The 57671-nt window shown below is 39.9% G+C and carries 53 protein-coding genes (1 of these 53 running past the window's edge); 25 read left to right on the forward strand and 28 right to left on the reverse strand.

The genetic code is table 11. The features are described 5' to 3' along the window. Window positions 1-119: 119 nt before the first annotated feature. Window positions 120-1961 (reverse strand): 30S ribosomal protein S1, encoded by a 1842-nt coding sequence (gene rpsA, locus C7972_RS19155; protein WP_110357788.1) that lies wholly within the window; start codon window positions 1959-1961, stop codon window positions 120-122. 263 nt (window positions 1962-2224) lie between these two features. On the opposite strand from rpsA, the gene C7972_RS19160 reads away from it, so the two are divergent. After that, window positions 2225-2602, forward strand: a complete 378-nt coding sequence (locus C7972_RS19160; RefSeq protein ID WP_110357789.1) for a LysM peptidoglycan-binding domain-containing protein — start codon at window positions 2225-2227, stop codon at window positions 2600-2602. Between the two features lie 96 nt (window positions 2603-2698). On the opposite strand, the gene cmk is transcribed toward C7972_RS19160, so the two are convergent. Both cmk and lon read right to left on the reverse strand, forming a co-directional pair. Further along, window positions 2699-3391 carry a (d)CMP kinase gene (gene cmk, locus C7972_RS19165; protein WP_110357790.1) on the reverse strand — a complete coding sequence of 231 codons (693 nt, stop codon included), beginning with the start codon at window positions 3389-3391 and terminating at the stop codon, window positions 2699-2701. A 147-nt stretch (window positions 3392-3538) separates the two neighbouring features. Next, a complete protein-coding gene (gene lon / locus C7972_RS19170) occupies window positions 3539-5989 on the reverse strand; it encodes an endopeptidase La (protein WP_258364897.1) in 2451 nt (816 codons plus the stop codon). Window positions 5990-6207: 218 nt separating this feature from the next. Here lon and C7972_RS19175 point away from each other — a divergent pair, with 218 nt between their 5' ends. From C7972_RS19175 to C7972_RS19195, 5 genes are all read left to right on the forward strand, one after another. Beyond that, window positions 6208-6771, forward strand: a complete 564-nt coding sequence (locus tag C7972_RS19175; protein ID WP_110357791.1) for an RNA polymerase sigma factor — start codon at window positions 6208-6210, stop codon at window positions 6769-6771. Continuing rightward, window positions 6761-7321, forward strand: coding sequence for a hypothetical protein (locus C7972_RS19180; protein WP_110357792.1), 561 nt, complete (start codon window positions 6761-6763; stop codon window positions 7319-7321). The genes C7972_RS19175 and C7972_RS19180 overlap by 11 nt, the downstream gene beginning before the upstream one ends. Continuing rightward, window positions 7302-8393 carry a hypothetical protein gene (locus C7972_RS19185; protein WP_110357793.1) on the forward strand — a complete coding sequence of 364 codons (1092 nt, stop codon included), beginning with the start codon at window positions 7302-7304 and terminating at the stop codon, window positions 8391-8393. The genes C7972_RS19180 and C7972_RS19185 overlap by 20 nt, the downstream gene beginning before the upstream one ends. 16 nt (window positions 8394-8409) lie before the next feature. Continuing rightward, complete coding sequence (locus tag C7972_RS19190; RefSeq protein WP_110357794.1) at window positions 8410-9144, forward strand: head GIN domain-containing protein; 735 nt, start codon at window positions 8410-8412, stop codon at window positions 9142-9144. A gap of 280 nt (window positions 9145-9424) precedes the next feature. Continuing rightward, window positions 9425-10300 (forward strand): glycerophosphodiester phosphodiesterase family protein, encoded by an 876-nt coding sequence (locus C7972_RS19195; protein ID WP_110357795.1) that lies wholly within the window; start codon window positions 9425-9427, stop codon window positions 10298-10300. Here C7972_RS19195 and C7972_RS19200 read toward each other — a convergent pair. The 5 genes from C7972_RS19200 to glgB form a co-directional block, all read right to left on the reverse strand. Continuing rightward, window positions 10297-11016 (reverse strand): hypothetical protein, encoded by a 720-nt coding sequence (locus tag C7972_RS19200; RefSeq protein ID WP_110357796.1) that lies wholly within the window; start codon window positions 11014-11016, stop codon window positions 10297-10299. The genes C7972_RS19195 and C7972_RS19200 overlap by 4 nt on opposite strands. A 44-nt stretch (window positions 11017-11060) precedes the next feature. After that, complete coding sequence (locus tag C7972_RS19205; protein ID WP_110357797.1) at window positions 11061-12383, reverse strand: MFS transporter; 1323 nt, start codon at window positions 12381-12383, stop codon at window positions 11061-11063. A 73-nt stretch (window positions 12384-12456) separates the two neighbouring features. Further along, window positions 12457-13266: a M48 family metallopeptidase gene (locus tag C7972_RS19210; protein WP_110357798.1), complete on the reverse strand. Its 810-nt coding sequence runs from the start codon at window positions 13264-13266 to the stop codon at window positions 12457-12459. Between the two features lie 41 nt (window positions 13267-13307). Continuing rightward, window positions 13308-15710 carry a glycoside hydrolase family 31 protein gene (locus tag C7972_RS19215; RefSeq protein WP_110357799.1) on the reverse strand — a complete coding sequence of 801 codons (2403 nt, stop codon included), beginning with the start codon at window positions 15708-15710 and terminating at the stop codon, window positions 13308-13310. A gap of 98 nt (window positions 15711-15808) precedes the next feature. Next, the gene (gene glgB, locus C7972_RS19220) at window positions 15809-17704 is read right to left on the reverse strand and encodes a 1,4-alpha-glucan branching protein GlgB (protein ID WP_110357800.1); all 1896 of its coding nucleotides are present in this window, start codon (window positions 17702-17704) and stop codon (window positions 15809-15811) included. A gap of 181 nt (window positions 17705-17885) precedes the next feature. Between glgB and C7972_RS19225 the strand changes: the two genes are divergently transcribed. The 4 genes from C7972_RS19225 (at window position 17886) to C7972_RS19240 (ending at window position 21055) form a co-directional block, all read left to right on the forward strand. Further along, on the forward strand, window positions 17886-18461 hold the full coding sequence (locus C7972_RS19225) for a collagen-like protein (protein WP_110357801.1): 576 nt from the start codon (window positions 17886-17888) through the stop codon (window positions 18459-18461). Between the two features lie 159 nt (window positions 18462-18620). Next, window positions 18621-19115: a peptide-methionine (R)-S-oxide reductase MsrB gene (gene msrB, locus C7972_RS19230; protein WP_110357802.1), complete on the forward strand. Its 495-nt coding sequence runs from the start codon at window positions 18621-18623 to the stop codon at window positions 19113-19115. A 163-nt stretch (window positions 19116-19278) separates the two neighbouring features. Then, complete coding sequence (gene lpdA, locus C7972_RS19235) at window positions 19279-20670, forward strand: dihydrolipoyl dehydrogenase (RefSeq protein ID WP_110357803.1); 1392 nt, start codon at window positions 19279-19281, stop codon at window positions 20668-20670. A gap of 100 nt (window positions 20671-20770) precedes the next feature. Beyond that, entirely contained in the window at window positions 20771-21055 is a 285-nt protein-coding gene (locus C7972_RS19240) for a DUF3817 domain-containing protein (protein WP_110357804.1), read from the forward strand. A gap of 143 nt (window positions 21056-21198) precedes the next feature. On the opposite strand, the gene aroQ is transcribed toward C7972_RS19240, so the two are convergent. Further along, complete coding sequence (aroQ, locus tag C7972_RS19245; protein ID WP_110357805.1) at window positions 21199-21618, reverse strand: type II 3-dehydroquinate dehydratase; 420 nt, start codon at window positions 21616-21618, stop codon at window positions 21199-21201. A 125-nt stretch (window positions 21619-21743) separates the two neighbouring features. After that, window positions 21744-22277: a hypothetical protein gene (locus C7972_RS19250; RefSeq protein WP_110357806.1), complete on the reverse strand. Its 534-nt coding sequence runs from the start codon at window positions 22275-22277 to the stop codon at window positions 21744-21746. A gap of 158 nt (window positions 22278-22435) precedes the next feature. Here C7972_RS19250 and xerD point away from each other — a divergent pair, with 158 nt between their 5' ends. Next, window positions 22436-23347, forward strand: coding sequence for a site-specific tyrosine recombinase XerD (gene xerD, locus C7972_RS19255; RefSeq protein ID WP_110357807.1), 912 nt, complete (start codon window positions 22436-22438; stop codon window positions 23345-23347). 26 nt (window positions 23348-23373) lie between these two features. Here xerD and C7972_RS19260 read toward each other — a convergent pair whose 3' ends face one another. Further along, on the reverse strand, window positions 23374-24666 hold the full coding sequence (locus C7972_RS19260; RefSeq protein WP_110357808.1) for an NAD(P)/FAD-dependent oxidoreductase: 1293 nt from the start codon (window positions 24664-24666) through the stop codon (window positions 23374-23376). A gap of 271 nt (window positions 24667-24937) precedes the next feature. Here C7972_RS19260 and C7972_RS19265 point away from each other — a divergent pair, with 271 nt between their 5' ends. Further along, on the forward strand, window positions 24938-25432 hold the full coding sequence (locus C7972_RS19265; RefSeq protein ID WP_110357809.1) for an RNA polymerase sigma factor: 495 nt from the start codon (window positions 24938-24940) through the stop codon (window positions 25430-25432). A gap of 7 nt (window positions 25433-25439) precedes the next feature. Beyond that, the gene (locus tag C7972_RS19270) at window positions 25440-26084 is read left to right on the forward strand and encodes a hypothetical protein (RefSeq protein WP_375334795.1); all 645 of its coding nucleotides are present in this window, start codon (window positions 25440-25442) and stop codon (window positions 26082-26084) included. Here C7972_RS19270 and C7972_RS19275 read toward each other — a convergent pair. Further along, a complete protein-coding gene (locus tag C7972_RS19275) occupies window positions 26081-26884 on the reverse strand; it encodes a 1-acyl-sn-glycerol-3-phosphate acyltransferase (RefSeq protein WP_110357811.1) in 804 nt (267 codons plus the stop codon). The genes C7972_RS19270 and C7972_RS19275 overlap by 4 nt on opposite strands. Window positions 26885-26922: 38 nt before the next feature. Next, the gene (locus C7972_RS19280) at window positions 26923-27591 is read right to left on the reverse strand and encodes a CoA pyrophosphatase (protein ID WP_309148937.1); all 669 of its coding nucleotides are present in this window, start codon (window positions 27589-27591) and stop codon (window positions 26923-26925) included. Between the two features lie 73 nt (window positions 27592-27664). Between C7972_RS19280 and C7972_RS19285 the strand changes: the two genes are divergently transcribed. Beyond that, window positions 27665-28384, forward strand: coding sequence for a peptidylprolyl isomerase (locus C7972_RS19285; RefSeq protein WP_110357813.1), 720 nt, complete (start codon window positions 27665-27667; stop codon window positions 28382-28384). Between the two features lie 83 nt (window positions 28385-28467). On the opposite strand, the gene C7972_RS19290 is transcribed toward C7972_RS19285, so the two are convergent. Next, window positions 28468-29082 (reverse strand): trimeric intracellular cation channel family protein, encoded by a 615-nt coding sequence (locus tag C7972_RS19290; RefSeq protein ID WP_110357814.1) that lies wholly within the window; start codon window positions 29080-29082, stop codon window positions 28468-28470. 3 nt (window positions 29083-29085) lie between these two features. Further along, window positions 29086-29811 (reverse strand): RDD family protein, encoded by a 726-nt coding sequence (locus C7972_RS19295; protein ID WP_110357815.1) that lies wholly within the window; start codon window positions 29809-29811, stop codon window positions 29086-29088. A 38-nt stretch (window positions 29812-29849) separates the two neighbouring features. Between C7972_RS19295 and C7972_RS19300 the strand changes: the two genes are divergently transcribed. From C7972_RS19300 to C7972_RS19325, 6 genes are read left to right on the forward strand one after another with little or no spacing between them, the layout of a single operon-like run. Next, window positions 29850-30830, forward strand: a complete 981-nt coding sequence (locus tag C7972_RS19300) for a stage II sporulation protein M (RefSeq protein ID WP_110357816.1) — start codon at window positions 29850-29852, stop codon at window positions 30828-30830. Beyond that, window positions 30799-31749: a hypothetical protein gene (locus C7972_RS19305; RefSeq protein ID WP_110357817.1), complete on the forward strand. Its 951-nt coding sequence runs from the start codon at window positions 30799-30801 to the stop codon at window positions 31747-31749. Before C7972_RS19300 ends, C7972_RS19305 begins: the two co-directional genes overlap by 32 nt. After that, window positions 31746-32474 (forward strand): DUF4129 domain-containing protein, encoded by a 729-nt coding sequence (locus C7972_RS19310; protein ID WP_110357818.1) that lies wholly within the window; start codon window positions 31746-31748, stop codon window positions 32472-32474. The genes C7972_RS19305 and C7972_RS19310 overlap by 4 nt, the downstream gene beginning before the upstream one ends. Continuing rightward, entirely contained in the window at window positions 32467-33678 is a 1212-nt protein-coding gene (locus tag C7972_RS19315) for a DUF4350 domain-containing protein (protein ID WP_110357819.1), read from the forward strand. Before C7972_RS19310 ends, C7972_RS19315 begins: the two co-directional genes overlap by 8 nt. Before the next feature lie 3 nt (window positions 33679-33681). Then, window positions 33682-34686 carry a MoxR family ATPase gene (locus tag C7972_RS19320; protein ID WP_110357820.1) on the forward strand — a complete coding sequence of 335 codons (1005 nt, stop codon included), beginning with the start codon at window positions 33682-33684 and terminating at the stop codon, window positions 34684-34686. A gap of 48 nt (window positions 34687-34734) precedes the next feature. After that, complete coding sequence (locus C7972_RS19325; RefSeq protein WP_110357821.1) at window positions 34735-36069, forward strand: DUF58 domain-containing protein; 1335 nt, start codon at window positions 34735-34737, stop codon at window positions 36067-36069. A gap of 13 nt (window positions 36070-36082) precedes the next feature. On the opposite strand, the gene C7972_RS19330 is transcribed toward C7972_RS19325, so the two are convergent. After that, window positions 36083-36487, reverse strand: coding sequence for a hypothetical protein (locus C7972_RS19330; RefSeq protein WP_181422939.1), 405 nt, complete (start codon window positions 36485-36487; stop codon window positions 36083-36085). A gap of 93 nt (window positions 36488-36580) precedes the next feature. On the opposite strand from C7972_RS19330, the gene C7972_RS19335 reads away from it, so the two are divergent. Together C7972_RS19335 and C7972_RS19340 are read left to right on the forward strand one after the other, a co-directional pair. Continuing rightward, entirely contained in the window at window positions 36581-36805 is a 225-nt protein-coding gene (locus C7972_RS19335; protein WP_110357822.1) for a putative signal transducing protein, read from the forward strand. Between the two features lie 337 nt (window positions 36806-37142). Further along, window positions 37143-38873 carry a hypothetical protein gene (locus C7972_RS19340; protein ID WP_110357823.1) on the forward strand — a complete coding sequence of 577 codons (1731 nt, stop codon included), beginning with the start codon at window positions 37143-37145 and terminating at the stop codon, window positions 38871-38873. Window positions 38874-38978: 105 nt separating this feature from the next. Here the strand turns inward: C7972_RS19340 and C7972_RS19345 are convergent, their stop codons facing one another. From C7972_RS19345 to C7972_RS19370, 6 genes are all read right to left on the reverse strand, one after another. Continuing rightward, window positions 38979-39920, reverse strand: a complete 942-nt coding sequence (locus tag C7972_RS19345; RefSeq protein WP_110357824.1) for a nitronate monooxygenase family protein — start codon at window positions 39918-39920, stop codon at window positions 38979-38981. Next, window positions 39920-41548 carry a S8 family serine peptidase gene (locus C7972_RS19350; RefSeq protein WP_110357825.1) on the reverse strand — a complete coding sequence of 543 codons (1629 nt, stop codon included), beginning with the start codon at window positions 41546-41548 and terminating at the stop codon, window positions 39920-39922. The genes C7972_RS19345 and C7972_RS19350 overlap by 1 nt, the downstream gene beginning before the upstream one ends. A gap of 1 nt (window position 41549) precedes the next feature. Next, on the reverse strand, window positions 41550-42740 hold the full coding sequence (mnmA, locus tag C7972_RS19355; RefSeq protein WP_110357826.1) for a tRNA 2-thiouridine(34) synthase MnmA: 1191 nt from the start codon (window positions 42738-42740) through the stop codon (window positions 41550-41552). A gap of 814 nt (window positions 42741-43554) precedes the next feature. Further along, window positions 43555-45411, reverse strand: coding sequence for a membrane protein insertase YidC (gene yidC, locus C7972_RS19360; protein WP_110357827.1), 1857 nt, complete (start codon window positions 45409-45411; stop codon window positions 43555-43557). Between the two features lie 119 nt (window positions 45412-45530). After that, window positions 45531-47156: a CTP synthase gene (locus C7972_RS19365; RefSeq protein ID WP_110357828.1), complete on the reverse strand. Its 1626-nt coding sequence runs from the start codon at window positions 47154-47156 to the stop codon at window positions 45531-45533. 63 nt (window positions 47157-47219) lie between these two features. Further along, window positions 47220-47453, reverse strand: a complete 234-nt coding sequence (locus C7972_RS19370; RefSeq protein ID WP_072862729.1) for a DUF3820 family protein — start codon at window positions 47451-47453, stop codon at window positions 47220-47222. Window positions 47454-47753: 300 nt separating this feature from the next. Between C7972_RS19370 and C7972_RS19375 the strand changes: the two genes are divergently transcribed. Beyond that, window positions 47754-48623 carry a hydroxypyruvate isomerase family protein gene (locus tag C7972_RS19375; RefSeq protein ID WP_110357829.1) on the forward strand — a complete coding sequence of 290 codons (870 nt, stop codon included), beginning with the start codon at window positions 47754-47756 and terminating at the stop codon, window positions 48621-48623. A 42-nt stretch (window positions 48624-48665) separates the two neighbouring features. Here the strand turns inward: C7972_RS19375 and C7972_RS19380 are convergent, their stop codons facing one another. The 4 genes from C7972_RS19380 to guaA form a co-directional block, all read right to left on the reverse strand. Then, the gene (locus tag C7972_RS19380; RefSeq protein WP_258364898.1) at window positions 48666-49196 is read right to left on the reverse strand and encodes a DUF922 domain-containing protein; all 531 of its coding nucleotides are present in this window, start codon (window positions 49194-49196) and stop codon (window positions 48666-48668) included. Next, window positions 49184-49423 carry a hypothetical protein gene (locus tag C7972_RS19385; protein WP_146216353.1) on the reverse strand — a complete coding sequence of 80 codons (240 nt, stop codon included), beginning with the start codon at window positions 49421-49423 and terminating at the stop codon, window positions 49184-49186. The genes C7972_RS19380 and C7972_RS19385 overlap by 13 nt, the downstream gene beginning before the upstream one ends. 5 nt (window positions 49424-49428) lie before the next feature. Next, a complete protein-coding gene (locus C7972_RS19390; RefSeq protein WP_258364899.1) occupies window positions 49429-51594 on the reverse strand; it encodes a LysM peptidoglycan-binding domain-containing protein in 2166 nt (721 codons plus the stop codon). A 139-nt stretch (window positions 51595-51733) separates the two neighbouring features. Next, on the reverse strand, window positions 51734-53266 hold the full coding sequence (gene guaA, locus C7972_RS19395; RefSeq protein ID WP_110357833.1) for a glutamine-hydrolyzing GMP synthase: 1533 nt from the start codon (window positions 53264-53266) through the stop codon (window positions 51734-51736). Between the two features lie 417 nt (window positions 53267-53683). Between guaA and C7972_RS19400 the strand changes: the two genes are divergently transcribed. Next, complete coding sequence (locus C7972_RS19400) at window positions 53684-54229, forward strand: pyridoxamine 5'-phosphate oxidase family protein (RefSeq protein WP_110357834.1); 546 nt, start codon at window positions 53684-53686, stop codon at window positions 54227-54229. Window positions 54230-54236: 7 nt separating this feature from the next. Here the strand turns inward: C7972_RS19400 and C7972_RS19405 are convergent, their stop codons facing one another. Together C7972_RS19405 and bshC are read right to left on the reverse strand one after the other, a co-directional pair. Next, window positions 54237-55607, reverse strand: coding sequence for an aminotransferase class V-fold PLP-dependent enzyme (locus C7972_RS19405; RefSeq protein WP_110357873.1), 1371 nt, complete (start codon window positions 55605-55607; stop codon window positions 54237-54239). 79 nt (window positions 55608-55686) lie between these two features. Next, window positions 55687-57288, reverse strand: a complete 1602-nt coding sequence (gene bshC / locus C7972_RS19410; protein WP_110357835.1) for a bacillithiol biosynthesis cysteine-adding enzyme BshC — start codon at window positions 57286-57288, stop codon at window positions 55687-55689. Window positions 57289-57489: 201 nt separating this feature from the next. On the opposite strand from bshC, the gene C7972_RS19415 reads away from it, so the two are divergent. Beyond that, on the forward strand, window positions 57490-57671 hold the 5' portion of the coding sequence (locus C7972_RS19415) for a M14 family metallopeptidase (protein ID WP_110357836.1). The gene runs 2275 nt beyond the window's last position; 182 of the gene's 2457 nt are visible here — the first part of the coding sequence; the start codon lies at window positions 57490-57492; its stop codon lies off the right edge, out of view.

The following is a 57671-nucleotide window of genomic DNA, read 5'->3' on the forward strand; positions in this document are numbered from 1 at the left end:
ACCTCTAAAATTACCTGATCAACAAGGCAAGTTCAAAATAATATCAGAAAAACCGAAAAATAAAAGGTCGCCTAATTAGTTTTTAGACGACCTCTCCTCTATATCAATAACCTAAAAGCTTACTTCTTTTTCTTGTCGTTAGCCTCCATTTTATCTTTCAACGCCTGTAATGCTTCGTTGGCATCACCTATGGTAGGCTTCGCTTCATCAGCAGAGGCTGCAGCTTTTTTAACGGCAGCTTTTACATTGCGTTGTTCCTCTTCTCTAAAGATAGCGGTATGACTGGCCACTACCCTTTTGAATTCCTTGTTGAATTCAATGATCTTGAACTCGGCCTCTTCACCTTTTACCAATTTCTTGCCATCTTCTTTTTCCAAATGACGAGATGGTACAAAGGCAACGATATCCTCGTTAAAATCGATGGTTGCTCCTTTATCCACTATTTCAGCTATAGCTCCTTTGTGAACTGTATCCAAAGCAAACTCGGTTTCGTATTTATCCCAAGGGTTTTCTGTGGTCTGTTTGTGTCCCAAACTTAGTTTACGACCATCCACATCCAATTCCAATACTTCAACTTCCAAAGTATCCCCAACGGTAACAAACTCGGAAGGATGCTTGATTTTCTTGGTCCAAGAAAGATCCGAGATGTAGATCAACCCGTCTATTCCCTCTTCCAATTCAACAAACACACCGAAATTGGTGAAATTACGAACAATACCTTTATGCTTGGATCCTACAGGATATTTACTAGTGATATCGGTCCATGGATCTGGAGTTAATTGCTTAATTCCGAGAGACATTTTACGGTCTTCCCTATCCAAGGTCAATACAACAGCTTCCACCTCGTCACCAACTTTTACGAAATCCTGAGCGGAACGCAAATGTGTGGACCAAGACATTTCAGAAACGTGGATCAATCCTTCAACACCTTCTGCAACTTCGATAAATGCACCGTAGTCGGCAATAACCACTACCTTACCTTTAACCTTGTCTCCAATTTTGATATCTTCGCTAAGAGCATCCCAAGGATGTTTCTCCAATTGCTTAAGACCTAACTGGATTCTAGATTTGTTCTCATCGAAGTCAAGGATAACAACGTTCAATTTCTGATCCAATTCCACCACTTCATTAGGATGGTTGATTCTGCTCCAAGATAGGTCGGTAATGTGTACCAATCCATCAACACCGCCAAGATCGATAAAGACACCGTAAGAAGTAATGTTTTTAACAACACCTTCAAGTACCTGTCCTTTTTCCAATTGACCGATGATCTCTTTTTTCTGTTCTTCGATATCAGCCTCGATCAACGCCTTATGCGAAACAACTACGTTTTTGAATTCGTGGTTTATCTTAACCACTTTGAATTCCATAGTTTTGTTTACATATTGATCGTAATCACGGATAGGCTTAACATCTATTTGTGAACCTGGTAAGAATGCCTCAATTCCAAAAACATCCACGATCATTCCACCTTTGGTTCTGCATTTCACAAAACCACTAACAATCTCTTCTTTGTCATGGGCCGCATTTACACGATCCCAAGCCATGATAGTTCTTGCCTTTCTATGTGAAAGCACCAACTGTCCACTTTTATCCTCACGGATATCGATCAACACTTCTACTTTATCCCCAACCTTTAGGTCTGGATTGTATCGGAATTCGTTTAGTGAAATAACCCCTTCAGATTTGGCATTGATATCAATAATCGCCTCCCGTTCTGTAAGGTACACTACAGTTCCCTGTACAACTTCCTCATCTGCCGTATCCACAAAGTTTTCAGCGACCAAGCTTTCAAATTCCTTTAATTTGGAATCATCAACACGCTCTATTCCTTGCTCGTACTTGTCCCAATCAAAATTCTCCAAAAACTCTTTTGGATCCTGCGCTGGGGTTTCTACTTTTGTTTCTTGTGTAGCTTCGGTAGTTTCTTCTACCTCAACTGATGTTTTTTCTTCAGCCATTTGCTGATTATAAATTTGTATTCCATGGAGTTACAAGAGCTAACAATTACCACGAAAGAAGTTATATTGATTTTCTTTTGGTTCCTTTTTCCTCTCGATGCTTTGCTAAAAAAGGAGTGCAAAAATACAACTAAAAAATGGTTTTACAAACCTAAAAATGAGATGAATGACAATTACTTGACTATTTTCTGAAAATTGATAAAAACTATGCTTAGAATCCCTATCTTGAAGCAATAAATATTAATCGTTAAAAAAATACAATTATGAGTGTTAAAGCAAAATATCAAGCTGTCTTAAACCTGGGCGAGCAATTAAAAATAAAGGACGGTGACGTAAGTGAGGAAGCGGGTATCCTTAAAATAAAAGGCCAGGCTGCAACCCAGTATGAGAAAAATCTTTTGTGGGATAAAATAAAGGAACTGGGCGGTGAAAATCCTTCGGACATCAAAGCCAATATTACCGTGGCCGATGAAAGCGTTTACCACCGACACACCGTAAAAAGTGGGGAATCCCTAAGCAAGATTGCCAAAAAATACTATGGCGACCCTATGAAATACAAGAAAATTTTTGAGGCAAACACCAATATCCTTAAAAATCCTGATGTTATTCATCCAGACCAAGTTTTGGTTATCCCCAACTAAGGGAAACATAAATTAATTTGGGCGCAGTCAGGGTTCTTGCCACAAGGCTTCCGGACTGCGCCCTAATTGATATTTTCAAGATCAAACAAAAAAAATCTATTTTCCTTCAATTTTACGGAGCGCAAAATTATATATGCGTTCCAATTGCTCCTTTAGCCCCATATCACTGTTATCAAATTCTATAGCATCATCGGCCTTTCTCAAGGGTGAAAATTCTCGATGTGAATCAATATAATCCCGGGTTTGAACATTCTTCAACACCTCCTTGTAAGAGACCTTCTCCCCCTTGTCCAAAAGCTCCTTATATCTTCTAAACGCCCTAGTTTCTGGAGAAGCGGTCATAAAAATTTTAAATTCGGCATTGGGAAAAACAACGGTCCCTATATCCCTACCATCCATTACAATGCCTTTTTCCTTACCCATTTCCTGTTGCATCCCCACCAATTTCAATCTAATCTTCTCAATAGTGGCAATCTTGCTGACTTGTTGTGAAACCGGCAAGGTCCGGATCTCTTTCTCCACATTTTCGCCATTGAGATACATTTCCGAAAACCCAAGGGATTTATTGTAGACAAATTTAAGGTCCACCTTGGGAAGGGCATCCACCAATCCTTCCAGATCGTCCGTTTCGCCTCCAATAAAACCTTCGCGCATAGCATAAAGTGTTACCGCCCTGTACATGGCCCCTGTATCTACATAAACGTAATCCAATGCCTTTGCCAACTGTTTGGCAATAGTACTTTTTCCTGTAGAGGAATATCCATCAATAGCAATAGTAATCTTTCCCATAAGTTTAAAAATAGTAAGAATTGCCCAATTGCACGGTATTGACAATCCTAAAAATTAACATTTTTACAAAAGGAATCCCCCTCTAAATCAAAAGTACCTACCAATCGCCCAGTAGGTACTTTTGATGCATGTCTTTAAACAACCTTTTTAAAGTTGCTTTGGATTTTTAACGGACTCATCGGTAATGGCTATATCAATAACCTCCTGCATGTCATTCACATAATGAAAAGTAAGCCCCTTTAAATAATCCTCCTTGATTTCCAAAATATCCTTCCTGTTATCCTCACATAGTATGATCTCCTTAATTTTCGCCCTCTTGGCTGCCAAAATCTTTTCCTTTATCCCTCCAACAGGGAGCACTTTCCCCCTTAAGGTAATTTCTCCAGTCATGGCCAGACTCTTTTTTATTTTCTTCTGGGTAAACAAGGATACCAGGGAAGTTAACATGGTAATCCCCGCACTGGGTCCGTCTTTTGGAGTAGCCCCTTCCGGAACGTGGATATGCACATTGTATTTATCAAATACCTCTGGGTCAATTCCATATCTGTCAGAATTGGATTTGATGTACTCCATCGCTATCGTGGCCGACTCCTTCATCACCGTACCCAAGTTACCGGTAATGGTCAGATTCCCTTTTCCTTTGGACAAAATGGACTCTATAAACAAAATATCGCCACCAACACTGGTCCAGGCCAATCCCGTAACCACCCCGGCAACATCATTATTCTCGTATTTATCCCTTTCCATTCGCGCAGGCCCCAAAACCTTTTCAACATCTTCAAAGGAAACCTTTTGGTTGTACTCCTCATCCATTGCTATGGATTTAGCGGCATGCCGCACCATTTTTGCTATTTGTTTTTCCAAAGACCTCACCCCGGATTCCCTAGTGTAGCCCTCTACAATCTTCTCCAATTGGGGTTTGCCAATTTTCAAATGGCTTACATTTAGTCCATGCTCCTTCAACTGCTTTGGCAATAGATGCCTCTTTGCAATTTCCACCTTTTCCTCTATGGTATACCCGGTTACGTGAATAATTTCCATTCTATCCCGCAGGGCTGGTTGTATTTCGGACAAGCTATTGGCCGTTGCAATGAACATTACTTTGGACAGGTCATAGCCCATTTCCAAAAAGTTATCATGAAACTCATTGTTCTGTTCCGGATCCAAAACCTCCAACATTGCAGAGGAAGGATCGCCCTGATGGCTATTGGACAGTTTATCAATTTCATCCAAAATAAAGACAGGGTTGGATTTACCGGCCTTTTTTAAACTTTGAATAATTCTACCTGGCATGGCTCCAATATAGGTTTTACGGTGCCCTCGAATCTCGGCCTCGTCCCTGAGACCACCCAGGGAAATTCGCACATATTCCCTTCCCAGTGCTTCGGCCACAGATTTACCCAAAGAGGTTTTACCAACTCCCGGAGGTCCATAAAGACAAAGGATGGGCGATTTCATATCATTCCGCAATTTTAGCACAGCCAAATATTCAATTATCCTTCTTTTTACATCCTCCAGACCATAATGGTCCCTATCCAGTATTTTTTGGGCCCTTTTTAAATCGAACTTATCCTTGGAATATTCATTCCAGGGAAGATCCAAGAACAGATCCAAGTAATTGCGTTGAATGGAATATTCCGCTACCTGCGGATTCATCCGCTGCATTTTGGCCAATTCCTTTTCAAAATGCTCGGCAACGGTTTTGTTCCACTTCTTCTTTTTGGCCCTTAACCTCATCTCATCAACTTCTTCCTCATATGAGAGGCCGCCCAATTCCTCTTGGATCGTTTTCATCTGTTGATGAAGATAGTACTCCCGTTGTTGCTGATCCATATCACTTCGCACCTTGGACTGAATGTCATTTTTCAGTTCCAGCTTCTGAAGCTCAATGTTCATATATTTAAGAGTGGCCAATGCACGATCCTGTAAACTGCCTATCTCCAGTAATTCCTGTTTGTCCTTTACATTCAAATTTAGGTTGGAGGAGACAAAGTTTATCAAAAAAGAATCGCTCTGAATATTCTTTATGGCAAAGGACGCCTCACTGGGAATATTGGGATTATCCCTAATAATCTGTAATGACAATTCTTTTATAGTATCTATGATTGCCCTAAATTCCTTGTCGTCACCTGCAGGCCTAACTTCGGTAGTTTCCCTTACAGTAGCCGTGATATAAGGCTTTTCGGTAAGCACTTCGGCCACTTCGAAGCGTTTTTTGCCCTGAATGATGACGGTGGTATTTCCATCGGGCATTTGAAGCACCCTTAGAATTCTTGCCACAGTCCCCAAAGTATTGATATCCTTTACACCAGGATTCTCTGTTTCCTCATCCTTTTGGGCCACCACACCAATCACCTTGGATCCGTTATTGGCATCCTTTATCAACTTAATGGATTTATCCCTTCCCGCTGTAATTGGAATAACTACTCCGGGAAACAGCACAGTATTGCGCAACGGCAATATAGGCAAGGTTTCCGGCAAATTTTCATTATTGATTTCCTCCTCATCTTCAGGTGTCATCAAGGGTATTAACTCTGCATCCTCATCTATCCCGTGCAATGACATAGTGTCAAATTGTATGTTTTTTGTTTTAGCCATATTCTAATTTCGGTCATTCTGTCATTCAAAGACAGAGAAACAATTTATATTTAATCCTACATATGCCTCCTTTCCCTATAAAAATAAGGAGGTTGAGGATTCTAGCATTTCCTTTCATTTCTATTTGGGCAATTCTTATGCCAACAAATAAAATCTTTTTAGAAATAAACTGTAACATTCCATAAATTACCTCATCTATTAAGCAAACCAATACCTTTTTGAGCCTAGAAAAGAGACATATTGATGAACTGTTACCACTGTGCTTAAAGGGTAACCGCAACGCGCAACTAGAAATTTACAATCGCTATTACAAGGGAATGTACAATGTTTCCCATAGGATCGTAAAAGATAGCGCCATTGCAGAAGATGTAATGCAGGAATCGTTATTAAGCGCACTGACCAAACTGGACCAATTTAAGGGAGAAGTTACCTTTGGGGCCTGGTTAAAACGGATTGTGGTCAACAACAGTATCCTTCAATATAAAAAGAGGTTAAAACGCCAGGAAGTTGATCTTGGAAGTGTAATGTACAAGGTCGAAGACAATGATGGATATGTCCCAGATAATGGAATGATTGAACTAAAGGCTCAAAAAGTGATTGAAACCATGAAGCTGTTAAAAGACAATTACAGAATTTCTTTGACCTTACATTTAATTGAAGGATACGATTACGAAGAAATTTGTGAAATAATGAATTTGAGTTACGCCAATTGCCGTACAATGATTTCAAGGGCAAAAGAAAGCCTGAGACAAAAATTAAATACCACATACTATGGAAGTTGATCCTATAGAAAAACTGTTTGGGGAATTAAAAGGCTCCTTTGACACAGCTGAACCAACAGATGGCCACAGACTTCGTTTCTTGGCAAAATTGGAAGCCTCTGCAACAGGGAAAACAAAATTAAAAAGGAACCGTGTAATATGGAAGCCGCTAACCGTAGCTGCCACCTTGCTGTTACTTTGCACTATAGGCTACAATTACCTTTATACATCCCCAAGCGTGCAGCAGCAGGTTTCCAAAATTTCGCCGGAAATCACCAACACCGAATTTTATTTTGCCAGTGTAATAGAGGATCAGATAAAAAAGATGCAAAATGAAAGTACCCCCGAGACCCAAAAATTGATTGCCGATACCATGATTCAACTTAGAAACTTGGATAGCGATTACAAAAAGATGGAACGGGACCTATTGGATGGCGGTAATAGCAAACTAATTTTAAGCGCCATGATCACCAATTTTCAGACCAGAATAGATTTGCTCAACGAAGTGCTGGAACAAATTGAAGAAATTAAGAACTTAAAAAAATACAAAAATGAAAATATTACAGCTTAGTTATATACTTACCCTCTTATGGCTTGCTCCCATCAATTCCTTTTGCAACAATGATATGCCCAGAGGAAAGTACACCAAGGAAAAAACACTTAAAAAAGAGTACAAAGTAAATTTGGATGCCTTACTTAAAATAGACAATAGCTATGGAAATTTAAATATTACCTCCTGGAACCAGGATAGGGTAACCATAGAGGTCCATATTAAGACCACAGGCGACAATGAAGATAAGGTTCAACGCAAACTGGATGAAATTACAGTGGATTTTGAGGGCAGCAGCACTATGGTTTCCGCCGCTACTATCTTCAAAAAGGAAAGAAACAGTTGGGGATGGAATTGGGGCAACAGCAATAATGTAAATATGCAGGTAAACTATACGGTTAAAATCCCCATTAAGAACAGTGTTAACCTTAACAACGATTACGGCAGTATTATTCTTGACAGAATAGACGGACATGCCAAAATAAACTGCGATTATGGCCGATTGGAAATTGGGGAGTTGCACGGGAGAAGCAACCAATTATCCTTCGATTATACTTCCAAATCTACCATTGGCTATATAAACAGCGGTAAAATCAATGCCGATTATTCCGGTTTTACCATTGAAAAGGCAGGGAGTCTGGATATTGTTGCCGATTATACCAATGCCACGATACAAACCATGGAAGACCTGTCCTATGTCTGCGATTATGGCAAATTGGAAATAAAGCAAGCCAGAAATATTCAAGGAAATGGCGATTATATAAATGTTAGCCTGGGGAGCGTACACGGCAACGTGGATATAAAATCGAGCTACGGGTCCGTTAAAATTGATGAAATGGCGCATGATGCCAAAAACCTTCAGTTAAATACGGATTATACCGGCATCAAAATAGGGTACTCCCCAAATTATCATTTCAATTTTGAAATTGAAACAAAATATGCCGGCGTAGATGGAAAGGACGAATTCGAAATAAACATTAGCAACGAAAAATCCAACCAAAATTATTTTAAGGGCTATTACGGGAGTCAAAACAGTGGTAACCTAATGACTATCACCAGTGAATATGGCGGGATTTCATTTCATAAAAAATAAGATTGAACATTTAAAGATGAAACATTTAACAACCACCTTACTTGGTCTTTTAATAATGGGCTGCCTCACCTCCCAAAAAAACCACAAGATTAACGGGAACGGCCATCAGGTTACCCTTGAGAGAACAACGAAAGACTATGATGAAATTGCGATTTCAGGTTTCTTCGATGTTGCATTGGTAGAAGGCAAAGAGGGCATGATCACATTGAAGGGGGAACAAAATATTTTGGACCATATTACAACCGAAGTTCATGGCAATAAATTAACGATAAAGATTAAAAATGGGTATCACTTAAAACCATCCTCTTGGAGAAAAGGGGTTTCCATAACCATTCCTGTAGAAAGTATAAGTGCCTTGAGCTTGTCCGGTTCGGGGGATATTGTTGGCGAAACTACCTTGGTTGCCGATAATTTTGAAACCACTATGTCCGGCTCCGGGGACATTAGCCTTGCTCTGGACGTAAAATCCCTGAAAGCAAGCATTTCCGGTTCCGGGGATATGGTCCTAAGTGGAGAAACCAGAGATTTTGACGTATCCATCTCAGGATCCGGTGATATCGATGCCTATGACCTTATTGCCGACAATGTGGATGCCTCGGTATCGGGTTCGGCCAATGTTAAGGTAACAGCCAATAGGGGGATTAATGCAAGGGTATCTGGATCGGGCGATATAGATTATCGGGGCAATCCTGAAAAAATCAGCACAAAAGTTTCGGGATCGGGGGATATCACAAAGGTTTCATTCAAATAAAAACAATATACTAAGTTATAGGAAGCCTTTTAAGGGATCGGGTCCAAATCCAAGAGCACCAATAAAGAATGCTAATAAAAAATAACGGAGATAAAACTCCGTTATTTTTTTGTTCCATTTTTAATATTTCCTTTTTACGTGTAGAGAATAATCGGATAAATACCATAATTGGGTCCATATAAATATATTAAGTAATTCTCATTCGAATACTAAATGCCTAAATTTGTAACATTATGTACTTCTTAGCTATCATAAATTTAAATACACTTCGATCCAGACAATGAAAATTTTAAAAAAAATAATATATACAATGACCATATCCCTAATTATTTTTCTTCTCTTTAGTGTCATAATACCTTTCGTTAGATTTAAAAGAATAAAGACCCCTGAGTTTATTGACCATGACAAAGTTAAGATTATTGGTCATAGAGGGGCTGCAGGACTTGCTCCAGAAAACACTTTAGCCTCCTTTAGCAAAGCTTTGGAAATTGGTGTGGATATTATCGAATTGGACATACATCTATCAAGTGATGATCAATTGGTTGTAATGCACGACTCCAATGTTAAAAGGACAACCAATGGAGAAGGTGAAATTGAAAATCTATCCGTTGAAGATTTAAAAAAATTAGATGCTGGTAGTTGGTATGATAAAAAATACGGTTCTGAAAAAGTACCTACGCTACCGGAAGTATTTGATCTTATCGACGGGAGATGCAAGGTGATCATTGAAATCAAATGGCCCCGAAAAGGCACATATGATGGTATCGTAGAAAAACTTGTAACTTATTTGGAACAGGAAGAATTAAGCCAACAAGTTATAATACAATCCTTTGAAACAGCATACCTTAAGGAGATTTCCAGGATTAAACCTGCTTTGGAATGCCATCAATTGTTATTTGGTGATTCTTCTTTCTTCCCTGTCTATTATGATACCAAAATAAGATTTGGAAACTTCGAACCATTGGAAAACATCAGCTCCGTAAATACCTTTTATTTATACTTAGACGAAAAATCAAAAAGCATGTATGAAAAAAAAGGAATACAAACCGGTGTTTTTACCGTAAACAAAAAAGAGGATATGCTTAGAGCTGCCTCAATCGGTGCTAGTTATATCATTACCGATTTTCCGAATATCGCAAAAAATATCATGCGTTAATGACTTGTAATTATTCCCTTTTTGGCTTCAAAATAGGGCTTCATATAATTATCATGAAAATCGGTATATCTTTTATTAACCTTAATAACATAAAAAAACAGGAGAAATGAAGTTAATATGGCTATAAAAATAAAGAATGTAGCCAAAATAAATAATGGAATATGATTCCTTATGCCATCAATGCCTAGTAAAAAAACCCACAAACCAAAGGCTATAAGATTAGGTAAAAAATAAATAAAAAACCCAATGGAGGCATTGAGCAATTTGGCCAACATGTTCTTAACCTTTTTTCTAAAATACACATGCCCATAAAGATAGCCCAACCAAGAAAAAAAAATATGCTCTGATGCGGAATGTATTGTTTTCATCAGATCCAAAGAATAAAGTTCTATTCTTTTTTCAATAAGATGATTTGCATTCTGAACACCTACCCATGCCGAAATTACTATCAACATAGCAATGGAAGTCATCATAAACAAGTTAGGGTCTTCTTGAATACTTTCAATTACCCCATTTTCCCTATTTAAGAGTTGACCTATAATAAAGGTTATTACCGATATAAATGCAATACTGGAGTTATATGCCGCCTTTACCCGCCAATTTATTTCCTCACGCATACTTTTAATTTCTTCAATATTAAAAACCACTATCTCATTTTTGCTAAGGTCAATGGTACTGTACAATGGTTTTCCTTTTGATTTTTTGGACTTTTTCATTTAGCCTATTTTATTAAATTAAAACCTTTTATTCGTTTTTAACTTTAAACACTTTTTTTTATTCTTCCCAGTAATAGAGCGCCAATTAAAAACAATAATCCCATCAAAATTGTTGCATTACGCATACTACCGGTAATTTGCGATATATACCCAAACAAAAAAGTTCCAATAACCAATCCTATTTTTTCTGCAACATCATAAAAACTAAAAAAAGAGGCCGTATCGGTCGTGTTTGGCAAAAATTTGGAATAAGTTGAACGGGCCAAGGTTTGAATGCCCCCCATTACTAAGCCCACCAATCCTGCAGCAATGTAAAAATCTACTGGTGTTTTCAAGAAATAAGCATATACACATAAGAATATCCAAATAACATTAAGGCAAATCAAAGTATAAATATTTCCAAATACCCTGGATGATTTTGCCGATATAAGGGAGCCAAAAATTGCTACAATTTGGATGACCAAAATACTTATAATAAGCCCTATCGTCCTTTCCTCATCGTTGCCCCATATAATCTCTTCTTCCCCATAAAAAGCCGCTATTAGCATTATGGTTTGTACTGCGGTGCTAAAAACAAAAAAAGCCACCAAATAGCGTTTTAATATTACCTCAGTACCTAACTGGTGCCAAACCGCTCTCAGTTCCCTAAAACCATTAAGGATTATATGGTCCCTTCTACCCTCCTTCTTAAACCCCTTGGGAAGAAAATGAAAACTGTACTGGGAAAACACTATCCACCAAAGACCTACCGTTAAAAAAGAGTACCTCATAGCCTTAATTTCGGCGACCCCGCCAGCGTCGGTTTCAATTCCAAAAAAATCGGGTTTCATGACCATGGCCAAATTGATCAGCAGCAAAATAACACTTCCTATGTAGCCCAGTGAAAAGCCTTTGGCACTAATTTGATCCTGTTGTCCTGGAAATGCGATATCCGGCAGGTATGAGTTGTTAAAGGCAAAACTTACCCAAAACCCCACCAATCCAAAAAAATAACAAATTAGACTGAAGTAAATATTCTCCAAGGAAAACCAATATAGCCCTATACAGGACAAGGCACCCAAGTAACAAAACAATTTCATAAAAAGCCTTTTGTTCCCCAAATAGTCCGCAATACCGGCCAAAATTGGTGTTATCAGTGCTATAAACAAAAATGCCGCCGAAGTAACATAGCTTATTAGGGGCGCCCTGGCTATTTCCCCTCCAAAGACCATGACCTTATCAATTCCCGCGACCCGGAATAAGGCTCCATAAAAAATTGGAAATATGGCGGAAGAAATTACCAGGCTATAAACAGAATTTGCCCAATCATAAAATGCCCAAGCGTTTAACAATTTTTTACTGCCTTTTATAGGTAGGATTCTAGTCATATACAAAAAAAAGCTGCTCCTATAAGAGCAGCTTCCCAATTGAAATTAGTAGTTAATATTTTTTTGCCCATCACTATTGAAAAGAGGTAACTCCAAATTTTGCGGCTTCTTGCTTGGCCAAGGGCGCCCATTCTGTTAGATTGGCAATACGGGTTTCATTGGAAGGGTGGGTACTTAAAAATTCCGGGGGTGCACCGTCTCCACTATTGGCCTTCATTCTTTTCCATAATTCGGCAGCCTCATCAGGATTATATCCGGCAATGGCCATAATCTGCAAACCAATTCTATCGGCTTCTGTCTCATGGCTTCTGCTAAAAGGAAGCATAACCCCAACCTGGGAACCAATACCATAGGCCTGATTGAATATATTTCGTTTTTGCTCATCCTGTATCACCACATTTCCGGCCACAGCTCCCAACTGCTGTATGGTGCCGGCGCTCATCCTTTGCGCACCATGGTCCGCTAGGGCATGGGCCACCTCATGTCCCATAACCACTGCTACTCCAGTTTCCCCTTTGCATATTGGAAGTATTCCTGTATAAAAAACAATTTTACCACCCGGCATACACCAAGCATTCACTGTTTCGTCGTTCACCAAATTATACTCCCATTTGTAATCCTGGAGGTAACCTGGGTAACCGTTGGCCGTTAGCCAACGCTCGGCAGCAGCTGCAATACGCTGACCTGTTTTGGTTATCATTTTTGCATCGTCCGTTCCGGTAATTACCTTGTTCTCTCCTAGAAATTGGTCATATTGCGCAAAAGCGGTTGGGAAGATCTGACTATTGGGATAAAAGTTCAAAACCTTTTGCCCTGTAAATGGATTGGTCTTACAAGCCACTACACCCAAAAAGACCACTATTACTAAAATAATTTTTTTCATCTTAAGATTTAGATATTTATTCCCCGAAAATTACAAAAAAATTACTCGCCGATAATGTGCAGCACCGTAAAATCTTTGCTGATATGAATATTGTTGGTATTTCCATTCAACTGTACATCCTTTAAATCCACATACTCATTGTCTACCTGGATCTGTTTAATTTTAAAGGGCAGTCCAAGAAGATTCAACTTGAAGGTTTTATACGAGGTTATAAAACTACCATCTTTAAACTGTTGTATTACCAGTTCATTGTCCTTCCCTTTAAAATTGAAGTTTCTAAGGCTGTACCTTCCTTTTTTGTAATCATAGCCATCCTGTCCGTCCTCATAAACGGTTGAAGTCTCCACCCCTTTTTTATAATACACATCCAACACCAATTCTTTAATTTCCAATTCGCCAACATATTGCTGAACCGGATATTTGGGTATCATGGCACCTTCCTTGATGAAAATTGGAATTTTGTCCAATCCGGCAACCACCCATTTTTCCATACCACCAACCACGGCCTCATTCGTCCAATAATTATACCATACACCCCTAGGAATGTACATCCTGCGTCCTTGAGCATTGGGTTCCTGTACCGGACAAATTAGAATTTGCTCCCCAAATATAAACTCATCGGTCCTAAAATGCGTCTGATGATCTTCTTGATCGAAATGCACCAATGGTTTCAGCATGGGCACTCCTTCTTTGGAATACCTATAGAACATAGTGTATAAATAGGGTAAAAGTTGATACCGCAATTCAATAAATTTACGTACAATGTTGGTTACTTCATCATCAAAGGACCAAGGCTCCTGATCGCCATGATCGCCACTGGAATGCACCCTACAGAAAGGGTGGAACACCCCTAATTGTATCCATCTGGCAAACAGCTCGCCATTGGGCTGTTCCGCAAACCCACCAATATCGGACCCTACGAACGAATAGCCGCTCATACACATGCGTTGCGCCTGTACATTGGCAATCCATAAATGTTCCCAAGTGGCAACATTATCGCCCGTCCATGTAGAAGAATACCTTTGGGTCCCGGCAAATGCCGCCCTGGTAATTACAAAGGGTCTCTTTGGATATACGTACTTTTTAATTCCCTCGTAAGTGGCACGCACCATCTGCATTCCATAAACATTGTGGGCCTTTCTGTGCGAACAAGGGTGCCCGTCATAATCGTGCCGGGTATCCAAAGGTGCCGTCTTGGTAGGTACCTCCATGACTGCCGGCTCGTTCATATCGTTCCATACCGCATGCACCCCAATTTCCGACATCATTTCCTTATAGAGTTCGGCCCACCATTCCCTAACCTTGGGATTGGTAAAATCCGGGAAATTACATTCCCCGGGCCACACCTTACCTTTCATAAATGCACCATCGGCCCTTTTGCAGAAATAATCATTTTCAATGGCCTCCTGATATACCCAATAATCCTTATCTATTTTTATCCCCGGATCTATCATTACAACCGTCTTGAAACCATCGTCCTCCAAATCGGAAATCATTTTTTTTGGATTCGGAAAACGCGATTTATCCCAAGTAAAACATCTGAATCCGTCCATATAATCTATGTCCAAATAAATGGCGTCACAAGGAATCCTCATTTTTCGAAAATTCTTGGCTATTGCCCTTACATTACTTTCCGGATAATAGCTCCATTTGGATTGATGGTAACCCATAGCCCACATGGGCGGCAATTCTGGCGTCCCTGTTAAATTGGTATAGGCCTTGACCACTTGGCCCATTTGGGGACCGTAGATAAAATAATAGTTCATCTCTCCCCCATCTGCCCAGAAACTGGTTACATTCCGCCGTTCATGCGCAAAATCAAAATTTGTTTTAAAGGTATTGTCAAAGTAAATTCCGTAGCACTTATTGCTATGCAGACCTATAAAAAATGGAATTGCTTTGTATAAAGGATCTTGATCCTTTCCATAGGCGTATTGATCCGTTACCCAATTACTTACACGTTTACCTTTAAGATTGGAATGGGTTGCTTTATCCCCCAAGCCATAAAAGCTTTCCGCATTTTGGGTAATTTTGCTCATTTTTACAGAATTCCCCCCAAACTCATAATTCTCTTCCCAATGAAAACCGAGTTCATCCTCATTGATAATATTTCCTTCAAGATCCGAAATCTGGGTCCTTAAAGTCTTTTTATCCAATAACACCTTTAGTTTGGCGGTATATACCAAATATTCGGTAGGCGTCTCCTCTATCATAAGATGGTTGAACCCAACACTGGCATTTTCACTTATAGCATATGAAAAATCGGGCTCAAAAATATTTTCGGTAGCATATCTAAATCGCAATATACTGTCCCGCAAAACGGTCATCTCCAAGATGACCCCGTTAGAGGTGGTAAAATACAATTTATCCGTATCCCTGTGAAACTCAACAATTGTATTGGGGTATAAATTGCCTTTGTATTCAAGTTCAGTATTAGTAATCATGGTCGGTTAATTTTGAGAATACAAAAAAAATACATTCATATGAATTAAAGAAACGATATGCAGTGCAATTAAATTCTACAGCATTACAACACCCAAAATCACTTGAAAACTACCACCCCTAGTGGTGGAATATTGATTTCCACAGACTTATCATATCCATGCCAAGCGGTTTTACCAATTTTCAAGGTACCGTTTTTCATTCCGGTACCGCCATATTCGGTATCATCACTATTAAAAATCTCCTTTAATTGTCCCGATTTTGAAATTCCCATTCTATACTTCTCCCGCGGAATAGGGGTAAAATTGCATGCTATATAGATATTCTCCTTGGGGTCGACACCTTTTCTAATATAGGTTAGAACAGAATTTTGATGATCCCCATAATCTATCCATTGAAAGCCTTCCTGACTAAATTGTTTCTCGTACAGGGCAGGATATTCCTGATATAATTTGTTCAAGTCCCTTACTAATTTCTGGATGCCACTATGGAAATCATACTGCAAAAGATGCCAATCCAGACCTTTTTGGAAATTCCATTCGGACGATTGCCCGAATTCCCCGCCCATGAAAATTAAATTCGTCCCGGGATGGGTATACATATAACCAAAAAGCAATCTTAAGTTGGCAAATCGTTGCCATTCATCCCCGGGCATCCTATACAATAAGGATTGTTTGCCATAAACCACTTCATCATGGGAAAAGGGCAACATAAAATTCTCTGTAAAGGCATAGGTAGCACTAAAGGTCAAATCGTTTTGATGGTGCTTCCTATAAATAGGCTCCTTCTTAAAGTATTCCAAGGTATCGTGCATCCATCCCATCATCCATTTCATTCCAAATCCAAGACCTCCCATGCTTACGGGTTTGGATACCATTGAAAACGAGGTTGATTCTTCTGCGATCATCTGTATTCCTTCAAAATTGGAATAAACGGTTTCATTAAGCTCCCTTATAAAGGAAATGGCCTCCAAGTTTTCATTATTACCATATATATTTGGTTCCCATTGACCTTCATCCCTGGAATAGTCCAGATATAGCATGGACGCTACTGCGTCTACTCGCAGGGCATCGGCATGGAATTGATCTAACCAGAACATGGCATTACTGATCAAAAATGCCCTGACCTCATTTCTACCATAATTAAAAATCAAACTTTTCCAATCTGGGTGATATCCCCTTCTACTATCGGGATGCTCATAAAGATGGGAGCCATCAAAAAATCCCAAGCCATGGGCATCTTCCGGGAAATGGGAAGGGACCCAGTCCAGGATAACCCCAATGCCATTTTGGTGCAATGTATCTACCAACAGTTTAAATCCTTCGGGCTTTCCAAATCTTGAAGTAGGAGCAAAATAGCCCGTTAACTGGTATCCCCAGGAGGGATCATAAGGGTACTCCATAATGGGCATGAACTCCACATGGGTAAAATTCATCTCCTTAACATATTTCACCAAATCTTCAGCCAATTCCGAATAGGTCAAGTAATCATTATTGGGCTTTCGCTTCCAAGACCCCAAATGCACTTCATAAACAGCAAATGGTTTGTCCAGGGCATTTTTTACCTTTCTGGTCTTCATCCAGTTTTCGTCTCCCCAACGGTGTTTGTCTTCCCAGACCACGGAAGCTGTCATTGGTGGGTGTTCGCAGCTTCGGGCAAAAGGGTCTGCCTTTTCCGTTACCACTCCATGATTTGATGAGTGGATAACGTATTTGTACAAAGTGCCTTTTTCCAACTCGGGAACGAATCCCTCCCAGATACCGCTTCCGTCCCAACGTACAAACAGTTGATGGGCCTCTCCGTTCCAATTATTAAAATCGCCCATCACGGAAACGGAACGCGCCGAAGGCGCCCAAACAGCAAAATATGTGCCTTTTACCCCATTGACCTCAGTAAGATGGGACCCCAACTTTTCGTACAATTTAAAATGTTTGCCAGCCTTAAAAAGATTTATATCAAAATCCGTAAATAAACTATGGGATACTACTTTGGTCATGATTACGTTATTTAGTGCATAGTTCGGTCAACTTTGTTCCGTAGTTCAGTTATACGAACAGCAAATTTCCTCTAAAACCTAACTTTGCAAGTATAGATATAAAAAATGGAACGCTTTTTGAAACAACAATAAAAATACAATAACATTTATAGATATTGATTAATCCCTAAAAATAATTATTATGAAAAAAGTTACCTTATTACTCGGCGCATTCGTTGCAATATTTTTTATCTCTTGTGAAGGACCGGCAGGACCTCCGGGCTATGACGGTTTTGACGGTGAAGACGGAAAGGACGGAGAAGACGGGATAGAAGGACAGGTATTTGAAGTGGACAACATTGACTTCGACTATGATGCCGGGGGAGACATCTATTCCTACATAATTACCTATTCTGATTTTACCAGTTTTCCTGTGTACGAGGCAGATGCAGTTTTGGTTTACCGATACGATGGCTCGGTAGACTATCAAGATAATACAACGGCAGACGCATGGAGCCTGATACCACAAAATTTCTTTTTGCCCGAAGGAACCATTCAATATACCAATGCCCATACGTTCATAGATGTTGAGATTTTTATTGATGGTAATTTTGACCTCGCCAATTTGGATCCCGGATTTACAGACAATCAATTGTTCAGAATTGTCATCCTACCAAGCCAATATGCTGAGTCCAAATTGGACAAATCCAATATTAATGCGGTAATGAGAACTATTGGCGTTGAAAACAAAGACGTTAAGCGATTTACCTTGGATTAAAATTGACCCTAAATATTATTGGCCCTTATTTCTTGTAGGAAATAAGGGCTATTTTTATACCTTACAATATGGTCAAGAAATTTGACCTTGGCCGGGAATGAAAGGAAGCTCCAATAATCCCGTCCAAACAAATGGAGAAGATCAAAAATAAAATACGCTATGAAAAAATTTATATTCGCACTCTGTGTAGTGTTTATTGGATGTAAGGGAACATCACAGGAAAAAGAGGCATCCAAATTGGATTCCAAAAAGAAGGAGCACTTCAAGGTCAACAAAACGGAAGCTGAGTGGAAAAAACAGCTTACGGACATGCAGTTTTATGTCCTTAGGAAAGCAGGAACGGAAAACCCGGGATCCAGTGAATTGTTGAACAATAAACAAAAAGGCGTATATACCTGTGCCGCCTGCGGAACCGAACTTTTCAAAAGCGAACACAAATTCGATTCTGGAACGGGATGGCCTAGTTTTGATAGGGAAATCAAAGGTAACGTTGCCTTTGATGTGGATTACAATTTAGGATATGCCCGAAAAGAAGAACATTGCGCAACTTGTGGTGGCCACTTAGGCCATGTCTTTAACGATGGCCCTAAAAATACCACTGGCGAGAGACACTGCATCAACGGTGCCGCCTTAAATTTTGTGCCTCAAAAATAGGTATTGACCGCAATACCGTAATTTTTTCAATCCATTGGGCTGGTCCATATACACATACGGACCAGCCTTATTAATTCCAATTAAATTAAAACGGCGTCTGTGTGAATTCAGTATGGTTTTGTAACTTTGCGACTTCATAATTTATTTATCAAAAAAAATATAAATGAGCAATTTCGATATTATTGTATTAGGTAGTGGTCCTGGGGGCTATGTAGCCGCAATCAGAGCTTCTCAATTGGGATTTAAGACTGCCATTATTGAAAAGGAAAGTCTTGGTGGCGTTTGTTTAAATTGGGGCTGTATCCCTACCAAAGCATTATTGAAATCCGCTCAGGTTTTCGAGTATTTGCTACATGCATCGGACTACGGACTAAAGGCCGAAGGTGTGGACAAGGACTTTAATGCGGTGGTCAAAAGAAGTAGGAACGTAGCTGAAGGAATGAGCAAGGGCGTTCAATTTTTGATGAAAAAAAATAAGATTGAAGTCATACAAGGTTACGGAACCTTAAAACCGGGTAAAAAGGTAAGCGTAAAGTCGGATGATGGCAAAGAAACAGAGTATTCGGCCAATAACATTATTGTTGCCACAGGCGCGCGCAGCAGGGTACTTCCTAGTTTGCCGCAGGACGGTAAAAAGATCATAGGGTACCGTGAAGCCATGTCCTTGGACAAACAACCCAAAAAAATGCTGGTAGTGGGCAGTGGGGCCATAGGCATAGAATTTGCCTATTTCTACAATGCAATGGGTACCGAAGTTACCGTAGTGGAGTTTTTACCCAATGTGGTACCCGTAGAGGACGAAGAAATTTCCAAACAATTGGAGCGAAGTCTTAAAAAAGCCGGAATAAAGATTATGACCTCCACTGAAGTAACCAAGGTAGATACCTCTGGCCCAGGAGTAAAGGCCACCGTTAAAACCACTAAAGGGGAAGAAATCCTCGAAGCCGATATCGTATTGTCTGCCGTAGGCATCAAGACCAATATAGAAAATATTGGTTTGGAAAATGTTGGTATTGCAACGGATAGGGATAAAATTTTGGTGGACGATTATTACCAGACCAATATTCCCGGATACTTTGCCATTGGCGATGTAACACCAGGACAGGCCTTGGCTCATGTTGCTTCGGCAGAAGGCATACTTTGTGTTGAGAAAATTGCGGGTATGCATGTGGAGCCTTTGGATTACGGCAACATTCCCGGATGTACCTATTGCACCCCTGAGATTGCCTCCGTTGGTCTTACCGAAAAACAGGCCATTGAAAAAGGATACGATATAAAAGTGGGTAAATTCCCATTTTCGGCAAGTGGTAAAGCCAGTGCTTCCGGTAACAAGGACGGCTTTGTAAAAGTAATATTCGACGCCAAATACGGTGAATGGTTAGGCTGCCATATGATCGGCACAGGAGTTACGGATATGATAGCCGAAGCGGTAGTAGCCCGTAAATTGGAAACTACCGGACATGAAATCCTCAAAGCTGTACACCCACACCCTACCATGAGTGAGGCGGTAATGGAAGCTGTAGCACATGCTTACGGCGAAGTAATACACATTTAAATAATTTCTGAAGGCATAGACCTTTACAAAATAGACCCGTTAGGCCCAAACCTAACGGGTCTAAATAATAATCAGATCACTAAACATTACCAAGAACGACATGTTGAAGATTTTTAGCTTGACCGCAATTCTCGAAGGTATTTCCTATTTGCTACTTTTTGGTATTGGAATGCCCTTAAAATATATGGCCCAAATACCAGAGCCCAACATCTATATAGGGTATGCCCACGGATTTCTCTTCATGGCCTATGTTGTCTTGGCGATCGTAGTCTGTGTAGAAAAAAAATGGGGCCTAAAAATGTTTGCCATTCTTTTTATTGCTTCCCTGGTCCCATTCGGTACTTTTTATATAGACAAGAAGTATTTAAGGCCTCAGATGGCGTAAAAAGTGAACAGTCCCCAGTGTACCGGTGGCAGTTTTGAGGAGGCAATACCTCTGTTTTTTTTTGAAACAGTCCCTTTTTATTGTCCAAATTAATGTATTGAACTTGAATGGCAAGTATTTAATCCTATTCGCAACCTTAGTCTTTAATTTAAAAAACTTTGAATGGCCAGGTCATAACTCTTTAGGCCAAAACCTAAAATTACACCTTTGGCCGCCGGGGAAATATAGGAAGTGTGCCTAAACTCCTCGCGTCCAAATGTATTGCTTATATGCACTTCCACTACTGGAGTGTTAATTCCTTTTATGGCATCGCCAATACCTATGGACGTATGGGTATATGCACCGGCATTCAAGATAATACCTTCGTATCCTTCAAAACCACATTCGTGCAATTTATTTATGATTTCACCCTCTATATTGGACTGATAATATTCCAATTGCACCTCCTTGAACTTGAATTGCAGGGTTGCAAAATATTCCTCAAAAGTTGTTTTTCCGTAAACCTCCGGTTCGCGCTTGCCCAAAAGGTTAAGATTTGGTCCGTTGACAATGATAATCTTCATGGGTTAAATGTAAGGAATTGTGCTTCATAAAAAAAGTGGAATCCAATTCTTGATCCCACTTTTTTATACAATACCTAAGGACATTAAATTATCCAAGTCCTTACTAAAAACGCCCTTATTTACTTTTAAAAATGTAAGGCGAACCCAATTCTAAATTCCAAGATCCCTTCGTCCGTAAAATCCCTGTTTAAACTTAAATTATATCGTAAACCTGGTTCCACACTAACAAAGTCGTTTAAAAATATGGCATAACCACCTTGAATCCCCAACCATAAAGGGTTTTCATTATAATCTTCAATACTTGCCCCAGTAAGGTCCAGCTGAACAGGAATGGAACTATTTATATAGTACTTGGCACCTAGTTTATAGGAAATGGAATTACTGCTGTCCGTGTCCGAATAGCCCAATCCTATCTTCACCGCAAGATCATCTGCCACGAAGTAACCTCCCTCGCCACCAATAGACCATATAGTGGTGCCATCAATGGAAACCAAACCGAAACTTGTATTTGCTGTATGTCCAACACCTATGCCTCCCCCACCGAAACCGGTATTGGCCTCAATAAGATATTTCCCTTTGGAAGTTGGGGTTCCGTCCTGGGCCTTTGCCTGAAACGCTGCTCCTATAACAACCATTGCTACTAATAAAACTTTTTTCATAATTGGATTTTAATGTTATTGTTTAAGTTGCACCAAACATAATGGAGTGTAGCCTTACCATAAAATGAAAGTTGTAAAAAGAAGGATAATGGTTGTAACGCAATAGTTAATGTACATGAATACCATTTGAACCCAAAAAAGTCCATTATATTTAACCTATGAAATGGAATCATGCACTTCAGGATTTTCAACATTACCTACATTTGGAACGCGGTCTATCCAGGAATTCCATAAGCAACTATGTTTTGGATGTTGAGAAATTAATTATTTTTCTTGAATCCCATGAAATTTTGGAAACCCCTATAAATATTGATAAAAATAGGATTCAACAGTTTATACACGACCTAGCGAAAAATGTAAACCCCAGGTCTCAGGCTAGGGTTATATCAGGATTAAAAAGTTTTTTCAATTACTTGGTCTTCGAGGATTATCGCGCGGACAACCCTATGGAATTAATAGAATCCCCTAAGGTTGGCCGTAAACTGCCCGACACTCTTTCCGAAGAGGAAATCAACAAATTAATAGGGGCCATAGATCTTTCCAAACCGGAAGGGGAGCGTAACCGTGCTATTTTGGAAACACTATATGGTTGTGGGCTAAGGGTTTCCGAGTTATTGGACCTAAAATTATCGGACCTTTATTTTGAGGAGGATTTCATCAAGGTTACCGGTAAAGGAGACAAACAACGTTTTGTCCCCATTAGCGAAATCAACAAAAGATATATCAATATCTACAGAAAGGAAATACGCATACATATGGCCATTAAAAAGGGAGCTGAAGATGTCCTTTTTTTAAATCGCAGAGGGAACAAATTGACCCGTGCCATGATATTCACCATAATTAAACAACTTGCACAGGATATAGGGCTTCAAAAAAGTATAAGTCCCCATACCTTTCGTCATTCTTTTGCTACTCACTTATTGCAGAATGGGGCCGATTTGAGGGCCATTCAACAAATGCTCGGCCATGAGAGTATAACCACAACCGAAGTTTATATGCATGTAGATCGCACACATTTGGCCGAGGTAATGAACAAGTACCATCCTAGAAAAAGTGGGATATCCAATTAGACGATTAAACTTAGTGGTTAATGCCCCTAATCCTTAAAGGCGCTATAATTTCTGTTGAAAGGTCTAATGATCAAACGCGCCTCCCTATCGAAGCGCACATAGTTGTACACCCAATTCACGAAGACGACCATTCTGTTCCTAAATCCGATAAGAAAGAACAGGTGTACGAACATCCAAACGAACCAGGCAAAAACACCTTGGAATCTAATATTCTTCATATCCACTACCGCCTTGTTCCTTCCAATAGTGGCCATACTGCCCTTATCCCTGTAAACAAAAGGTTCCAAGGGTCTATCTTCCAATAATCGCACCAAGTTCTCCCCAAGGTTCCTTCCTTGCTGCATTGCCGGCTGAGCCATCATGGGATGCCCCTTGGGCGCATCCTTTGTCTGCATACAGGCCACATCCCCTACGGCAAAAATATTATTGTACCCCTTAACCCTGTTATACTCATCTACCGGAATTCTACTGCCAGCTACCAAAAGATCTTTGGCATTTAAGCCTTTAATCTCCACCCCTTTTACACCAGCTGCCCATACTAGGGTCGCGGTCTCAAAATCAACATCGGTATTGGTGGTAACCGTTTTGCCGTCATAGCCCGTTACCCTCGAATTTTTCCAAATTTGAACACCAAGTCCCTCTAAAAAATCCTCTGCTTTTTGGGAAGCCTTTTCACTCATTTCCTTTAAAATACGATCTCCGGATTGGATGAGGTGAATTTGTACCCGTCTGGTGTCCAAATCCGGATAGTCCTTTGGCAGAATTCCTTTTTTTATTTCCGCCAAGGCACCGGCCAATTCCACCCCCGTAGGCCCAGCCCCTACAATAACGAAATTCATAAGGGCATCCCTTTCATGATATTGATCTGTAAGAAGGGCCTGCTCAAAGTTTTCCAGTATTAAACTTCTAAGATTTAATGACTGGGGTATGGTCTTCATAGCCATACTATTTAATTCAATTTCCCTATTCCCGTAATAATTGGTTTCAGAACCAGTGGCTATTACCAAATAATCATAATCCAAAGTGCCAATATTGGTCACTATGGTATTTTCCTCTGTCCTTATTTCCTCCACATGGGCCAGTCTGAAGAAAAAATTAATATAGTCCTTTAAAACCTTGCGTATGGGATAAGCAATGGAGTCTGGTTCCAGCCCCCCTGTAGATACTTGATAAAGCAAGGGTTGAAACGTATGATAATTATGTTTGTCCAGAAGTACTACCTGCACCTCTTTGTTCTTCAATCCTTTGGCGATGGAAATACCTGCAAAACCACCACCTACAATAACAATTCTTGGAAAACTAGTCTTAGGAATATTCATATATTAAAATATGGGTAAATTTAAACATTCGAAAACTATTCAAGAAGAAGAATATTGGTTTTAAGACTATTTAGGTTCCACAGCCATTAAACAGTACACAACCTTAGTAACTTTAGCCAATAGCCGTGCCCAATGGAGCTCCAAAACATACCGTCCGCCCTAGCCAATCGGCAATATTTTTCAATTACCCACCTTATAGAAGTATTTTCTATATTCGTTGTAACAAAACCAAATTTTCAACTACTAATCATCAACTAACTACAAGAACCGAGTGACCAAAGATTTGGAACATCAATTTGTTACGGAATTAGAGTGCAATCAGAATATTGTACACAAGGTCTGTACGTTGTACACCAATGACAGGGACTCCCATAATGATTTGTTTCAGGAAATTACGATTCAATTATGGAAGGCCTATCCGAAGTTTAGGGGAGAATCCAAGTTTAGTACCTGGATGTATCGCGTTGCGCTTAATACGGCCATAACATTATATAGAAAATCGAAAAAAAGTATTCCGACCCAAGATTATGAGTCGGTTATGTTTAAAATAACAGCGGACGAATACGACCCTACCGAGGAACAACAACTTAAACTGATGTACAATGCGGTAAAACAATTAGGGGATGTGGACAAAGCCTTGGTCTTTCTCTATTTGGAAGACAAAGACTATAGGGAAATAGCGGAAACCTTGGGTATTAGCGAGGTAAATGCCAGAGTAAAAATGAACCGAATAAAAAACAAATTAAAAACTATTTTAAATCCCTAGCCATATGATGGATGAACTGGAATTATTAAAGAGGGATTGGCAAAAGAAAGACAAGCAATTGCCTCAACTATCCTTTGATGAGATTTACAAAATGATCTGGAAGAAATCCTCTTCAGTCGTAAAATGGATTTTTTTTATAAGTATCATGGAATTTTTAGTGCCCCACTTGATATACTTGGTTCCATCTATGTCCAAAAATTTGGCGGTCTGGAAAGATCTGGGACTAGGGAATATTTTAGTGATTTCCAACGTAGTTCAATATTCCGTAGTACTATTTTTTATCTTTCAATTTTATAAAAGATATAGGGAAATATCTACTTTGGACAATGCTAAAAAACTAATGTCCAACATCTTAAAAACTAGAAAGACCGTTAAATATTATGTCATTTTTTGTCTGTCCCTGATATTTATATCCTTTATTGTCATGGCCGTAGGGATATATTTGAACGAAGACCCTATGACCGCCTTGGGTTATGGCTATAAAGCAGAAAATATTAACCCCGATAAATTAAAGACCACCTTGGTTGCAACTGTTGTTGTATTAGGGGTGGTTGTTACCCTTGTAATGGGATGCATTTATTTTTTACTTTACGGTATTCTCCTTAAGAAACTCAATAAAAACTATAAAGAACTTAAGGAAATGGATATTTAAACCCTAAATTTTCGTTTTTTATTTTCTTCTTCGTAAGCCAATAACTCACTCTTGGGAATAACCTTTAAAAAGGAAGGGTGTTGCTCTATGGCGTATTCCAGTTTTTCAATGATGGAATCGAATGACTCATTCTCATAATCAATATCCAATGGCTCCTTGATTACCATTGATTGAAGGATTCCCTTCTTCTTTATGCGTAAACCCTTTTTATCAAATGAACGGCGAAAACCATCTATAACAACAGGCACCACAATAGGTTTGTATTTTTTAATAATATGAGACGTCCCTTTTCTCAAAGGTTTCCACGGTGTTGTAGTACCCTGTGGAAAGGTAATTACCCATCCGTCATTAAGGGCCGTACCAATATTGGATATATCGCTAAATTTAACCTTCCTGTTAACATCCTTACCTTCGGACCGCCAAGTTCGTTCTACACTTATAGACCCGGCATAGGCCAAAATTTTTGTCAACAGGCTCTTCTTCATGGTTTCTGCCGCCGCTACGTAATACATATTCAATTTGGGCTGCCATATATACCCCAAATTCTTTATAGAGTCTTCACGCCCACTTAAACTGGCGTTAAATACATGGAACATGGCCACTACATCGGCAAAGTAAGTTTGATGGTTACTTACGAAAAGAACATTTTGTGGCGGTAGTTTTCTAATAATATCCGACCCCTCAATTTCAATGGTATTAAACCCTCTATATCTTTTGTGGGTAATAACGGCCAGAATACGAATAAGCCACTTCTTTAAAAACAAATTATGTCCAAACGGATTTTTCTTAAACAAGCCCATATTTTTTTGTTAACATTCAAAATTACAAAATAAGTATCTTATAACACTTGTTTGAACAATTCCTTAATTTCACTCAACATCATAGCCGTTGCCCCCCAAACCGTATAACCATTTAATTTAAAGGCTGGTACCTCTACATTCTGGGCATAGGAAGTGTTTAAAATTTGATGAAATATTTTCTTATCATCCATTAAATCATTCAAAGGAACCTCAACAATGGCGGCAACCTCGTCTACCTGCCTTAAAAATGGCCGCTCCTTCCTATAGAGCCCAAGGTATGGGGTGACCTCAAAATTGCTCGGAGGAATATAGATTTTGCTCATAGAACGGATTACGGTAATCTGCTCCGGAACAGCCCCCACTTCTTCATGGGTTTCACGTAAAGCCGTCTCCATTAAATTTAGATCCCTCTTTTCCACCTTGCCCCCCGGCAATGCAATCTGATTACTATGTATACCCTTATAGGTATTTCTCAGTATTAGAAGTAAGTTGGTCCCGTAATCCACACTTGGGTAAAAAAGGGCCATAACCGCAGCCTGTCTCGGATTTTGTTTTACGATTTTACCAGACTCCAGTTCCTTAACCCTAAACATTGGGGCCATTTTATAATGAGAAGCACTCCCTGGAAGTTCTAGATTTTCTATTTTTGATATTCTGTTGGAAAAATCGTCAAAACGCACGAATTCAATTTTTGTAATTTTCAGCAAATTAATTAAAAAACAACCAACCCTTGGGCGATATTAATCATTTAACAATCATTTAAAAAATAACACATATTACATGGCACTTAAAGAGATTTCACTTTTTGCAATATTGTTTATGTTCCTTTTAGGAAGCTGCAAAGACCAGCCGGCTTCCAAGGAAAATAAGCTTCTCCAAAACAGTATTAAAAAAGATAGCATTGCTCCCGAAGTTCCAAGTGTAGAAGAAAAAGAAGAAGAGGAAGCCTTTGAGCTCACAGAGGATAATGCCATAGAGTTTTTCTTCAATTACAGCAAAACCCTAAAGGAGAATAAGGTAAAGCTTACCACTAGTCTAGGAAGCATTACAATTCAGTTGTTCAACAACGTCCCCTATCACAAAGCCAACTTTATATACCTTACCAAAATGGGGTATTTTAATAATACCTATTTCCATAGGGTGGTTAAAAACTTTATAATACAAGGAGGAAATGCCGACAATGTGGAAACGGCCAAAAAAAGATCAAAGATAGGACGGTATCTTTTACCTCCTGATACTAGAAAAGGACACAAACACCATAGGGGAGTTGTATCCATGCCCAGTAGTGAAATTAACAACCCCCATAAGTTGGCATCACCCTACGAATTCTTTATTGTAGTTACCAAACCGGGCTCCTATCATTTGGACGGAGGATATACCCCATTTGGACGGGTGATAGACGGTATGGATGTGGTAGACAAAATAAACAGCCAACCAGTGGACAACGGGGATTGGCCTTCCCAAAACATCTATATTCTAAAAGCGGAAGCTTTTGAATAGAGGATGGACAATTGGGAAAAAATAGAAAAAAAAATGGGCCCCTACCCATACCCTACTTTGATCCCCATTGTAAATTAAACCTATCACACCTTGGAATGGCGATATATATTGGGCAACGAGATTTTAAATTTAACGGCAAGTAATCGGATTCCTATGACAATCAATATGGTAGCTACATAGGCGTATGCCTCGTCATAGGGCAATTTACGCAAAAGAAAAAAACCGATGCCCCCTAATATACATGCCGTGGCATATATTTCCTTTCTAAATATTACAGGTATTTCATTGCATAATATATCCCGTATTACCCCTCCAAAACAAGCTGTTATTGTTCCAAGGGCAATACACATAACAGGAGGCAGGCCCGACTGTAGTCCATGTGAAATACCTACCATGGTGTACAGACCAATACCAATGGTATCAAAAAGAAACAGCGACTTTCGTACATACTTCAGCTGATCCCTAAAAATAATTGCAAAAACAACGGTTCCGGCAATTACATAAACGTACGTTGGTTCCTGCATCCATAATACGGGAGTATTTCCAATCAGCATATCCCTTAACGTACCACCTCCAATAGCTGTGACAAAAGCAATGATAAATACACCAAATAGATCCAATTTCTTATCCATGGCCACCATAACCCCCGAAATAGCAAAGGAAATTATTCCTAATATATCAATCACAAAATAAAACATAGGCTATGGTTTCTGGGTGTAAAAATTATAATCCTTTAATACGGTATCAATATATGGCACATCATAAAGGTCGGAATTTGAATTTAAAAGACTCTCCACCTTATCGCGTAAGGCCTTCATTGTCTTAAAATCATGACTTTTTCTGGCAATTTGGTAGGTCTCCTTTATGAGACGAACATCCTTATCGGTCAATAAAGTAACATTGGTAAACTTAGGGACATAGGTTTCCTCTACCTCTTCCAAAATGGTATTGGAAATTTTTACCGAATTTTTTGTACTAATGACCACGGTACCGGCCGCGGCATCCCCCAATCTTTGTTTTTTATCGGTAAATAAAATGGTCAGCAATCCTACAGACCCAAAGAAAAGCCAAATATCAACCACACGTAGCATCCACCTAACCAATAAATTGGACCAATGCACCGGGGATCCATCCAATCTTACCACCCTTATTTTCATGAGCATTTTTCCCACTGTTCTACCATTGAATAGGCTGTGCATTATTAAGCTATAAAACATGGCTGGAAGAAAAATAAGGCTCTCCAATCCTATTTGTGTCCAACTATCGTCAAACACATATCCTATGGCCGTTCCAATCACCTGCACAAGCACGGCATATAGGTATAGTATAAATCCGTCGATTAAAAAAGCTACGATCCTTTCACCAATACCAACAATTTTATAATCTAGGTTAACATTTTGCGTTGTATTGATTTGAAGTTTGGACATATTAGTATTATTTTTATTTCTTAAAGGATTATCCCAGTATGCGTGAGGCAGCTTTTGTGAAGCAAAATAAAGAAAAATGGATAGCATTTGAAAAGGCTATCAACTATAATGCCCACATTAGCCCGGACGAATTTGCCCATGGTTATATTCAACTGACCAACGACCTTGCCTACGCACAGACCTATTACGCGGAAAGCAAGACTTTATTGTACTTAAATTCCTTGGCATCCCAGGCACATCAAAAAATATATAAAAACAAAAAGGAGAATCGGAATAGAATAGTGGATTTTTGGAAAACGGAATTCCCGCTTTTCTTTAGGCAATATCACAAAACCTTGGGTATCGCCTTTCTAATTTTTATGATTGCCGCTGCTATAGGTAGTGTATCCGCAATGAACGACGATACCTTTGTAAGATTGATTTTAGGTGATGCCTATGTTAACGAAACCCTCAACAATATTGCCAATGGAGACCCAACGGCCATATATAAAGGAGGTAGTGAAATTGGTACTTTTTTAGGGATTACCATTAACAATATAAAAGTAGCCTTTATGGCCTTTTCCTTTGGGGTAATTACCAGTATTGGCACCGCCTATATTCTATTCAGCAATGGCGTAATGCTGGGAGCATTCATTACTTTTTTTTACACTCAGGATGTCTTTTACCAAGCAAACAAACAGATTTGGCTACATGGAACCATAGAAATTTCCGTCATTATCATTGCTGGGTGTGCCGGATTGATCATGGGCAATAGTATCCTGTTCCCCAAAACATATTCCAGACGCGCTTCCTTTATGAAGGGTGCCAAGGATGGATTAAAGGTGGTGGTCAGCACCATTCCCTTTTTTATAATTGCCGGATTTATAGAAGGGTTTATTACCCGCTATTCCAATATGTCCTCTTGGTTGGCGTTTTTAATTATAGGCTGTTCCTTACTCCTGATTCTTTTTTATTATATCATTTATCCCATTTTGTTAAACCAATCTTATGCAAGTCAAAAACCAGGAAAAATTTATTGAACTTAGAGTCGATAGGGACTTTGGGGATATCATCAATGTTTACTTCGAATTCTTCAAGCAAAACCTTAAAAAATTCACCAATGTTTTCCTAAGCTACAATGGAATTTTCCTAATAGGGCTATTGATCGTTAGCTACTTACTGGTATCCGGAGTAATAGGCCTAATCACCGATAACCAAAATACAGTCCTGGATACAATAGGTTCCGGCAGTGAAGCCTATATAATGTATTTTATCTTTGGAGGAGTTTTGTTCTTTATAATTTTTTTAATGGTAGCCGTGCTAAATTATAGTCTCAGCACTTCCTATATGATAAAATACGAAGAGCGAAAAGGACAGAATTTTGATAAAACCGACGTTTGGCTAGAAGTAAAAAATAATTTGGGAAGCATTGTTATTTTTATTTTGATAGTGATACTGCTTTTTTTTGGTCTTATGATCGCCGCCGTAATCTTGACCTTTATTCCCTTGGCAGGAATGCTTGCACAATACGTAATTCAATATTTCATAATGGCATGGGTCGGCGTATCATTTTTTGTTATGCTAAAAGAAAAAAGAGGAGTTACGGATGCCCTTGGGGAGGGCTGGAACTTGGTGACCAAGAATTTTTGGAGATCGGTAGGGGTTAATTTTATCCTAGGATTTTTGATCGGTCTTTTGTTTATGGTCGTTATTATGATTCCAGGGATTCTTATAGGTATCTATACTTTTCACGTAGTTCAAAATGATGTAGATCTGGGAGCTTCTGTGGTACCCACCATCATTTACACTTTAGGGACTTGCCTATTCCTTATCATAGGGGTTTATTCACAATGTTTATCACAGTTCGTAAATGGACTCTTGTATTTTTCACTGCACGAAAAAACATATAATTTAAATTCAAGAAGCAAAATAGACCAAATAGGCCATCAAGACCAGTGATAAGATTAGTTGCCACCTTTTATTGTTTTTTTATCCTATTCCCCGGTTTGGCCCAAGGGGAAAAAGATTCGGTACCCTTACCCCAAGATACCAACACTAAATTGGTGTTGCGGACATTGGATGAAAATCTTTCCGAAAAGTATCAGGGAAAAGAATTCAACTATGACATCAAGGACGGGGATTCACAAAATTTACTGGCCCGCTTTCTCAATTGGGTGATGAACGGACTCAGGAATGTTTTTGGTATTGACATTCCACCAGGGATTACCCAACTGATGGAATATCTAATTTATGGGTTAATGGGAGCTTTGGCCATCTACTTGCTCATACGATTCCTGACGGGAGAAAACGCTTCGGCAATATTTAGGAAAAAGGAGGCCCCGGCCATAAATCTTAACCTGGCAGAAGAACATATAGAAAGTTTGGATCTGGATGCGCTGATAAGTGATGCCATACAACAAAAAAATTACAGATTGGCCATTCGCTATCATCATCTAAAGGTATTAAAAACACTGTCCCAACATCAAATCATTGAATGGCATTATGAAAAAACAAACCAGGACTACGAAAAGGAAATAAAAGTCCCGGAAACCAAATTGCTATTTAAGGATGTATCCTATCTGTACGACCATATTTGGTACGGGGAACAGGAAATAGACGAGTTTAAATACAAGGCAGCCCAAATGAAGTTTGTACACCTAAACAATATAAGTACCCATGGATAAGCGTTCCAAAATAATCCTCGGGTTGTTTCTTGCGGTACTTATTGGTATTGTGGTAACCGAGGTTGTTCGCCCCAAGCCGGTGAACTGGAGGCCTTCCTATACATCCTCGGACAAAATTCCCTTTGGATGTTATGTATTGTACAATGAACTTCCAGGATTATTCCCGGGACAAAAAATACATACTTCCAACCAAAGTTTGTACAATATCTTGGCGAACCGGGATTCCACCAGCGCCTCCAGCTATTTATTGATCAATGATTTCTTGGAACTTGACAAACAGGAGGTCAATAAATTACTTCAATACGTACAGGACGGCAATGATACCTTTATTGCTGCTTCCAATTTCGGGACCTACCTTTCGGATACCCTAAATATTGAAGTTGAAACCCAATACACCATTACGGAGGATACTGTACGGATAAGTCTTGCCAACAGTACATTTTCCAAACAAAATTACCCCTTAAAACGGGGAGTTTACAATACGCATTTTACTTCGGTAGATACATTGAACTCAACGGCCTTAGGGTATATTGCCTTTAATTCGGAACAGGGGCATTTACCAACTGCATCCATAAACAAAAACAAGGCACTAAATTTTGTAAGGGTAAAATTCGGCAAGGGCCATTTTTACCTCAACACTACTCCGCAAACGTTCACAAACTACTATATGCTAAGGGGCAATCAGGAGTATGTGGCACATGCCCTTTCCTATCTTAAGGATATGGATATTTTTTGGGATAATTATAAAAAATCCGGAAGAATCGTAATAGATTCCCCTATGCGCTTTGTACTTAACCAAGAACCCTTAAAATGGGCTTATTATCTCAGTATGATGGGATTATTGATCTTTATAATATTTAAGGCGAAGCGGGAACAACGCATCATTCCAATAATAAAACCTTTGGAAAATTCATCCATTGAATTTGCCAAAACCGTTGGAGGGCTGTATTATGAGCATAGGGATTATACAGATTTGATCATCAAAAAGATTAATTTTTTCCTGGAATATATTAGAAGTACTTACCACCTAAATACCGAAGCTATCAGTGATAAGACTGCTATGGATCTAGCGGGAAGGTCGAATAAACCACTCATAAAAGTCAAGGAGCTTTTAGATTTGATAGTACATCTTAAAAACAAGAAACATCACAGTGAACAGGATGTAATTCACCTGAACAAATTATTGAATCAATTTAAAAAATAATACATGGAAGAAAGTCAGCAAGGGGAAGACCACCAACCGTTGGAGTTTAAAAATAGGATAGACCTAGGTCAACTACAGACATCGGTGGCGCAGATAAAAACGGAATTGGGAAGAGTCATCATTGGGCAACAGGAAATGATAGAACTACTTATTATCTCTATCCTCGCCAATGGACACTCCCTAATTGAAGGGGTTCCCGGAGTAGCCAAAACCGTTACAGCCAAACTTTTGGCAAAAACTATGAACGTAGACTTCAGTAGGATCCAATTTACGCCGGATCTAATGCCGAGCGACATTCTGGGTACGTCTATCTTTAACGTAAAGACTTCGGAATTTGAGTTTAAAAAAGGCCCCTTATTTTCCAATATTATTCTTATAGATGAAATAAATAGAGCCCCCGCCAAGACGCAGGCAGCTCTGTTTGAGGCAATGGCCGAACGCCAAATTACCATGGATGGACTAACTTATGAAATGCGGCCGCCATTTTTGGTATTTGCCACCCAGAATCCTATAGAACAGGAAGGTACTTACCGACTTCCAGAGGCACAATTAGACCGATTTCTTTTTAAAATCAAAGTGAACTATCCGTCCTTGGAAGAAGAGATAGAGATTCTGGAAAGTAAACATCGCCAAAAAAACCAGAACTTGGAAAGCATAATAACCTCAGTGCTTAGCGCTGCCCAAATAGCCAGCTACCAAGAGGTTATCAAGGAAATTATAATAGAGAACAATTTAATGAAGTACATAGCAGGAATTGTCCATAATACACGTAACAATGCCAATCTATACCTCGGGGCCTCTCCAAGGGCTTCCATTGCTATCATGGACGCCTCCAAAGCGCTGGCAGCTATTAACGGGCGAGATTTTGTAACCCCGGATGATATTAAAAAGGTGGCATCCCCAATATTGGGACACCGGGTTATATTGACACCAGAAAGGGAAATGGAAGGATTTACCCCGGATAAGGTGATAAAACAAATTTTGGAGACTATTGAAATTCCAAGATAAAAATCAAAGCCTATCGGCCCAAAAATTCATCTTAGCTACCTCAAGCAAATGAAAAAAATCCTGAGAAACATCTATCTACAAAAAAGATTCTTTATTGTATTTACTGGTTTGGTCTTTGGTTTTTTGATCTCCTATATGGTACCGGACATTTTGGGGGCACTAAAATTGTTGTTCTATGTTTTTGTCCTATTTGTTGCGGTCGATATTATTTTGATATTCGCCTCCAAAGGCAGAATCAAAGGTATACGTTCGGTTCCTGAAAAACTTTCCAATGGGGATGAAAACGAAATTAAAATAAGCGTGTCCAATTCATATTTGTTCCCCGCCGGATTGAAAATTTTGGATGAAGTCCCCCATCAATTTCAAAAGCGCGATTTCGGAATTTACACTACTCTTGGAAAAGGAAAGGAAAAGGTTTTTAAGTATTATCTGAGACCTACCGAAAGAGGAGTATATTCTTTTGGGAATTTAAATGTCTTTGCCCACTCCCCTATTGGTTTCATTTGTAAAAAGTACACTTTTGGCAATGAGCAGCAAGTACCGGTGTACCCCTCCTTTCTACAATTGCGGAAGTACGACCTTATGGCCTTTTCCAATAAACTCTTCGAATACGGCCTTAAAAAAATTCGCCGTATTGGCCATACCATGGAGTTCGAGCAAATAAAGGACTATGTCCTAGGAGATGATATCCGGAACATCAACTGGAAAGCAACGGCTAAAAAAGGTGGCTTGATGGTTAATCAGTACCAGGATGAAAAATCACAACCTATTTATTCCATAATAGATAAGGGCAGGGTAATGAAAATGCCTTTTAACGGACTTAGCCTACTGGATTATGCAATCAACGCTACATTGGTCATTTCGCACATTGCCCTTAAAAAGCAGGACAAGGCCGGAATGTTTGCCTTTGGTAAAAAAATTGAAAATAGGGTAGTTGCAGAAAGACGAAGCTCCCAAATGAACCTTATTTTGGAAACACTCTACAATTTGGAAACCAATTTTGAAGAAAGTGATTACAGCCGACTATACGCCGATATTAAAAGGCATATCCCCCATAGAAGCCTACTCTTACTCTATACCAATTTTGAGACCTTGGATGCCCTGCAGCGACAACTACCCTACCTACAAGCTGTTGCCAGGGAACATTTATTGGTGGTCATTTTCTTTGAAAACACCGAATTGATCAAATTTACGGAAGAAAAAGCCGAGACCATTCATCAAATATTTGAGAAAACAGTTGCCGAAAAATTTATTTATGAGAAGAAGCTTATCGTTAACGAATTAAGGAAATACGGAATTCAAACCATTCTAACAAAACCGGAGCACCTGACCATAAATGCCATTAACAAATATTTGGAAATAAAAGCACGGGGACTTATTTAGTATTAAGAATACATCAATTCCTTTGGATATCCATTTCCCAACTACCAAAATCCATATTTTCTTGGGTTATATGGACCAACATCTCATTTCGCTTTCTATGCTTCCGCTCCGAAAATATATCAATAGTGATTCCAATGGAAACCCCACCTAATACCGTAGCCGCAAGATCCCTATTATCCCATCCACTATATTTATACTCATCATATGCCTCTTTGGCCAAGCCTGCCAGCAAACTTGAAGTTACGGAACCGGCAATTCTCCAATAGCGGTTACCTCCCGATAAGCCATCCGCTATATCTGCTCCAATAGCACCACTTAGGGTACCTGCCGTAAAATGTTTCACCTTATCCTTTTCCAGTTGTGCACACAATGGCATGGAGCACAAAAAAAACATAAACCCAACTATAACATACTTCATCGGCCACAAAGATACTAATGCCAATACAAAAACTCTTAAATGGGGATTTATAAAAAATATGTATCTTAACAAGAGTTAATCAATATTAAAAAAATGAATTCCAATTATACCCGCATATTTTCAGGAAATTTTATTTTGGCCCAGACCATATTCAACCAACTCAAGGCCATAGGCATAATACCGGTTATAAAGGATGAATCCGAATCTGGAAGATTGGCAGGTTTTGGATCGAGCATCCAAGGGAACCAGGAAATTTTTGTCCATGCCGATGAGTTGGAAAAAGCGCAAAGTATTGTCCAAGAAATTATTGGTGCTTAAAAGTAGGTGTGGACATGAAATTTATCCCTGAATCATTCTTGACCCTAAGGTTTATACAAATGGCCTAGTCTAAGTTTTTAAAATATCAACTTTGCCCCCTTTGCTTCACAAACAGTTGATCCCTTGTATAACCTACTGGAATTCACTACTTTTAGATAAAATAAAAAATCACTTTTTCATCTCCCCTGTATAAGAGCGATCACAGAATTCCCCTTCGCAATTAAACAGTCCTTATTAAAAAAATTGAAACAACCTATCTTCAGACATGGGTTGACGCATTGTAGCACCTTGGAAATCCAAATTGGATTTAATAGCATCAACATAAAACTTCAACATCATGAAAACAAAACTAAGCTTGTCCATATTCTTGCTAGTGCTATTGGCCATATCCCTTTATTGGAAACAGCAAACCACCCCCGAGGTGTTGGAGGTAACACAGGAAGCCGGTTTTTACTCCATGAAATGTACTGTTGCCAAATATCTTTTGAGCAATGTGGATACCACCCAACAAATTGCCCCCTTATTTGCCAACCTTGGAAATTTACATTTTGGGATAAGTACCAAAGACCAAAAAGCCCAAACCTATTTTGATCAGGGCGTAAAACTTACTTATGCCTTTAATCATGCCGAAGCCCACCGCTCGTTTATGGAAGCTTCGCGACTTGATCCAAAGACCGCCATGACCTATTGGGGACAGGCTTACACATTGGGGCCCAACATAAATGACCCCATGCCCGATGACGAACGAAGAATAAAAGCATATGAAGCAATCTTAAAAGCCAAGAACCTGTCTCAAAACAGTTCGTCCAAAGAAAAAGCTTTAATAGAAGCTTTGAGCCATAGATATAGCGATGATATAACCAAAGAATTATCAGAATTGAACATGGCCTATATGAGGGCCATGGCAAAAGTAGTGGAATCATTTCCGGATGATGCCCATGTACAGACCTTGTACGCGGCATCCATAATGAATACGATGCCATGGAACTATTGGGACCTAAAGGGCAACCCGGCTCACAATACCCTTAAAGCCAAAACTGCGCTGGAAAAGGCCATGGAACTAAACCCCGATCACCCAGGAGCGCACCATTACTATATTCATATGGTTGAACTTCCCAAACCGGACCTAGCCATACCCAGTGCGGATAAACTAGGGTCCTTAATGCCGGCAGCCGGTCATATTGTACATATGCCTTCACATATTTATATTAGGGTAGGAAGATACGCGGATGCAGTAAAAGTTAATGAAGCCGCTATTTTGGCAGATGAGGATTATATCTCCCAATGTTATTCCCAGGGTATGTATCCCTTGGGATATTACCCTCACAATCTGCACTTTCTATGGTCTGCCTCTACACTCCTGGGCAACAGTGACAAAGCCATTAATGCCGCCAAGAAAACTGCGGAAAAGGTCCCAATTGGCGAAATGGCAACTTTGCCATTTTTACAGGATTTTGCCGCCTCACCACTTTTGGCCTATACCCGTTTTGGAAAATGGAATGAAGTTCTTACCATCCCCTTCCCTGGAGATGAATATAAACACCTTAAACTTATTTGGCATTACGCAAGGGGAATTGCCTTTATCAGGAAAAATAATATCAAGGAGGCCAAAGAAGAATTGGAGGCCCTAAGGCTCATGAAAAACGATCCGGAACTAGAAACTGTTCTGGCCAATTACACCAATCCATCTTCAAGTATAGCCCAAATTGCACATGGGGTTGTTTCAGGTGAGTTAGCCAGTGCCATTGGAAATATTCCAGCGGCCGTGCAACACCTAAAGCAAGCTGTATTATATGAAGACCAGTTAATTTACAGCGAACCAACAGCATGGCATATACCGGTAAGACAGACCTTGGGTGCCGTTTTACTAAAGGCCCAAAAATATAAAGAAGCTGAAGAAGTGTATAAGGCAGACCTGGAAATCCTCCGCCAAAACGGCTGGTCTTTAATGGGGCTGTATAAAAGCCTTATTGGCCAAGGTAAAATGGAGGAAGCAAAAAAGATCGAGCAGGAATATAATGATGCATGGAAACATGCCGATATCCCTTTAAAAACTTCTGTATTATAATTGTGCACAACAAAATAACGAAACACGGCTTAAGGAAGTGTGCAAGGTGTTTTAAAAACCCTTTCCCTTTTTGGGAATTATGCAGAAATAAATTTATTGTTCCTCCTACAAATGCTTGGCTTCTTCCTTGGCTTGGGCAAATTCCGCCATCATGTCCATCACAATTTGGGCAGCGGGTTTTATTTCATGGATTAGTGCCGCTACCTGGCCAATTTCCAATTCCCCTTCCTCCAAATCGCCCTCGAACATTCCTTTTTTAGCCCTGGCCCTGCCCAAGAGGGATTTTAGTTCCTCTACCGTTGCACAGCCCGCATAGGCTTTTTGTATATCGGCATAAAACTTATTTTTGATCAAGCGTACCGGAGCCAACTCTTTTAATGTCAATTGTGTCGCACCATCACCCGCCTCTACCACTTTTTGCTTAAACAAGGGGTGTGATGAGGCTTCATTGCTGGCTACAAATCTACTGCCCACCTGAACCCCATCGGCACCCAAAACCATAACGGCCAACATGGCTCTACCAGTAGCAATTCCACCGGCAGCTATTAAAGGGATGCTTATTTTTTCCCTTACCGCAGGAATCAATGTAAGTGTGGTGGTCTCATCCCTACCATTGTGCCCGCCAGCCTCAAAACCTTCCGCTACAATAGCGTCTACCCCAGCTTCCTCGGCTTTTTGCGCAAATTTCACACTACTCACCACATGCACTACAGTGATGCCCCTGTCCTTTAAATAGGTAGTCCAGGTTTTAGGATTTCCTGCCGAAGTAAATACAATCTTTACATCAAGCTCCACTATGATCTCCATAAGCTGCCCAATATCCGGATACAACATAGGAACATTAACGCCAAAAGGCTTATTGGTAGCCATCTTGCACTTCTCTATATGTTCTCGAAGTACCTCCGGATACATGGATCCCGCTCCAATTATACCCAATCCACCGGCAGTGGAAACAGTAGATGCCAAACGCCAGCCACTGGCCCAAACCATACCGGCCTGGACTATTGGATATTGAATTCCAAAAAGATCGGTAATTCTATTTCCCATTATTCTTTTATCAATTTAAATTTCTTACTGATTCCATCCACCTTCACATGAATAATATATATGGCCTTGCTTAAATTATCCACAGATATTTGCTCGTTGCCTTGGTTAAATTGCCTTTCCAGGATACGTTTTCCGTAGATGTCATACAGTGTTACTTGGGCATTCCCATAGGTTTCGGGGAGCTGTACTTGAAATGCTGTCTTTGAAGGGTTCGGATATAGGTACCACAAATCATCTTTGCCTTTTGAAATATCTATCCCCAATAGCACCAAGGGTTTGGCGAAATTGGGTATTCCATAACCCATTCGTGAATTTGGATTTTGATAAAGGGAAGAGGATTCCCGTACCATGTCCATAATTTCCATATTGTCTTTATCAGGAAAAGCCTGCCAAAGGGAAGCGATGGCTCCAGCCATAATAGGTGAAGCAAAAGAGGTTCCATTATTTCCCACCAATCTATTGTCCGGCCCAATTACCGTTGCCCCTTTGCCCAAGGCCATCCCATCTGGTTTAATCCTATTATCTACGCTTGGCCCCCTGGAACTAAATGCCACATAGTTGCCGGAGGCATCAACCGCTCCAACCGCAAATACATTGGCATCTGCCGGAGCCGTAATTTTGCCCCAAGAACTATCACCGGAATTCCCTGCAGAATTCACAACCAATATCCCTTTTTCAGTTGCTATACTGGCACCCCGGGAAATAAACGCCGTATTTCCATCCATATCCACTGGGGAATAACTATAGCGTGGATTATCATAAGTACTATAGCCCAAGGAACTGTTAATAATATCTACCCCAAGGCTATCTGCCCGCTCGGCAGCCTCTACCCAATAACTTTCCTCCACTGGTGTTTCGGTAGCGGCATCTTCTGTTCTAAAGAGAATATAACTTGCATCAGGGGCGGTACCAACAAACCGTCCGTCTACAAAACCAGCCATATCGGACAGCACCCTTGTTCCGTGATCATTTCCATTGGTTGCATAAATGTTTGTTGAGCGGGCAACAAAATCGTACCCACCCCATAAATCATTGTTGGCACGTAAACGATCAAATGCCTCCATTTGATCCACATTGGGAAAGCTACTATCCAAAACGGCAATTAAAAATCCCTCACCGGTAAAGTTATTATAGTGCAAGACATCCACTCCCAATTGTTTTACCTGCACATTGCTTTGGCCATAGACAAAATCCGTCTCTTGCTGCAAAAACTTGTTTACATGGTTATTGGATTTACTTTCCGATGTAATAACCGGGCCAGGCCTGGCATTTAACCCCCTATCGGCATAAGAAATACGGTCTACAAACTGAAGGTTCGTTAAGGCTGCAATATTGGATTCACTGCCTATAACGTGGACGCAATTGAACCATTTGGACTTGGACTTGACCGTGATGCCGTTTTGCAGTTTTAACTGGGCAATATAGTCCTCGTTGACAGGAACGTCCCTTTCGTCTATGGCTATATTGAATCTATTCTTCTTTTGTATTGCCCGTTCCGATAAAATACTTGATGGATTTAAAATGGACTCCTCCACTTGGTCTTTATCATTAAAATATACCCAGGCATGTTCTTGTGCCCTTCCCCAAACCGAGAATATTATAAATAATAAAAGAGTAGCCCTGGCCATTTTAAGAGATTACACCTGAACCTATAAGTTCCTCTCCAATATACCAGGCTACAAATTGCCCTTCCGTAATAGCCGATTGTTTTTCAACAAAATCTACATACAGACCTGCATCCACCCTGTAAAGTGTTGCTTTTTGCAATGGTTGACGATATCTTATCCTTGCCATAACCTCCATGGTCTGATCCACTTCCAATGCCAGATCTGTGCGCACCCAATGCAATTCATCATTGTTCACAAATAGGGTTCTACGGTAAAGCCCAGGATGACTCTTGCCCTGACCAGTATAGATTACATTTTGGTCAACATCGGTTTCAATTACGAACAAGGGTTCTTTGGTGCCCCCCACGTCCAATCCCTTGCGCTGTCCTTTGGTAAAGTAATGGGCTCCTTGGTGCTCCCCTACTACTTTCCCATCGGTTGGTTCATAGTGTGGCTTTTCGGCAAAAAAGGCCAATTCCTCCAATTTGGAGGCAAACTGGGGAACCGTACTCCCATACTGCTCCAACACAGCTGGCACTTCTACAATTACCCCTTTTTTGGGTCGTAATTTCTGCTGCAGAAACTCTGGCAACCGTACCTTCCCAATAAAACACAATCCTTGGGAATCCTTTTTATCGGCAGTGATCAAATCATTATCAGCAGCTATTTTCCTAACCTCAGGCTTCTGTAACTCCCCTATTGGGAACAAGGTTTTGGCGAGTTGTTCCTGGGATAGTTGACATAAAAAATAGGATTGGTCCTTATTTCCGTCCGCACCTGCCAGCAATCGATAGGTCTCCGTTCCGTCCTCATTTTTTATAATGCCCTTTCTACAATAGTGTCCTGTTGCTACATAGTCTGCTCCCAGCTGCATAGCAATTTTCATAAATACATCAAACTTTATTTCCCTATTGCACAGCACATCAGGGTTTGGAGTTCTACCTTTTTCGTATTCCCTGAACATATAATCCACAATACGTTCTTTGTACTGGGCACTTAAGTCCACTGTCTGAAAGGGTATTCCCAACTTCTCCGCCACTATAAGGGCATCATTGCTATCCTCCAACCAAGGGCATTCCTTGGAAATGGTCACGGAATCGTCGTGCCAATTCTTCATAAAAAGGCCAATAACCTCATAGCCTTGCTCCTTTAATAGATATGCCGTAACACTGGAATCCACACCGCCGGAAAGTCCGACTACCACCTTTTGCATCTGTAATTATTTAATGTTATCCTTAGTCGTTCCAAACCAATTATGACTTACACTGCAAAAATACGAAATTGGAATTTGCTTCCCCCAAAAATACCGTGTAATGACAATTGCCGGGATATGTGCTTACCCAATGATAATCAATTGCCATCCAATAAAGGTATTAAACCTCAGGACAAGCCTGTCTGCCGACAAAGGCAGGCCCTGAACCCAATAATATGAATCGACCCTAGGGGCGAGGTATTGAGCCTAGATCCCGCCGAAAAAGGCGGGATTAGTTCAACTTGTAATTTTAAGTGCGTCTTACTGACTTCTCAAAATTGAGTTTCACTAATAAATTATCTGGACCCATATTAATTTGGCCTTGTGCCTATTTCTTTTAAGCATACCATATTGATAAAAGTGGAGCCCCCCTCTTAAAGAAGAATAATCAAGTTATAAAAAACACCCATACATCAAAAGAAGCCACTTTAGCATACTAAAAAGAACACTTTACAACTATTAGTTTTATACAGCCTAAAAAAAAACAATCTTTGGAGACCCAAATCTTACCAAATTAAACCAAGCCAATGCTAAAAACCCCGACCAAATGGCCGGGGTTTTTATTGATACCGCCAAAAGGGTATAATACCCCAAGGCTTGCCTCGTAAATTAAAGTTCGTATCCTTCGAATGCCTCGCGGGCTTGCCCCGAGGTAGTTTACTTAAGGAATGACTCCGGCACCTTACTACTAGGTTTTAAGCACATCCATAAAATTCAAAAAAAAAGTGCTTGAATAAATCCAAGCACTTTAATTCTATATTAAGTGGATTTCGTCTTATTTCTTGCCTAACTTTTTCTGTTCCTCGGCCTGCTCCATCATTTCCCTCATCTTTTTCTGAAACTTATTTTCCTTTTTAGGCTTCTTTTTATTCTCTTGTATCTGGGCGTGGATCTTATCCTCATCCAAAATAAAATTCTTGATGGCCAACATTATAAAAATGGTGATCAAGTTAGATACAAAATAGTACAAACTCAGTCCACTTGCATAGTTGTTGAAGAAAACCAACATCATCAAGGGGGACAAATACATAATAAATTTCATATTAGGCATTCCGGGTTGGGTCTGCATATTCTGTCCAGTTGTCATCATCATATAAAAGAATATGGCAACGGAGGCCAATATTGGAAACAAACTTACGTGATCCCCATAAAATGGAATGGTAAACGGCAATTGTGCAATGGCATCATAGGAAGAAAGGTCATCTGCCCATAAAAACGGCTTCTGTCTCAATGCAAAGGAAGTTGGGAAAAACATAAACAGGGCATAGAAAATTGGCATCTGCAACAAAGCAGGCACACAGCCACTCATAGGACTTACCCCGGCCTTGTTGTACAATTTCATGGTTTCCTGCTGCTTTTTCATGGCATTGTCCTTGAACTTTTCATTAAGCTCTGTAATTTCAGGCTTCAACACCTTCATTTTAGCTTGGGACAAGTAAGATTTATAAGTGGCCGGTGACATAATAAGTCTTACCAAAATAGTCATGACCACTATGGCAATACCATAAGGCAGGAACGAACTAAGGAATGTATATACAGGGGTAAATATATATCTATTGATCCATCCAAAAATTCCCCAACCGAAGGGAATGGAATCTTCCAGCCCCAATTCCTTGTACTGAGCCAAGACCTTGACATCTGTAGGCCCGTAGTACCAGTTAAAATTATAGGCAAATTCACCACCTTGCAACTCCAAAGGCACCACAGCGGCAAATTCTTTGGTAAATTGTTGGGTGTGACTTTCTTCCTCCACCAAATTTACAGAATTCAATTTCGCGGTTTCAAACTTATTGACATAGGTAAGTATAGAGCTAAAAAAGTGTTGACGGTAAGAAATCCATTTCACATCCACCTCCGTTTCCTCATCCTCACTACCTTCGGACAACTTACTTATTTTGTCCCCATCGTGGTTATAGGTAACCCTAGTATATCTATTCTCATATTGGATACTTTTGGAATGGCGGATCGCCTTCATCTTCCAATCCAAATCAATGGGTTTGGAACTATTAACAATGCCATTTAAACCTTGTGAACGCACTGTAAAACCAATGAGATATTCGTCTGGTTTCATTTCGTAGCGATACTCCAGAAACTTATCCGCTGCCACTTTGGCTTTCATGGAAAGCACCTGATTGTCACCAGATTTGGAAAGTGTGGGTTCAAAGTAAAGATCATTGGTGTTCAATACCCTGTTGTCCGAAGTACTAAAATTAAGGGCAAAATTGGCATTGCCATCTTTTATTAAATAAACGGGAATGGAATCATAGGTTACGTACCCTTTCATCTTTGCCTCGATTATCTGGCCTCCCTTATTGCTTATTTCCAAATAAACAACATCGTTTTCCAATACCGTTGTTCCCTCTGAAGGAGCCGTATAACCAAAGGCACCTATAGCACTTTTGTAACTTGCAACAGCCGTAGAATCTTGTAGATCAACTGTTTTTGGTTGGGCAACCTCTTCTTTGGTTACATCGGCTTTTTGCATTTCAGCGGCTTCAAGCTGCTCTTGTTTTGCCTTCTGCGCTTCCAGCTCTTCCGGTGTTGGCTGGTTCTGCCAAAACATAAAAATAAGAATACCAAAAATCAGCACAAAACCGATAATGGTATTAATATCCAATTTCTTTTCCTCCATCTAAAATTTAATTTTAAAATATTATCGGCAGGGATATAAACAACAGCTACGTTCCCAACGGATTAAATCAGCTTGCAAATATATGCCCAATTAGATTATATATGTCAAACTGGCATAGTTTATTGCTTTCCTTCCTTCTGATGTTTTAAGGCAGCTTTAATAAACCCTACGAACAACGGGTGCGGATTGTCTACCGTACTCTTGTATTCAGGGTGATATTGTACCCCAATAAACCAAGGATGGGCAGGCACCTCTACTATTTCTACCAAACCAGTTTCCTTATTTATCCCGGAGGCAACCAGCCCGGCTTCCTCCAATTGCTTTTTATAATTGTTGTTAAACTCATAACGATGCCGATGACGCTCAGAAATTTCGGAAGCTCCGTGATAGATCTTTTGTACCAGACTATCTTTTTCCAAATGACAGTCCCAAGCTCCCAGTCGCATAGTCCCCCCCTTGTTAACAATATTCTTCTGTTCTTCCATAATACTGATTACCGGGTCAGAGGTGTTTTCGTCCATCTCCGTGGAATTTGCTCCCTTTAGACCTAGTACATTTCTGGAATATTCAATTACGGCCATTTGCATTCCCAAACAAATACCCAAAAATGGTATTTTATTTTCACGGGCAAACTGCACTGCCTTAATTTTGCCTTCTATTCCCCTTTCACCAAAACCTGGGGCTACTAGGATTCCGTCCAGACCCTGCATCTTTTTTTCCACATTCTTGGCCGTAAGATGTTCGGAATGAATTGATTTCACCTTTACCTTTACATGGTTTACCGATCCTGCATGGATAAAGGATTCCAAAATGGATTTATAAGAGTCCTGTAATTCCACATACTTCCCAATAAGACCAACGGTCACCTCATTTTTTGGATTCTTGTGCCACTGTAAAAATTGGTTCCAATTTGTAAGATCGGGCACTACATTGTCCGGTAGTGCCAACTTTTTTAAGGTTACGGTATCCAATCCTTCCTCTTGCATCAATATAGGTACATCATATATGGTTGATGCATCAATGGATTGTATAACCGCTTCCCTTTTTACATTGCAAAAAAGTGCCAATTTTTCCTTTAAGTCATCCGGAATCTCATGTTCTGTTCTACAGACCAAAATATCTGCCTTGATACCGCTTTCCATTAAAGTTTTTACGGAATGTTGTGTAGGTTTGGTTTTTAACTCCCCAGCTGCAGAAAGATAAGGCACCAAGGTTAAATGAATAACAATCCCATTATTATCGCCCAACTCCCACAGCAACTGGCGTACAGCTTCAATATATGGCAAGGATTCTATATCCCCAACAGTACCCCCAATTTCGGTAATGACAATATCATAATCCCCACTTTTCCCCAATAACTGGATACGCTCCTTAATTTCATTGGTGATATGGGGCACTACCTGAACCGTTTTTCCCAAAAATTCACCTCTGCGTTCCTTTTCAATAACACTTTGGTAAATTCTTCCGGTGGTTACATTATTTGCCTGTGAAGTCCTAACATTCAAAAAGCGCTCGTAATGACCCAAATCCAAATCGGTCTCTGCACCATCATCGGTAACATAGCATTCGCCATGTTCATAGGGATTTAAAGTTCCCGGATCAACATTTATGTAAGGGTCCAATTTTTGAATAGTGGTTCTATAACCCCGAGCCTGTAACAATTTGGCAAGAGAGGCTGCTATAATCCCTTTTCCGAGGGATGAAGTAACCCCACCGGTTACAAAAATATATTTAGTCTGCGACATGAAGCGTTAGGTTGAATTCGTAACGCGAGCAAAAATACGAATTGCTATAACAATTCATGGGTATTATTGGGGAAAATCTTTTTGAATTTTGCGAATTAAGCCCTCAAGTCCATTAATTTTAATTTCCAGCATGGCCCGTAACAAATTTCCCAGCTTTCCCTCTGGAAAACCGCTTTGTTGAAACCACACCAAATAAGGTTCGGGAAGTTCCACCAAATATCTTCCCTTAAATTTACCAAATGGCATTCTATAATGGGCCAATTCTATTAATTGCCTCTTGTCCGGAACTACATTCATACTAAAGATTCTATCCAAAGATAGGACCTTCAAAGATGCAACCCAAGCATTTGATCAAAATCCAATACTAATTTTATACCAAACGTATTTTCAATATTCCCATAGGGAATTTCGTATTTTTAAGACAAATCCCCTATCTTTAAACACGTATAATTTACATTTATAAATTTTAGCCTTGGATTTGGCTTTATCAACAATTTGGATTGATCATTCTGATATTAGGTAGTTCAATATATCCGGAAAATATCATCTAAGAACCTTTTTAAAAACCATACTGGACCTTCATATAAAAACACATAGATGAAACGAAGAACATTTATAGGAACCTCAGCAGCCGCGTCGGTTGGCCTACTGGCTTGCAAAAATGGAAATGCCATGCAAACAAACACAAAAATTGAAGCAAAACTAAACAACAACATTAATCACAGCGTTTGCTATTGGTGCTATGGGAGCATCCCTCTTGAAGATTTTCTAAAGTCCCTAAACGAATTGGGAATAAAAAGTATAGACCTTATTGGTCCTAAAGACTGGCCCTTGCTAAAGAAGTACAATATTAATTCCTCCATGTGCAACGGGGCCGAAATAAGTCTTACCGAGGGTTGGAACGACCCCAAATATCATGAAACTTTGATTAATAATTACACAGAGATGATTCCCAAGGTAGCGGCCGCAGGTTATACCAATCTTATCTGTTTTAGCGGCAATCGAAGGGGAATGGATGATGCCGTTGGACTACAAAACTGTGTAGACGGATTAAAGAAGATTATGCCCCTTGCCGAAAAACACGGGGTGGTAATCCAAATGGAATTATTGAATTCCAAGGTGAACCATGAAGATTATATGTGCGACCACACCGAATGGGGGGTGGAATTATGCAAAAAATTAGGGTCCGATAATTTCAAACTGCTTTATGATATTTACCATATGCAGATAATGGAAGGCGACATTATTCGGAACATCCAAGACTATCATTCGTACTTTGGGCATTACCACACCGGTGGAAATCCCGGACGAAATGAAATTAACGAAACTCAGGAACTATATTATCCTGCCATCATGAAGGCTATTCTGGCAACAGGTTATAAAGGACATGTGGCCCAAGAATTCATCCCCACTTGGGAGGATAAAATAGCCGCCCTAAAAGAGGGAGTGACCATTTGCGACGTATAAAGTTAAATATGGTTAACGGGATACTTTTGAAAAGGTGTCCCGTTAATTGTTTAGTGCTTTTCCTATCTTTTTGTTCCAAATTAATTGTTGAACGGTATCCCTGGAAAAATTGGTCTCTGAGTCATATTGGTTCTGATAGTCGTTTAGCTCACGGAGCACATTCCTATATATCTCTTTAACCTCCGCCTTTGCATTGTTGGTGAATTTGGTCCTGGCCAGTATTTGTCTCAATTTTCGGGCAAACACTTCGGAAATATCAAAGTGCAATTGTTCATGGCCCAGGATGATCGGGTTGGCCAATTTAGGCTTGTACCACGATTTATCCGGATAAAAATAAGTGTCCACCTTAAAATCAAGTTCCATTGCATCCTTGGTCCCTTGTGCAGAAAAACTATAGGAGATACCACTGGCCGTAATAGCCGCGGCACTGGAAATACCGGATGGCCTCCCCTTGAAATCGGACCAGCTTAATTTTCTTTCCGGGGTCCATAAAATCACCTCATCTTCCTGGGCATAGCCCAAATGGGACATAAGCCATATAAGAAGCCATACTACTTTCGTTAAAGTTCCCACTGAAAAATGATATTCCTTACTATAGATGGATGCGGGCTATTATGCACAGGATATGTACTTGCCGCATGCTTAAAATTTCTTCCGTATTTACCAGAAACAATCTTGGCGATCCGTCTAGGATAGACCTCCATATGCTTTTTGAATCCGGTAGGGGAATCCTCCGATTCCATCCCCATCAATTCACAGCTCGTACCAAATCCATCTGCAAAGGTTAGTTTCCCTTTCAACGGAATCAATCCTTAAGTTCTACAATATTCATATTCTCAAATCCGAGGATGTAGGAAGCCCTGTTGTAATACCCGGATGAGATATCTTTGTTAAAATTGAATTTGTTGCCCACATATTCGGTTTCACCAACAAGTTTGGAAGCACTTACCAAGTCTTCTTTATAAGCCAATTTTAGAAGTAGGTCATAAGTAAGGTCAAAACCGCGAATTGCGTAAGCATCCGGTTCCGCACCATACCTCTTCCTATATAATTTCACAAAACTATTCTCCCCAACTTCCCTGGATGCAGAAGGGTAGGTAAATCTTAAATTGGAAAGATGGGCGTAGGAAACAATTTCACTTTCAAAGGCCTTGTTCTTATCCGTGGTAAAAAGGCGTATGCTAATATCCTCATTTATCATTGAATTAAGCAAAGAGCCTACGTGATAAACCACATTTGCCTGATCAGTTTCCAAAAACACCCAATTCTCCGTCTCCAAAGAAAATATTTTGGTGATTTTCTGGATATCCACTGAACGATCTTCCTTTAAAGCTACTATTTTAGCCCCAGGAAACTTCATTAACAAAGCAGATTCGGTAGCCTTGTTCTTTTGATCGGCAATTATGATAACGTTTTCATTTGTCCTTAGTCCCTCTACATAGGTCATCATATGTTCCTGCATGACCTTTTCCGAAGGAAGGGCGAAAAACACATTGTTCAAACTTAAATCGCTTTTATCCGATAAAGGCGCAACCACGGGCACTCCATATTCAGAGGCCTGCAGCGCTACCTCTTTTAGGGATTGGGTCTCCAAAGGCCCGAAAATTGCCGATACCCCCATTAAATTCTCCTTTTGCAATATGCCCTTGGTGCGATTTAGGTTCAATTGGGTATCATAGGTTTTAACATCAACGGAGATTCCGAGTTTGGCTATGGAATCCAAGGCAACCATGGCCCCGGAATAAAGTCCCAAACTATATTTTACATCCTTTCTGTTCTCAATGGCACTTTTGGTAGCTGCATTGTCGTTTAGATCCAATCTGTCCAATCTAAAAGGCAAAAGAAATACCAATTTTGGGCGGTTTAGCGTATTGATGCTGTCCTTTAAATTGATCTTATCCAGGATAAGGGCATTTTTTACATCAAAATTCCCTGTTTGGGCCTTGGGAAGCTTCAAGACCATACCAGCCTTTAATCCATCCTTTAACTCTGGATTTAGTTCCAATAACTCCGTATAGGTAACACCAAATTTGCGCGTAAGTGAAAACTCGGTTTGCTTTGGTTTCACCTCATAGAAATTGTAATTATCAATATTGACCTCACCAGTCTCAATCTTTTTCGCCGGAATCCTTAGGACCATACCTTCCTTTAACCCTCCCCGTTCTTTTATTTCAGGATTCAAGGCTATTATTTCGTTGGCCGTTAATCCAAATTTTTTCTCCAAACTATAAAAAGTTTGCTTGGCCGGAACCGTATATGAATTGTACAGTTGGGTATCCTGATCCTCAATGGAGCTCCCCAGTATCTTGGGCAATAGCAACTCTTGCCCAGAGGACAGATAATCGGTTATTTTGGACAATTTAGGATTTAACACCAGTAAGCTATCTATAGTAATCCCGTACTTATTGGCTATACTCCAACGCGTTTCCTTGGGTTGTACCGTATAGATTTCATAATTTTCTTCAATGTATGCCTTTTCGGATGGGTCTACCCTTTTATACTTGGGTATCTTAAGAATCATGCCTTTTTTCAATTGAACGGAGTACAGCTCTTTATTGTACCGTTTAATTTCATCCTCCGAGATATTGTACCGTTTGGCAATTCCGAACAAGGTTTCCTTTCTTTTGGTCTTGTGCGAAGTATATCCTATTGGCTCCCGATGCTTAGGGTTGGACTCGTCAACTTGTAATGCCTGCAATAAGGCATCTACCTTTGAAACGCTATCACTTTTTACACCCGCTCCATTGGAAGATGGTATTACCAAAATAGTATTGGCCCTTAGAGCCTGGCCCTTTTTTAGCTCCTTGTTATAATGTAATATTCCTTGCTCGCTAACATTGTATCTTTTTGCGATACTTTCCAATGTTTCCCCCGATTTAACGGAATGGGTAGTGAATTTTTGTGCAATTGCATTGATGCTCACCAACATTAATAAAAATGTCGTCAATATTAATTTTCCAAATATTTTCACAAGTATAGATTTTATTTGTTCTATTTAAAATATGCCATGTACAAAATTGAGAACGAACATAAATACAACAATGTTATAATTAAAACTAAAAAATAATGCACAGCCGGAAATTCATAATTCCTTGGTACTAGCTCTCAAATTATTCCCATTCGATCGTTGCAGGTGGTTTGGAACTAATATCATAAACCACTCTATTTACACCCCTAACCTTATTGATAATGTCGTTGGAGGTTTTTTGAAGGAACTCATAGGGTAAATTTACCCAATCGGCCGTCATACCATCCGTGCTTTCCACCGCTCTTAAAGCTACACATTTTTCATAAGTCCTTTCATCTCCCATTACACCTACACTATTCACAGGCAAAAGCATAGCCCCTGCTTGCCAAACCTTATCATAAAGTCCCCATTCCTTTAATCCGTTGATAAAGATGGCATCTACCTCCTGCAAAATAGCCACTTTCTCGCGTGTAATATCCCCAAGGATGCGAATGGCCAAGCCTGGTCCAGGGAAGGGATGCCTTCCCAACAACTCCTTATCTATTCCCAAACTGGCACCAACACGCCTAACCTCATCTTTAAACAACATTCGTAAGGGCTCCACTACCTTCAATTTCATATAATCTGGCAATCCACCAACATTATGATGACTTTTAATGGTGGCTGACGGACCTCCCGTGGCAGAGACAGATTCTATAACATCGGGATATATTGTTCCTTGTGCCAACCATTTTGCATCTTCCACCAAATGGGATTCATCATCAAAGACCTCAATAAAGACCCTTCCAATGGTCTTTCTTTTCTTCTCAGGATCACTTTCCCCTTCCAGACTATCCAAAAAACGTGCCGAAGCGTCAACACCCTTCACATTTAATCCCATTCCTTCATATTGGTCCAATACCGATTGGAACTCGTTTTTCCTCAACAGTCCATTATTAACGAAAATACAGTGTAAATGTTTTCCAATTGCTCTGTGCAATAAGACTGCGGCTACTGTGGAGTCCACCCCCCCGGACAGCCCAAGTATTACCTTTTCACCTCCAATTTTAGCCTTTAATTCCGCAACGGTAGTTTCAACGAAAGAATCCGGGGTCCATGTTTGGGCCACCCCAGCTATATGTACCAAAAAGTTTTCCAACAATTTCTTCCCATCGGTAGTATGATATACTTCCGGATGAAATTGAATGGCATAGGTATCTTCCCCTTTTAACTTATAGGCCGCATTTTCCACATCATGGGTACTTGCCAATTTAATGGCTCCTTCAGGTAATTTTTTAATGGTATCGCTATGGCTCATCCAAACCTGGCTTCCTTCAGAAATCCCTTGAAAAAAGGATTCACTGTGATCTATAAAGGACAATTTTGCCCTGCCGTATTCACGGGTATTGGAAGGAGCCACATTGCCACCGTTAAAGTGCGCCAAATATTGGGCTCCGTAACAAACTGCCAATAGAGGTTTCTTCCCTTTGATCTGGGATAGATCAGGATGTGGAGCTTCATCCCCCCTAACAGAAAAAGGCGATCCAGAAAGGATAACAGCCTTGTATTCCGATAAATCTTCGGGCAAATGGTTGTACGGTTTTATTTCGCAGAAAATATTAAGTTCCCTGACCCTTCTAGCGATGAGCTGCGTATACTGGGAACCAAAATCTAATATGAGGACGTTATTTTGCATGGGCAAAAATAGTAATTTGAAATTTTTGAAAAAGTATCTTTTGGGTATAATAATCACAAAACTTATAAACAGCAAGTTATTGGGGAGGCTATTTGTCGATATAGCCTATTAAACAAGGGCTTCATTAAAGCCGTAAAAAACACAAAAATTGCCCGTAACCCACAACAATCCAATTGGAACAGGGTGAAAATTTGGCTCAATTGCAAAGATTTTTTAATATAAGCACAAAAAAAGCCCGGTAACCAACCGGGCTTACTAATCAAAACCAACCTAAACCAATTAGCTAATTATTAGTACTCACAATTTCCTGAGAAATTATTTTCAAATTCATAGCAATTTATATCTATAACACCTGAGAAAAGAAATACCCTACTCCAACATTTATTTTTATCTTTAATAAACCTAAAAAAGTTTATCATGGCCACCGATTATTTAGAGGAAATAAAGGAAGAACTACAAAAGGCCCCCAAGGAAAAAGACCATCCCTTTCGTTTTTTCACGCTTGCCACTGTAGGGTTGGACCAGGTAGCCCGTTTACGCACTGTCGTATTGAGGGAAGTTTCCGAAAATCTACTACTGATTTTTTATACCGATAAGCGCTCAAAAAAAATTACCCATATAAAAGAAAACAAAAGGGTTAGCCTACTCCTATACCATCCAGGTAAACTGCTTCAATTAAAAATCGAAGGCACGGCCACCTACAAAGATGACGATGCCACCAAAGAGCAATATTGGAGCAAACTGGACAGCTACGCAAAAAAGCAATACACTACTAGCAGGTCTCCTGGGAGTAATTTAATCAACCCCCAAAATCTTGAATATTTGAGTGAAGAAAACCATTTCTGTCTTGTAGAGATTACACCCTACAAAATTGAATATCTAAAGTTAAGTCAACCCCACCATATTAGGGTCCGATTCTCCAAAGTAGGTGTACAATGGGAAAGTGAATACTTGGTGCCCTAACACCATTCTAGGCCATGGAATCCAATATCATCGAGATATCCTTCTCCGTGGTATCCGGATTAATAAAACAAAAACGAGCCGCCGTTTCATAAACACCCTTTTGTCTATACTTGGTGGGCGTTACAAGGGCAAAACCTTCCCGGTGATTTTTATAGGTCCATTGGGTATAATCTTCTGGAGACCATCCCTTTCTTCTAAACAAAACACAGGAAAGACTTGGCTCCCTTACCAATTCCACCAAGGGGTGCCTATTTATTAATTCCCCTGCCAAATTGGCCAACCCAATACCCTGATCAACTGCCCATGAATATTTATCGGTCCCGTGCATGGCCAGTGAAAACCAAAGCGGCAATCCCCTGACCCTACGTGTCAATTGTATTTGATAATCCGAAGGGTTAAAACCATGGGCACCCTCATCCTTAAATATTTCCAAATAGGAACCTTCCTGCGAATGCGCTTCCTTGGCCAATTCCGGATTTTTATAAATTATGGCCCCACAATCATAGGGTGAAAAAAGCCATTTATGCGGGTCAATGGTAATACTATCAGCCCTTTCTATCCCTTGAAACAAGGGCCGGGCCGATTTAGAGGCCAAGGCGCCCCCTCCATAGGCGGCATCCACATGGAACCAAAGGTTTTCGGTCTTGCAAATTTCGGCAATACCGGACAAATCATCTATTATACCAGCGTTTGTGGTACCCCCAGTTGCCACAACGGCAAATAACCTATCCCTTTGTTGGGCATCCAAGGAATTTAATCTTTCACTTAGGGCCTCTGCGGTCATCTTTTCCTCGGTTTCCACCAAAAGCACATCACAATCTATCACCTTGGCCATCGACTTTACCGATGAATGGGCTCCGGATGAGGTTATGATCAAGCCTTTTTTATTCACATTCCCCGGATTCTTCCTCCAATTTTCCCTAGCAGTTACCATGGCCGATAAATTGGCAGCCGTTCCGCCGCTGGTAAATACCCCGAACGATCCCTTTGGCAAACCAGTTAAGGTCACCAACCATTTCATAGCCTCATTTTCGCAAAATATGCCCCCTGCCCCTTCCATCCAATACGCTCCGTGAATACTTGATGCCGAAGTTACCAGATCGAACATGACCGCCGCTCTTGTAGGTGAGGCCGGTACAAATGCCAAATGTCTGGGGTGATCAATAGGTACGGTAGCTTTTATAAGTACCTCTTTAAACAACTGAAAAGCCCTTTCCCCGCCTATTCCATCGGGAGTTATTGTTTCCCCAACCAAGCTCTTTAACTCTTCTTCTTTTTTAGGTTTGCCCAATTCAGGAGCTGGGTGGGTAATTCGACCAATGGCGTATTTCATGACATCCAATGTCATTTCCACCATTTCAAAGTCTATTTTGTGCATGGACATAGTCTGTTTTTAACAAATATAAGCTTTTTGCCTATCTACAAGTCTGCCCGGAAGTGCAATAAACCAGTGTAGATCAATCCATTTTTACAATGGAAAACTCTCCGGAAAGTGGCCTGAGTGCCTTCATCAAATGCGGAATCAGTCGCTCTCCATACTCTAAATAAAGTTCTGAGAAATTAAGGTTGCGTTCTTGCAGTGATCTATTGGGGAAAAGTTGATTCTGAATATCCGTCATTCTCACTACATGGTCCTGTAACTTCCTTTTTTGCGCCTTCAGCAATCTGGCCTGCAAATTATCCAACCCCTTTAACTGTTTCACCTCCTGAGCTTTAACCGCCCCCAAAAAGGAGGCGTCCGTTTGGGCGGCCAAGTCGTACAATTCCTTGAACTGTTCCTGTAAATATTTTTTTTGGGGTGAAAAATCGATATCAATATTGGATATTTCCCTAATCTTTTTGTTTATAAAACTACTTTGCTTTAAAAAAATATCGGAAAGGGAAATATTCATTCTCCTTAATTTATCCATCTGCTTCCCTGTAATGACCAAGGCCGAATTTCGCAGCAATAATATTGGAAAAGGCACCTTCATTTCGGTAAACATGGGTTTCAATTGCAACCAATACGCCAATTCGCCGCCACCACCTATATAACACAAATTGGGCAAAATCACCTCCTGATAAAGAGGTCTGGTAATGACATTCGGCGAAAATCGCTCAGGATAATTCTCCAATTCCGCAAGAATTTCTTCTTTGCTAAATTCAATTTTAGTATCATTTATATAAAATCTACCATCCTGCTCCACAATCCGCTCACGGACCCCATCGATCAAATAAAAATAATTGATTTCCCTTGGATTGACCTGTATACCATATTTTTCCGGAAGTTGCTGTAGTTGATCTATGGTTTCAACCACCTTATTGTACGTAGCATTTTCCAGCAAATCGCGCTTTACATAAGGTACCAATAAACGCTTTAAGGCCGTATTGTTCCCATCCAAAATAACCAAACCGTGTTCGCCAAAAAGTTCATTGGCCAAAAAACGGGTGGCATCCGTAAGGTTATCGTGCTCCAAATATGCCCTACTAAACCATTCCTTAAGTTTACCGGCATTTATACTGTTGCCCATTTCATTGGAAAAAGCCTCTAGGATAGATTCCAGTCCATCGGTTGCCAAAGGCCCTACCGCACCTGAAACATTTTTATTCCATTGTAATTTTTTTCCCTTGAAATTGAAGTAGTTTATTTCATCAAAGTCATGATCTTCGGTCGCCATCCAATAAATAGGCACAAAGTTACTTTCCGGATTGGCCAGCTTCAGTTCTTTGGTCAAATTAATGGTAGATATGATCTTGTACAAGAAATACAATGGCCCGGTAAACAAGTTTAATTGATGCCCTGTTACTACCGTAAATGTAGAGGCTTCCTTAAGGAGCGATATATTCACCCTGGTATCCTCCGAAACATCAACATCCTTATACTGGTTTTTCAGAACCGAATACAGCACTTCACGATGGGCCTTAGGGAAATTTTGCTTGGCTTTGATCTGCTCCGCAAACTGATCTATTTGAGGTGGCCTCCCATAAAATGGGGACAAACATTCCTTCCCATCAAGATAGTCACATATTAAATTGGAAAAATAACCAGTTTTTTTAAAGGGTATACATTCGACTTCCATAGAAATATTGGTAATAGCTGGTAAAGATAAAATTATCCCTTTTTTCAGTTCCTAAAAATACGTTAAGAAGTTTAATATTCACCTTTTTAATATCTTTTTGATAGGCACCCTACCCTATGCTGGATGTGGCAAGTATTATTGAAAGACAACCAATATCACGAATATTCCTTAGATTTGATTCTTGCAAATCAATGGATTTAAATGAAAAAACTGCTACTATCCTTTTTTCTCCTTTCAACCTCCTTGGGTATTTCCCAAAAATTACTATCTCCGTCGGAATTTTTAGGATATGAATTGGGAACAGAATTTACAAGGCACCATCAAGTGGTGGACTATTATAAATATCTGGCCGAAAATGCTTCGGATCGTGTTAAATTGGTGGA

Origin of the sequence: Arenibacter sp. ARW7G5Y1, assembly GCF_003201775.1 — a bacterium.
Lineage (GTDB): Bacteria > Bacteroidota > Bacteroidia > Flavobacteriales > Flavobacteriaceae > Arenibacter.

Bases quoted from the DNA above. Each gene is read 5' to 3' on its own strand.
- rpsA (WP_110357788.1), bottom strand. From the start codon at position 1,961: ATGGCTGAAGAAAAAACATCAGTTGAGGTAGAAGAAACTACCGAAGCT.
- C7972_RS19160 (WP_110357789.1), top strand. From the start codon at position 2,225: ATGAGTGTTAAAGCAAAATATCAAGCTGTCTTAAACCTGGGCGAGCAA.
- cmk (WP_110357790.1), bottom strand. From the start codon at position 3,391: ATGGGAAAGATTACTATTGCTATTGATGGATATTCCTCTACAGGAAAA.
- lon (WP_258364897.1), bottom strand. From the start codon at position 5,989: ATGGCTAAAACAAAAAACATACAATTTGACACTATGTCATTGCACGGG.
- C7972_RS19180 (WP_110357792.1), top strand. From the start codon at position 6,761: ATGGAAGTTGATCCTATAGAAAAACTGTTTGGGGAATTAAAAGGCTCC.
- C7972_RS19185 (WP_110357793.1), top strand. From the start codon at position 7,302: ATGAAAATATTACAGCTTAGTTATATACTTACCCTCTTATGGCTTGCT.
- C7972_RS19190 (WP_110357794.1), top strand. From the start codon at position 8,410: ATGAAACATTTAACAACCACCTTACTTGGTCTTTTAATAATGGGCTGC.
- C7972_RS19195 (WP_110357795.1), top strand. From the start codon at position 9,425: ATGAAAATTTTAAAAAAAATAATATATACAATGACCATATCCCTAATT.
- C7972_RS19200 (WP_110357796.1), bottom strand. From the start codon at position 11,016: ATGAAAAAGTCCAAAAAATCAAAAGGAAAACCATTGTACAGTACCATT.
- C7972_RS19205 (WP_110357797.1), bottom strand. From the start codon at position 12,383: ATGACTAGAATCCTACCTATAAAAGGCAGTAAAAAATTGTTAAACGCT.
- C7972_RS19210 (WP_110357798.1), bottom strand. From the start codon at position 13,266: ATGAAAAAAATTATTTTAGTAATAGTGGTCTTTTTGGGTGTAGTGGCT.
- C7972_RS19215 (WP_110357799.1), bottom strand. From the start codon at position 15,710: ATGATTACTAATACTGAACTTGAATACAAAGGCAATTTATACCCCAAT.
- glgB (WP_110357800.1), bottom strand. From the start codon at position 17,704: ATGACCAAAGTAGTATCCCATAGTTTATTTACGGATTTTGATATAAAT.
- C7972_RS19225 (WP_110357801.1), top strand. From the start codon at position 17,886: ATGAAAAAAGTTACCTTATTACTCGGCGCATTCGTTGCAATATTTTTT.
- msrB (WP_110357802.1), top strand. From the start codon at position 18,621: ATGAAAAAATTTATATTCGCACTCTGTGTAGTGTTTATTGGATGTAAG.
- lpdA (WP_110357803.1), top strand. From the start codon at position 19,279: ATGAGCAATTTCGATATTATTGTATTAGGTAGTGGTCCTGGGGGCTAT.
- C7972_RS19240 (WP_110357804.1), top strand. From the start codon at position 20,771: ATGTTGAAGATTTTTAGCTTGACCGCAATTCTCGAAGGTATTTCCTAT.
- aroQ (WP_110357805.1), bottom strand. From the start codon at position 21,618: ATGAAGATTATCATTGTCAACGGACCAAATCTTAACCTTTTGGGCAAG.
- C7972_RS19250 (WP_110357806.1), bottom strand. From the start codon at position 22,277: ATGAAAAAAGTTTTATTAGTAGCAATGGTTGTTATAGGAGCAGCGTTT.
- xerD (WP_110357807.1), top strand. From the start codon at position 22,436: ATGAAATGGAATCATGCACTTCAGGATTTTCAACATTACCTACATTTG.
- C7972_RS19260 (WP_110357808.1), bottom strand. From the start codon at position 24,666: ATGAATATTCCTAAGACTAGTTTTCCAAGAATTGTTATTGTAGGTGGT.
- C7972_RS19270 (WP_375334795.1), top strand. From the start codon at position 25,440: ATGGATGAACTGGAATTATTAAAGAGGGATTGGCAAAAGAAAGACAAG.
- C7972_RS19275 (WP_110357811.1), bottom strand. From the start codon at position 26,884: ATGGGCTTGTTTAAGAAAAATCCGTTTGGACATAATTTGTTTTTAAAG.
- C7972_RS19285 (WP_110357813.1), top strand. From the start codon at position 27,665: ATGGCACTTAAAGAGATTTCACTTTTTGCAATATTGTTTATGTTCCTT.
- C7972_RS19290 (WP_110357814.1), bottom strand. From the start codon at position 29,082: ATGTTTTATTTTGTGATTGATATATTAGGAATAATTTCCTTTGCTATT.
- C7972_RS19295 (WP_110357815.1), bottom strand. From the start codon at position 29,811: ATGTCCAAACTTCAAATCAATACAACGCAAAATGTTAACCTAGATTAT.
- C7972_RS19300 (WP_110357816.1), top strand. From the start codon at position 29,850: ATGCGTGAGGCAGCTTTTGTGAAGCAAAATAAAGAAAAATGGATAGCA.
- C7972_RS19305 (WP_110357817.1), top strand. From the start codon at position 30,799: ATGCAAGTCAAAAACCAGGAAAAATTTATTGAACTTAGAGTCGATAGG.
- C7972_RS19315 (WP_110357819.1), top strand. From the start codon at position 32,467: ATGGATAAGCGTTCCAAAATAATCCTCGGGTTGTTTCTTGCGGTACTT.
- C7972_RS19320 (WP_110357820.1), top strand. From the start codon at position 33,682: ATGGAAGAAAGTCAGCAAGGGGAAGACCACCAACCGTTGGAGTTTAAA.
- C7972_RS19325 (WP_110357821.1), top strand. From the start codon at position 34,735: ATGAAAAAAATCCTGAGAAACATCTATCTACAAAAAAGATTCTTTATT.
- C7972_RS19330 (WP_181422939.1), bottom strand. From the start codon at position 36,487: ATGAAGTATGTTATAGTTGGGTTTATGTTTTTTTTGTGCTCCATGCCA.
- C7972_RS19335 (WP_110357822.1), top strand. From the start codon at position 36,581: ATGAATTCCAATTATACCCGCATATTTTCAGGAAATTTTATTTTGGCC.
- C7972_RS19340 (WP_110357823.1), top strand. From the start codon at position 37,143: ATGAAAACAAAACTAAGCTTGTCCATATTCTTGCTAGTGCTATTGGCC.
- C7972_RS19345 (WP_110357824.1), bottom strand. From the start codon at position 39,920: ATGGGAAATAGAATTACCGATCTTTTTGGAATTCAATATCCAATAGTC.
- C7972_RS19350 (WP_110357825.1), bottom strand. From the start codon at position 41,548: ATGGCCAGGGCTACTCTTTTATTATTTATAATATTCTCGGTTTGGGGA.
- mnmA (WP_110357826.1), bottom strand. From the start codon at position 42,740: ATGCAAAAGGTGGTAGTCGGACTTTCCGGCGGTGTGGATTCCAGTGTT.
- yidC (WP_110357827.1), bottom strand. From the start codon at position 45,411: ATGGAGGAAAAGAAATTGGATATTAATACCATTATCGGTTTTGTGCTG.
- C7972_RS19365 (WP_110357828.1), bottom strand. From the start codon at position 47,156: ATGTCGCAGACTAAATATATTTTTGTAACCGGTGGGGTTACTTCATCC.
- C7972_RS19370 (WP_072862729.1), bottom strand. From the start codon at position 47,453: ATGAATGTAGTTCCGGACAAGAGGCAATTAATAGAATTGGCCCATTAT.
- C7972_RS19375 (WP_110357829.1), top strand. From the start codon at position 47,754: ATGAAACGAAGAACATTTATAGGAACCTCAGCAGCCGCGTCGGTTGGC.
- guaA (WP_110357833.1), bottom strand. From the start codon at position 53,266: ATGCAAAATAACGTCCTCATATTAGATTTTGGTTCCCAGTATACGCAG.
- C7972_RS19400 (WP_110357834.1), top strand. From the start codon at position 53,684: ATGGCCACCGATTATTTAGAGGAAATAAAGGAAGAACTACAAAAGGCC.
- C7972_RS19405 (WP_110357873.1), bottom strand. From the start codon at position 55,607: ATGCACAAAATAGACTTTGAAATGGTGGAAATGACATTGGATGTCATG.
- bshC (WP_110357835.1), bottom strand. From the start codon at position 57,288: ATGGAAGTCGAATGTATACCCTTTAAAAAAACTGGTTATTTTTCCAAT.